Genomic DNA, 57,671 nt, shown 5'->3' with positions numbered 1-57,671 from the left:
GCCGGTTCCGCCGCATGGTCACCGAGGCCGTCGCCTCCGCCTCCGACTTCACCAAGCGCGTGGAGTCGGCCTGGCGACGCCCCAGGCTGCCCCGGCTCGCGCTGCCGGGCGACGGCAGGACCCGCTACGTGGTGGGCCGGGGCTCCGCCTGCGACCTGGTCCTCGCCGACCTGACCGTCTCTCGCGTGCACGCCGAGCTGCGCCGCGACGAGGAGGGCTGGGTCCTGGTCGATCTCGGCTCGCTGAACGGCACCCGGCTGAACGACTGGCGCCTGGTCGGCCCGGCCAAGGTCCGGCCGGGCGACGTCGTCTCCTTCGGGGACTGCGGCTTCCTGATGATCACGCCTCAGATGCTCTGACCGGCCGCGCCCACGTCATCCCGGGCCGCGCCCAGGCCGTTCCGAGCCGCACACCGGTGTTCCCAGGACCGCGCCACGGTCACCTCGGACCGTGGCGCGGGCTCCGTACGGGAGCCGCCTCAGCCCTCCTTGCCCTCGACGGTGCCGGCCGGGGTCTCGGCGGCGGCGTCCTGGGCCTCCTTGATCTTCGCGGCCGTCAGGGTGTAACGCGTGGTCAGCAGGATGCCGACCCCCATCAGGATCGCGGGCAGCAGCGTCGAGCCGTACAGGGCCGCCGTGGTCGCCGACTCGGGCTGCGCGACCGGCGTCGAGGGGTCGGACTCGACGAACCCGGTCGCGGCCAGCAGCCAGCCGAGCACGAGCGCGCCGAACGCGAAGACCACGGTCTCCGCGGCCGTCCAGAGCCCGGTGAACACCCCGGCCCGGCGCTTGCCGGTGACCAGGGCGTCGTGGACGATCACGTCGGAGAGCATCGAGAACTGCAGCAGCTGGAACCCCGCGTAACCGATGCCGACGAGGAGCACGCACGCGTGCGCGTACGCCGAACCGAGCGGGCCGGAGACGGCCATCCCCGCGGCGCCCACCATGAACAGCGACGACGACAGGATCATCGCGCCGCGCTTGTCGTAGCGCTTGGACAGCCAGACCCAGAGCGGCATGGTGATCAGCAACGGGCCGACGATGCCCAGGAAGAGCGTGGTGGTCGCCCCCGGGTCGCCCAGCGTGTAGGTGGCGAAGTACGGGGCGCCGGCCAGCATGACACCGGCCGAGAACATCTGGGCGCAACTGAAGCCGAGCAGCACCATGAACGTCTTGTTCGAGCGGGCGGCGGCGAACTGGGCGGCGATCGACGGCTCCGCCTCGGCCCGCCCGATCACCGGGGCGCGGGCCGTGCCGAAGAAGGCGGCGAGCATCGACAGCAGCAGCACGGCTCCGATGAGCAGCCCCATGGCCCGGTGACCGGAGACGTCGGTGCCCGCGATCGCCGGCGCGACGGCCCCGGAGAGCAGGATCCCCAGGCCGACGAAGACCATCTTCCACTGCAGGAGCGAGGAGCGCTCGTGGTAGTCGTCGGTCATCTCCGCCGGCATCGCCTTGTACGGAACCTCGTAGAAGGCGTAGGCCGTCGCGGTGAGGAAGTAGAAGAGGGCGACGTACAGGGCGGCGGAGACACCGGTGAGCGGGGGGCCCGCGAAGGTGAGGGCGAACGTCACCGGCAGGGTGACCGCGCCCAGGAGCATCCAGGGGCGGCGGGCGCCGAAGCGGGAGACCGTCCGGTCGGAGCGCTGGCCCACCCAGGGGTTGATGAACATGTCCCAGAGCTTGGGCAGGAAGACCACGACGCCGGCGATCCAGGCGGGAACCGCGAGCACGTTCGTCATGTAGAACAGCAGCAGCAGTCCGGGGACCGTGGAGAAGGTGGCGGTGCAGATCGAGCCGACACCGTAGCCGACGCGCACGCCGCGCGACACGGTGACGACGGCGGGGGAGGGCGCCGGGGAGACCATGCCACATTCAATCGCAGCGCGTGGGCGCCCGGTAGGTCCCGAAGCGGGGCGGTCCGGGAAAGGCGAGAATATTTCGGCTCTGCCCGGCCGGAGGGTGCCGGGCGGCGAGACCGCCGCCCGTCCCGCGCGATCCGGCGGTACGACCCCCACCCCTGCGGCATACGTCCAGCTCAGACTGCCCATATAGGGAAATATCGGTATTAAGAGGGCTAGAACGCGACCCGAGCACCGCTGGCCCCCGACGCCTCTGCCGCCACTCTGGTTTACCTGGGACCCACAGTTAATGTCCGTAATTTGCTGACAAGAGCGATCCGTCCCCGACAGAATGCGGAGTCCATCCAGCGTCTAACCAACTGGAGGAACCGACATGCGCAGACCGCTAGGGGCACTTCTCTGCCTCGGGAGCCTGGCGGCCCTCAGCACGCCGATCGCCACGGCTCACGCCGCGGCCGCTCCCCAGGCCGAGTGCCGTGTGTACGCCGCCAAGCCGTACGTCAACGCCGCCGGACGGATCCAGGCCTCCGCCGCGCGGCTGGGCTGCGACGACACCGCCCTGGTCCGCATCCGCATCAAGCGCGCCGTCCCCGGGGCCGACCCGATCGTCAAGAGCGCGTCGCGGCAGGGGATCAACGGGCGGGTGACGGTGAAGCTGCGCTGTGCCCCCGGCGTCTACTACGCCGTCGTCACCGACTACCGGGGCAACAGCGGCCGCTCCAAGCCCGTCAGGCTCAGCTGCTCCCCCACCGGCACCCCGACCCCCACCCCCACTCCGACCGGCACCACCAAGCCGACTCCGGCGCCGACCCCCTCGGCCAGCACCACCCCCACCACGGCTCCCAGCCCCGCGCCGGGCTCCTCCGTGTCCGAGGAAGTGGTGCGCCTGACCAACGCCGAACGGCAGAAGAACGGTTGCGGCCCGCTCGTCTCCGACCCGCAGCTGCGCTCGGCCGCGCAGGGCCACTCGGACGACATGGCGGCCAAGAACTACTTCAGCCACACCTCGCAGGACGGCCGCGACATGACCGACCGGATCAAGGCGAGCGGGTTCAGCCCGATGCGGGCCTGGGCCGAGAACATCGCGATGGGCCAGCGCACCCCTGCCGAGGTGGTCACCGCCTGGATGAACAGCTCCGGCCACCGGGCCAACATCGTGAACTGCGCCTACACCCACCTCGGGGTGGGCGTGGCCAACAGCTCCCGGGGCATCTACTGGACCCAGAACTTCGCCAGGCACTAGGCACCCCTGGCCGCCGCCCCCACCGGCGCCCGGAGAGCACCTGACGGAAAACGGCCCGTGCCTCCCCGACGTGAACTCGTCGCGGGAGGCACGGGCCGTTGCTCTTCCCAAGTGCTCTTCCCGAGCGCGGCCACCTGACCGCGGCCACCTGAGCGCTGCGGATCGAGCCTGCGCACCGGGCGCTGTGAACCCGGGCGCGGTGAGACCGGGTGCCGCTACTTGAGCCAGCTCATCATCGGGCGGAGCTTGGCGCCGGTCTTCTCGATCGGGTGCTCGGCGATCTCCTCGCGGTAGGCGGTGAACTTCTTCTGCCCGCCGTCGAACTCGTCCACCAGCTCCTTGGCGAACTCGCCGGACTGGATCTCGGCGAGGATGCGCTGCATCTCCTTCTTCGTCTCCGGCGTCACGATGCGCGGGCCGCGGGAGTAGCCGCCGTACTCGGCGGTGTCGGAGACCGACCAGTACATCTTCGAGATGCCGCCCTCGTACATCAGGTCGACGATCAGCTTCATCTCGTGCAGGCACTCGAAGTAGGCGACCTCGGGCTGGTAGCCCGCCTCGATCAGGGTCTCGAAACCGACCTTGATCAGCTCGGACACGCCGCCGCACAGCACGGCCTGCTCGCCGAACAGGTCGGTCTCGGTCTCCTCCTTGAAGGTCGTCTTCAGCGCCCCGGCGCGGGTGCCGCCGATGCCCTTGGCGTACGACAGCGCGAGCTCCAGGGCGTTTCCGCTGGCGTCCTTCTCCACCGCGACGAGACACGGCACGCCGCGGCCCGCCGTGTACTGGCGGCGCACGAGGTGACCGGGGCCCTTGGGAGCGACCATGGCCACGTCCACGCCCTCGGGCGCCTCGATGAGGCCGTAGCGGATGTTGAGGCCGTGCCCGAAGAAGAGCGCGTCGCCCTCGACCAGGTTCGGGGCCACGTGGTCGGCGTACAGGTGGCGCTGGATGTGGTCCGGCGCGAGGATCATGGTCAGGTCGGCCTCTTCGACGGCCTCCGAGGGGGTGAGCACGCGCAGGCCGTCGGCCTCCGCCTTCTCCCGGCTCTTGGAACCCTCGGGCAGGCCCACCCGGACGTCCACGCCGGAGTCGCGCAGCGAGAGCGCGTGGGCGTGGCCCTGGCTGCCGTATCCCAGAACGGCGACGTGCCGGCCCTGGATGATCGACAGGTCGGCCTGGTCGTCGTAGAAGATCTCAGTCACTTGCTTAACCTTTCGGGTTTCTCGTACGCGTTACGCGGTCCGGTCCAGGGCCCGGAGAGAACGGTCGGTGATGGAACGGGCTCCGCGGCCGATGGCCACCATGCCCGACTGGACAAGCTCCTTGATGCCGAACGGCTCCAGGACCTTGATGAAGGCCTGCAGCTTGTCCGGCGTGCCGGTGACCTCGATGGTCACCGCGTCCGAGGAGACGTCGACGCAACGTGCCCGGAACAGGTTGACCAGCTCCAGCACGCTGGACCGGTTCTCCGCGTCGGCCCTCACCTTGATCAGGGTGAGCTCGCGCTGCACCGACTGCGCCGGGTCGAGCTCCACGATCTTCAGCACGTTGACGAGCTTGTTGAGCTGCTTGGTGACCTGCTCCAGCGGCAGGTCGGCGACGTTGACCACGATGGTCATCCTGGAGATGTCCGCGTGCTCGGTCGGCCCGACCGCCAGCGAGTCGATGTTGAACCCTCTGCGGCTGAACAGCGACGCGACGCGCGCGAGCACGCCCGGCTTGTTCTCCACCAGCACGGAGAGCGTGTGCCTGCTCATGCCTAGTCCTCGCTGTCCCAGACGGGCGCCATGTCGCGCGCGAACTTGATCTCGTCGTTGCTGGTCCCGGCGGCGACCATCGGCCACACCATGGCGTCCTGGTGCACCACGAAGTCGATGACCACCGGCACGTCGTTGATCTCCATGGCCTTCTTGATCGTCGCGTCCACGTCCTCCGGGCGCTCGCACCGCAGCCCCACGCAACCGTACGCCTCGGCGAGCTTGACGAAGTCGGGGATCCGGCGGACCGTCTGCAGGTCGGTGTTGGAGTAACGCTGGTTGTAGAACAGCGTCTGCCACTGCCTGACCATGCCCAGGTTACCGTTGTTGATGATCGCGACCTTGATCGGCACGCCCTCGATGGTGCAGGTGGCGAGCTCCTGGTTGGTCATCTGGAAGCAGCCGTCGCCGTCGATGGCCCAGACCGTGGTGTCGGGGCGGCCCATCTTGGCGCCCATCGCCGCCGGCAGGGCGAAACCCATCGTGCCCGCGCCGCCGGAGTTGATGAACGTGCCGGGGTTCTCGTAGCCGATGAACTGCGCGGCCCACATCTGGTGCTGGCCGACGCCCGCGGTGTAGATCGCGTCCGGGCCGACGAGCGCGCCCAGCCGCTCCATCACGTACTGCGGGGCGAGGGAGCCGTCCTCGAACTCGGTGTAGCCCAGCGGGTAGGTCGCCCTGTAGGCGTTGAGCGCCGTCCACCAGTCGGCGTAGTCGCCCTTGCGCTCCTCGTTGCGCACCGCGGTGATCAGGTCGGAGATGACCTCCTTGCAGTCACCCACGATCGGGACGTCCGCGTGCCGGTTCTTGGAGATCTCCGCCGGGTCGATGTCCGCGTGGACGACCTTCGCGTGCGGCGCGAAGCTGGACAGCTGGCCGGTGACGCGGTCGTCGAAGCGGACGCCGAGCCCGATGATCAGATCGGACCGCTGCAACGCGCCGACCGCCGACACCGAGCCGTGCATGCCGGGCATGCCCATGTGCTGCGGGTGGCTGTCGGGGAAGGTGCCCCGGGCCATCAGGGTGGTGACCACCGGGATGCCGGTCAGCTCGGCGAACTCCAGCAGCTGCGCCGACGCCCCCGCCCGGTGCACGCCGCCGCCGACGTAGAGGACCGGCCGCCTGGCCTCGACGATCAGCTTCGCCGCCTCGCGGATCTGCTTGGAGTGCGGCCGGGTCACCGGGCGGTAACCGGGCAGCTGCATGACGACCGGCCACTGGAACGTCGTCATCGCCTGGAGCGTGTCCTTGGCGATGTCGACCAGCACCGGCCCCGGCCGCCCCGTCGAGGCGATGTGGAAGGCCTCCACGATCGTCCTGGGGATGTCGTCCGGGTCGGTGACCAGGAAGTTGTGCTTCGTGATCGGCATGGTGATGCCGGAGATGTCGGCTTCCTGGAAGGCGTCCGTGCCGATGGAACCGCTCGGCACCTGGCCGGTGATCGCGACCATCGGGACCGAGTCCATGTACGCGTCGGCGATCGGGGTGACCAGGTTGGTCGCGCCGGGACCGCTGGTGGCCATGCAGACGCCAACCCTGCCGGTGGCCTGCGCGTAGCCCTGGGCAGCGTGACCCGCGCCCTGCTCGTGCCGTACAAGCACGTGCCGGACCTTGACCGAGTCGTAGAGCGGATCGTAGGCGGGGAGAATCGCGCCGCCCGGGATCCCGAACACAGTGTCGACCCCGACGTGCTCCAGCGCCCTCACGAGGGCCTGGGCTCCTGTCATCTGTTCGGTCATCGGCTCGTTCCTTGTGGCTGAGCATGCGTAATGGCATAAAAAATGCCCCATTCCGCCTGGTCGGCGGAGCTGGGGCGGCGCGCAGGTCGTAGTGCTTCGGCTATCGGCCCGCGCGCCGGCGAAGTACTACGAGAATCCCACGGTGAAGCTGCATGGCTCCACCATGGCCGACGCGGCACCCCCGCGTCAAATTCATGGGACACATATCTCAGAGTCCGAGATGCGAGGTCACGCGGGAGTGCCGAGGCTGGAGAGGCTCGTGCGCATCAGCGAGTCGACGCCGCGCGCGGCCATCGGGCGCGCCACCAGGAATCCCTGGCCGCGGGTGCAGCCCATCTCGCGCAGCAGTTCCAGCTGTTCGGGCCGCTCGATGCCCTCGGCGACGACGATCAGCCCCAGGTCGTGACCGAGCCGCACGATCGTGCGGGTCAGCAGGGTCAGCGTCTCGTCACGGCCGAGCCCGGACACGAAGGACGGGTCGATCTTGATCATGTCGACCGGAAGCTGCCGCAGGAACGCCAGCGAGGCGTAACCGGTGCCGAAGTCGTCGATGGCGAGCCGGACCCCGAGGGCGCGCAGCTCGGAGAGCCGGGTGATGGTCTCCTCCGCGTCCTCGACCAGCATCTCCTCGATGACCTCCAGGGTCAGCGCGCTGGGCGGCAGCCCGCTCTCGGCCAGGGCCGCCTCGACGGTCTCCACGAAGCGCGGCGCCATGATCTGCCGGGCCGACAGGTTGAGCGAGAGCCCGATCTCCCAGGCGGAGGCGCGCCAGGCGGCCACCTCCCGGCAGGACTCGCGCAGGATCCACTCGCTCAGCGGGACGATCAGGCCCGTGTCCTCGGCCGGGCCGAGGAACTGCTCCGGAGGGACGAACTCGCCGCCCCGGCACCAGCGCACCAGCGCCTCGACGGCGGTGACGCGCGAGGTGGCCAGGTCGACCACCGGCTGGTACTCGATCGCGAACTGGTTCTCCAGCAGGGCCCGCTGCAGGTCGGCGGCGAGCTCCAGGCGCCGCACCACGTCGGCGTGCATGTGCGCGGCGAACACCTCGACCCGGCGTCCGCCCAGCTCCTTCGCCCTGGCCATCGCCACGTCGGCGTTGCGGATCAGGTCGGCGGAGGAGACGTCGTCGGCGGCGAAGGCCACCCCGACGCTCGCGGTCAGCGCGACGTCGCGGTCGGCCACCCGGAACGGCTCGGACGAGACCGTGCGGACCAGCCGCTCGGCCAGGTCGACCGCCGTCTGGGCGTCGACCGGCGCCTCGAGCAGCACCGCGAACTCGTCGCCGCCCCAGCGCGCCAGGGTGTCGTCGGCCCGTACGGCGGCGCGCAGCCTGCGGGCCGCCTGGCCGAGCAGGTAGTCGCCGCTGGCGTGACCCACCGAGTCGTTCACCGCGGTGAAGCCGTCCAGGTCCAGGAAGACCACCGCGACGTTGCTCGCGCCCGGACGGGCCAGCACCTCCCGGGTGCGCTCCTCGAAGTAGGCCCGGTTGGGCAGGCCGGTGATGCCGTCGTGGAAGGTGAGGTGGGCGACCTGGCTGCGCAGGGCCTCCTGGTCGCTGATGTCGCGGGTGGTGACGAGCAGCAGGTCCTCGCCGCGCACGTGCCGGGTGGCCACCGACTCGGCCGGCCGCCAGGTCCCGTCGGAGGCCCGGACCCGGCAGGCGACCATGCACGCGCCCGGCCCCTCCTCGGCCTCCTCCTCCAGGCTCATCGCGCTCAGCGCCGCCTGGATTCCCGGCACGTCCTCGGGGTGGATGTAGTCGAAGATCCTCCCGCCGACCAGGTCGTCGGGGCGGTAGCCGTACGTGATCTCGACGCCCTCGCCGATCTGCCGCACCACACCGTCGTAGTCGCACAGCATGACCACGTCCCCGGCGCTCTCGGCGAGGTCGTGCAGCTGCCGCTCGCCGAGGTGGAGCAGGCTCCGCAGCCGCCCGGTCTCCAGCAGCGTCACGAACAGGCGTACCAGCAGGACGGCGACGATCGACGCGCACACCGAGGCCAGGACCGCCGGCGGGCCGTGCACCCCGCCGCTGATCACGCGCAGGAGCACCACGACGGTGGCCACGCCGACGAGGAACAGCGGCACGGCCGCGATCAGCGACGACGTGCTCTCTCGGACGGACGGTTCGTCGGTCGCGGGTTCGGGCGGCCGGGTCGCGGGCCCGCTCCACGGGACCGCGGCGAGCACCAGGAACGCGGCGGGGGCGAGCCACACCCAGGTCAGGGACGGCGTGTCGCCGTTCACCCGGGCCAGCGCGGTGATCGTCTCAGAGGTCGTGACGGCGGCGAGCACGGCCAGAGCGGCCAGGCCGACCGGCCAGGCCGACCGCCGGATCGGCACCACCGCGGGGCCCACGACGCAGGCGAGGATCAGGCAGAACAGCGGCGAGGCGAAGCTGACCGCGGCGTCGCCCGCGTCACCGGCGTCGCCGTAGACCGGGCCCACCAGCGACACCCAGAGGATCACCAGGATGGCGGCGGCGCACACGTAGGAGTCGGCGAGGTCGCGCAGCAGGGCGTGCCCGCGCGCGGGCCTGGCCGCCGACAGCGCGGTGCCGACCGCGATCATGGCCGTACCGGCCAGGAGCACCAGGTCGGCGAAGGTCACCACGAAGGGCGCGCCGTCCGCGATCGGCCGCACCCCCACCCCGGCCAGCCAGGTGACCGAGCCTCCGGCCAGCCAGCGCCAGGCCAGCGCCCTGCGCCTGTCGATCAGCTTGGAGGCGGCGGCGAACAGCGAGCCCGCGGCGGCCGCGGCGGTGACGACGCCCGCCACCGCCTCGACGACCACGGCGGGAGCGCCGCTGACCAGAGCGGCAACGAGCCCCACCACGCCTACGGCGGCGGCGGTCAGCGGTACCCGGGGGTCACGCCAGCGGATCAATGTCGTCTGCCCATCAGTGTCGTTTGGTGTGTCTCGTCGATGTGTTTCGCTTTCGCAGCATCCCTTGCTCGCCGCACTCGCGCCGCCGGCGTGAGCGCGTCGTCCTTCGTCCTCGGCGCTCGCACCGGCACAGGGCCAGTGTGTGCCGTCCGGTCCGCGCGAGGGGCGACAACGCCGTAGTCGTCACCGATCTGATAACCGCGAGAACCCCGGAGATCACTTTCAACCGACGGTACGCACCGCAGGTCACGAGGCAGCCACGGTCCGGATTCCTTTGCCGGTCAGTACGAACCCGTGATCACGTTTTTGAGCGGCTCGCCCGCGAGGTAACGCAGCAGCTGGGAGCGGAGCAGCTTCAGCGTGCGCCGTACCGAGGCCGGATTGCTGCCCGCGACGTGCGGGGTGATGAGGACTCCCGGCGCCGTCCACAGCGGGTGGCCCGCGGGCAGGGGTTCGGGGGCGGTGACGTCGAGCGCGGCGAGGATCCGGCCCCCCTGCAACTCGGCGACGAGCGCGTCCGTGTCGACCACCGTGCCCCTGGCCGCGTTCACCAGGAGGGCGCCGTCCTTCATCGCGGCCAGGAACCCGGCGTCCACCATGCCGGTGGTCTCGGGCGTCGAGGGGACGAGCAGCACCACCACGTCCGCGCCGGGCAGCAGGGCGGGCAGCTCGTCCAGGCCGTGCACGCCGGGCCTGGCGGTCCTGGCCACCCGGACGACGTCGACCTCGAAACCGTCGAGCCGCCGCTCCAGCGCCTCGCCGATCGAGCCGTAGCCGACGACCAGGACCGTGGAGTCGGCCAGTACCCCGGTGTGGTGATAGGTCCACTCGCCCTCGAGCTGGGCACGGACGAACCCGGGGAACCCGCGGAGCACGGAGATCATCGCTCCCACCACCCACTCGGCGGTGCCCGCGTCGTGCACGCCCCTGGCGTTGCACAACGTCACCCCCTCCCGCAGGTGCGGCCGGTAGGCGTCGACTCCCGCCGTGACGGTCTGCAGCAGCCGCAGGCCGGTCATCCGGGCGAGCAGCCCGGGGAGGTCCGTCACCGGCATCAGCGGCGGGATCCAGACCTCGGCCTCGTGCGCGCCCTCGGGCACCGGCTCCGTGCCGTCGTAGACGACGCACTCCACTTCCGGGAGGTCGCACAGGACATCGGCCGCGGCTTTGGAAGGGACCCAGATCTTCATGGACGCATTATCCAGCCGCGCACCCGTGCCGCCGCACCGCCGATCGCCCCGGGGACGCCGCCGCCCGGCCACGTGGACACGCCGGCGGCCGGGCGGAGGAGGAGCGGGTGCGACCCCGCTATTCGGGCACGCACTTCAGGTTGAGCTCGGGGCGGTAGACCGTGGTCTTCTTGACCCGCTTGATCTCCTTGCCGTCCTGCTTGAAGACGCGCCAGACGTCGATCGTGAAACCGTTCTGGCCGACCATCTCGATGCAGTCGGGACCGCTGTCGGTCTCGCTCTTGAACGGGGTGACGTCGTATCTCTCGGACGAGATCGACTCGATCTCGTAGCGCTTGGTGCTCCAGAAGGCGACGGTGACCCCGGTGTCGCTGGTGGAGGTCTTCACCAGCACGCCGTACGGCGAGTCGTTCTTCCAGCGGAAGTCGGGCTCGGGCCAGGAGACCGTGGACTCGCGCCCGGCCGGGTAGCGGGAGATGTAGAACTCGTGCGCCACGTGCTGGACGTCCTCGAGACCGCCGAAGAACACCGCGTTGTACATGGTGGTGACGAACTGGGAGATGCCACCGCCGACCGAGTCGACCAGCCTGCCGCCCTGGATCATGGGGGCGGGGACGAAGCCGCGGGCCGTGTCGCGCTGGCCGATGACGCCGTTGAGCGAGAAGGTCTCGCCCGGCTTCACCAGGTAGCCGTCCAGGAGCCTGGCGATCGTCTTGATGTTGGTGACCCTGGGCACGCAGCACGCGTAGGGCGTGGTGAACTGGCTGATCCGCTCCTTGATGCCGAGCTTGCGCGCCTCGGCGTCGGACATCCGCGGCTTGACGGTGGTCAGGAGCACCGGGATCGTCCGGTCACCGTCGCCGGCGATCATCTTGGCCACGTCGGCGGCGAGCCGCTCGTCGTTGATGCCCTTCCCCCTGCGGCCGGGCACCAGCTTCGGCTTTCCCCCGACGATCTGGAACGTGGGGTCGCGCGGGGCCAGGACCGGGTCGACGAGGTCGCCCTCCACGGAGGCGACCGCGCTCCTGGCGTCGAACTCCGGCTCCATGCCGCCGGAACCGTCCGGCTTGAAGGACAGGTGGGCGGCGAGGGTCTCCACCGGCAGCTGGGCCTGCTTGCCGGCGAAGGTCAGGGTGACCGGCCCGGACAGGGCGTCGCCGGCCTCGGCCGCGGCCTTCTTGACCGCGTCCTGCCCGGCCATCGGCTTGATCACCGAGACCGGCAGGCGGACCTCCTTCGACGGGCCGAGGAAGGCCTTCGTGATCGCGGCGACCGCGGCCTCCCGCTCCAGCTCCCTGCCGTCGCGGGGCGTCACGACGACGGGCTTGACGCCCTCGAACGTGACCGAGCCCTCGCGGACCTTGAGATCGATCTTCCTGGCCAGGCCCGCGACCGCGGTCCGCATGCTCTCGGGGTCGGCGGAGACCTTGGGCTCCAGCTCGGTGGTGCCGGTGAAGGCCCGCCAGACCTGGGAGGGGCTGGGGAAGCCGCTGGGCGCCTCGTTGATGGTGGCGACCACGTCGAACTCCAGCCCCGCCTTGCCGGGGTCGAAGTCGTGGCGCTTGCCCGCGGCAAGGAGGGTCATCTTCCCGGAGGCCTCGCCCACCAGGCGGTCCCTGAGCTTGTCGGCCGCCTCGGTCGCGGTCAGGCCGCCGATGTCGATGCCCCGCACCGTGGTGCCCGGCAGCATCCTGCCGGACATGATGACCGCGGGCACCGCGTAGGCGAGCCCGACGACGAACAGCACGGTGAGGACGATCAGGAGGAACCTGCGGGCCCCGCGGCGGCGCGGAGGCGGCTCCTCGTAGCGGAGCCCGCCGGGTTGCGGGAACCCTCCGTCGCCGCCGGGGACGAGCGTGGGCTCGTCACGCTGGAAGGGGCGTTCCGGCGGGGAGGCCATCTGCCAGGGCTGCGGGGGCCGGGCCGCGGGCGGGAGCGTCGTCCCGCGGGCCTGTGCGGGAGGGCCTCCGGGACCGGGAGGACCACCGGGACCGGAAGGGCCGCCGGGGCCGGGAGATCCCGCGCCCCCGGTGGGGCCGAAGATGTCGGGTGAGACCCCCGGCGGGAGGCCGGGGCCGCCCTGGGAACGGGCTCCCCGCACTCCGGGAGGGAGCCGCGGGTCGCGGGCGCCCGGCGGGACGGGGCCCGAGGGGAGGGGGGTTGCCTCAAATGGGTCCGGTGGCGGGTTCACAGACGCTCCGGCGTTCCGCACGGCCTCCGCATCCTCCTGCTTCGCAGCTTCCACCTCCGGCAACCTTAAACCACATTGGTCAACCGCCGTCCCAAAAGGAGTAACAAATCAGCCTGTCCAGCGGTAACGGTGCTCCGGCCTTCCCGCGGTGCCGTACTTCGGGCGGAGCTCCGCCTGACCCGCCGCGCACAGGTGTTCCAGGTACCGGCGGGCGCTGACCCTGGAGAGACCGGTGATCGTCGCCGCCTCGGCGGCGGACAGGTCGCCGCTCTCCCTGAGCGCCGCGGCGACGAGGGAGCAGGTGGTGCCGGACAGCCCTTTGGGCAGCGGCGGCGGCACCCCCCTGACCGCGCCGAAGAGCCGGTCGACCTCGTCCTGGCGGGCCTCGTCCCCGAGGGTGGCGAGCTGCCTGCGGATCTCGGCGTACTGCTCGAGGCGCTCGGCCAGGGCGCGGGCGGTGAAGGGTTTGATCAGGTAGTTGACCGCGCCGCCGCGCATCGCCGCACGGACCGTGGCCACGTCCCGCGCGGCGGTGATCACCAGGATGTCCACCGGGTGCACGGCCTCCCTGAGCTTCGCGAGGACGTCGAGTCCTGACATGTCCGGCAGATAGATGTCGAGCAGGACCAGGTCGGGCCGGCGCACCGCGGCCGACGCGATCGCGGCGCCCCCGGTGTGGACGACGTCGGCGACCGTGAAGCCGGGCGTCCTGGCGACATAGCCGCCGTGGATCCTGGCCACCATGAAGTCGTCGTCCACGACCAGGACGCGGATCTCCCCCATGTGCCCGTTCCCGGTCAACTCGGCACCTTCCGTTCGGCGGATCCCCCCGCGCCGGGCGGCGCAGGTTCACCGGTACGGGACGAGGGAGGCTCACCGGGTTCACCGGCACGGGACGAGGGAGACTCACCGGGTTCACCGGCACGGGACGAGGGAGACTCACCGGGTTCACCGGCACGGGACGAGGGAGACTCACCGGCGGACGCGAACACGGGCTCACCGGCGGACGGAGGCGCGGGCTCACCGGCCGGCGGGGGCGAGAGCTCACCGGCGGACGCGAACGCGGGCTCGCCGGTGGGCAGCAGCGCGGTGAAGACGGCTCCGCCCGCGTTGTGCACCCGCACCCAGCCGCCCCGGCGCGCGCACGCCTGGCGGGTGAGGGCCAGGCCCAGGCCGCGCGGCCCGGCGTGGGCGGCCTTGGTGGTGAAGCCCTCCCTGAACACCTCGTGGACCAGGCCCGGGGTGATCCCCGGACCGGAGTCACCGACCCGGACGCGCAGGCCGTCCGCCTCGGTGCGGACCGAGACCTCCACCGTTCCCCCGGTCTCCTGCAGTGCGTCGAGGGCGTTGGCGACCAGGTTGCCGACGACCAGGACCGCGTCGTGCGGGTCGCCGAGCGTGCCCGCCTCCACCCGGGAGTCGTCGGACAGCACCAGGGTGGCGCCCCGCTCGGCCGCCTCGGCCGACTTGGCCAGCAGCAGCGCGGCCAGCGTCGGGTCGGCGACCTTCTCCCTGATGCCCGAGGCGTGCCTGCTGTAGGCCTCGGTGGTCTGGGTGATGTAGCTGACGGCCGTCTCGTGCTCGCCGAGTTCCAGCAGGCCGACCACCGTGTGCATCCGGTTGGCGAACTCGTGGGCCTGCGCGCGCAGCGCGCCGGTCGTGGTGCTGGCCTGGTCGAGCTCGCGCGCCAGCCGCACCAGCTCGGTACGGTCCCGCAGGGTGACCACCCAGCCGCTCTGCCGCTCCCGTACCGCCACCGGGGTGCGGTTGAGGACCAGCACCCGGTCGCGGTGGAGCACCACCCGGTCGTCGCCGGGGTCCACGCCGTCCAGCACGTCCCGCATCCGGTCGGACAGGGGCATCTCCCGCAGGCTCCGGCCGACGTCGTGCTGGGAGAGTCCGAGCAGGTCGCGTGCCGCGTCGTTGACCAGTGTCACCCGTCCCTGGAGGTCGAGGGCGAGCACCCCCTCCTTGACGCCGTGCAGCACGCCCTCGCGCTGTTCGAGCAGGGCCGCGATCTCCCCCGGTTCCAGGCCGAACGTCTGGCGGCGTACCCTCCGGGCGATCAGCGCGGCGGCGGCCGACCCGGCGACGAGGACCGCGAGGACCGTCCACAGCAGCGGCGGGAGCGCCTCGCCGAGCTGGTCGGCGACGGTCCCCTCCAGGATCCCGACCGAGGCCAGGCCGATGACCTGCCCCGAGGAGTCGAAGATCGGTGCCTTGCCGCGTACCGAACGGCCGAGGGTGCCCGTCTGGATGCCGGTCCAGTGCCGCCCGTTCGTCATGACCTCGGAGCCGTCGGTGGACAGCCTCTTGCCGATCAGGGCCGCGTTGGGGTGGGCGTAACGGATCTGGTCGCGATTCGCGATCACCACGTAGTCGGCGCCGGTGGCCGCCTGCACCCCGAGCGCGATCGGCTGCAGGCTCAGCTCGGGCCGGGGCCGGCCGAACGCCTCACGCACCTGGGGAAGCCCCGCCACCGACTCGGCGATCGCCAGGGCGCGCTGCTGGTACTGACGGTCCAGCAGGACGCGGGTGTGCTCCATCCAGACGCCCGCCGTGCCGCCGACCGCGAGGAACACGATCACGGTCTGCAACACGAAAAGCTGGGTGCCGAGCGAGGCGTTGAGTAAGCGTCGCACGAGTCAACTCCCTGGTCAGGGCCTCGATGAAAGCAGCCGGAGATAACGGCGAGGTCGCGAGGAGGTGTGACCAATATGACCGATACGACGGCAACCACGCAAAGGATCGACAGGGCGGCCTGGTGAGGTCACGATCCTCACCACGCTTTCTTCACGTTTGTTTGGAGCTGACCATGCGTCTTCGGAGACTGGCCGCCCTCGCGGTGCTGTCCCTCGCCGCCCTCACCGCCTGCGGTTCCGGCGGCGGCTCAGGTACGAGCGCGCTGAGAATCATGGCGCCGGCCTCGCCGGGAGGCGGCTGGGACCAGACCTCCCGCGTCGCCGGGGAGGCGCTCAAGGCCGCCGAGCCGTCCCGCAAGGTCGAGGTCTACAACGTGCCCGGCGCGGGCGGCACCATCGGCCTGGCCCAGCTCGCGGGGGAGAAGGGCAACGGCGACCTGTTGATGACCATGGGCCTGGTCATGGTCGGCGCGGTCGAGCAGAACAAGTCGAAGGTCACCCTGGCCGACACCACGCCGATCGCGAAGCTCACCGAGGAGTACGAGATCGTCGTGGTTCCCGCGGGATCGCCGTACCGGACGCTGGGCGACCTGGTGACGGCGTGGAAGGCGGACCCGACGAAGATCGCCATCGCGGGCGGTTCCGCCGGGGGCACCGACCACATCGTGGCGGGCCTGATGGCCAAGGCCGCGGGCATCGATCCCAAGCAGGTCAACTACATCGCCCACTCCGGCGGCGGCGAGGCGCTCAACGCGCTGCTCGGCGAGAAGGTCGCGATGGGGATCTCCGGCATCGGCGAGTTCGCCGAGCACGTGAAGTCCGGCAAGCTGCGCGCCCTCGGCGTCAGCTCTCCCGAGCGGCTCGGCAACGTGGACGCCCCCACCATCAAGGAGGCGGGCCTGGACGTGGAGCTGGCCAACTGGCGGGGGTTCGTCGCGCCCGGCGGGCTGGACGACAAGGCGAAGAAGGCCCTCACCGACCTGGTCACCAAGATGCACGACTCCCCGGCGTGGAAGGAGGCGGTGATGAAGAACGGCTGGACCGACGTCTTCCAGACCGGGCAGCCGTTCGCCGACTTCCTCGCGGCGGAGCAGACCAAGGTCAAGGCCGTCATCGCGGAGATGGGCCTCGTCTCCTGATGTCTCCCGCAGAAGACCCGTCAGGCCCCGCCGGTACCGGTACCGGTGACCACGGCACCGGATCAGAGCCCGCCGCCGCCCGCGCGGGCGACGTCGGTGCCGGCCGGGACCCCGGTACGGCGCCCGAGGCCGGGACCGGGTGGTCGTGGCGGCGGCCGGAGCTGGGGCTGGCGGTGCCGGTCCTCGCGCTGGGCGCGTTCGTGATCGCCGGCACCGCCGACGTGACCGCCGCGGGCTCCGCCCTCGGTCTCGGCCCCCGGTTCTTCCCGGCCCTGGTCGGGGGCGCGATGCTGCTGATCGGGCTGTTCTACGTGGTCGACGTGCTCAGGGGAGGCCACGGCGACCCCGAGGAGGCCGAGGACGCCGACTCCGGCGCGCGGTCCGACTGGCGGACGGTCGCGCTGGTCAGCGTGATCTTCCTCGCCTTCGCCGGGATGCTCGACCTGCTCGGCTGGGTCATCGCGGGCGCGCTGCTCTTCTTCGGCCTGTCCGTGACGCTCGGGGCGGCCCACCGGCTGCGCGCGGGCGTCATCGCGATCGTGCTGTCCACTCTCACCTATCTGGTGTTCGTCAGGGGCCTCGGCGTGACGCTGCCGGCCGGGCTGCTGTCCGGGGTGATCTGAATGGAGTCCTTCCAGCTGTTGATGGACGGCTTCGCGACCGCCCTCACCCCGGTCAACCTGCTCTACGCGCTGGTGGGCGTCACGCTGGGCACGCTGGTGGGCGTGCTGCCCGGCATCGGCCCGGCCATGACCGTGGCGCTGCTGCTGCCGATCACGTTCACCGTCCCCCCGGCGAGCGCGTTCATCATGTTCGCGGGCATCTACTACGGCGGCATGTACGGCGGGTCGACCACCTCGATCCTGCTCAACACGCCCGGCGAGAGCTCCTCGATGATCACCGCGCTCGAGGGCAACAAGATGGCCAAACGCGGCCGGGCGGCCCAGGCGCTGGCGACGGCCGCGATCGGCTCGTTCGTCGCGGGCACCATCGCCACCGGGCTGCTGGTCGTCGCGGCGCCACTGGTGGTGGACTTCGCGATCTCCTTCGGTCCCGAGGACTACTTCGCGCTGGCCGTCCTGGCCTTCACCGCGGTGTCGTCGGTGCTGTCCCGCTCCGTCGTGCGAGGGCTGGCCTCGCTGGGTCTCGGCCTGGTCATCGGGCTCGTCGGCATCGACCAGCAGACCGGGCAGGCCAGGCTGACCCTGGGCATCCCGCAGCTGCTCGACGGCATCGACGTGGTGATCGTCGCGGTCGGGCTGTTCGCCCTGGGCGAGGTGCTCTACGTCGCCTCGCGGCTGCGGCACGGCCGGCCCGAGGTGGTCCCGGTCGGCCGGGCGTTCCTCGGCCGCTCCGACTGGTCGCGTTCCTGGCGGCCGTGGCTGCGCGGCACCGCGCTCGGCTTCCCCTTCGGCGCCCTGCCCGGCGGCGGAGCGGAGATCCCCACGTTCCTGTCGTACTCGATCGAGAAGCGCCTGGCGCGCGGGATCGCCCGCGAGGAGTACGGCAAGGGCGCCATCGAGGGGGTCGCCGGTCCCGAGGCCGCCAACAACGCCTCGGCGGCGGGCACGCTCGTCCCGCTGCTCACACTGGGCCTGCCCACCTCGGCGACGGCCGCGATCCTGCTGGCGGCCTTCCAGCAGTACGGGCTGCAGCCGGGCCCGCAGCTGTTCGACCACAACCCGGCGCTGGTCTGGGGCATGATCGCCTCGTTGTTCGTGGGCAACGCCATGCTGCTGGTGCTCAACCTGCCGCTGGCCCCGCTCTGGGCCCGGGTGCTGCGGATCCCCCGGCCCTACCTCTACTCGGGGATCGTGCTGTTCGCGGCGCTCGGCGTCTACGCGCTGAACTCCTCCTGGGTGGAGCTGGTCATCCTCTACATCCTGGGCCTGCTCGGTTTCGCGATGCGCCGCTTCGGCCTGCCGGTGGCCCCGGCGGTGATCGGCCTGATCCTGGGCCCGATGGCCGAGATCCAGCTCCGCCGGGCCCTGGCCATCGGCGCGGGCGACGTGACGGTGCTGGTCAAGAGCCCGATCGCGGCGACGCTGCTGGTCGTCTCGCTGCTGGCGCTGTGCACGCCCCTCATCAGGAAGGCGGCCGCCCGCCGTCGCGGCGCCTGACCGGAACCGGCCGCACCCGGACGGCGCTCACCAGGTCGCCGTCCGGGTGGTGGCAGGCCGAGGACAAGCGGCTCAAGAGCGCCGTGACCGAGGCCGGCCTCACCGGCTGGGGCGGCGATGCGCTCGTCGGCCCCCGCCGCCGGACCAGGTGCACGAGACCGGGACCTGTCCGAACCCGGAGCCGTACCGAGCCGATGGAGCTCGGGCCCGGAACCGGACGTCCGTTGCGTGTTCCTCGCGCGGGCGTACGCCGGCGAGCCTCTGGACCGCTCAGCGGGTGAACACGGCCAGCAGGTCGTCCAGCCCCGCCTTGACGCGCTCGACCGTCACCCCGCGCTCGCGCAGGCGGTGGGCGAGCAGTGGCGCGGCCAGCGGAGCGAGAAGGGCGTCGGCGAGGACGTAGGCGTCGGCGCCGGGTCTGGCCTGGGTGACGAGCATCGACAGGTGGGCGTGGTAGGCCTCGTAGGCGCCGCCGAAGCGGGCGAACGGTGTCGCCGTCTCGGCCATCACCAGCAGGTCCAGCTGTTCCACGGTCCTGTCGGCCAGGGCGTGCAGGAAGCCGCGGATGCGGGCGGGCGCGTCGGCACCGGGCCCCAGGGGCGGCGGCCCCTCGATGAAGGCCTCCTGGAACTCGCGTTCCCGCTCGTCGATGAGCGCGTACGCCAGCCCCGAGCGGTCGCCGAACCGGCGGTACAGCGTGCCGACGCCGACCCCCGCGGCGGCGGCCACCTCCGCCATCGCGAGCCCCTCGACGCCGTGAGCGGCGACGATGCCGGCGGCGGCGGCGAGGATCTTCATCCGGTTGCGCGCCGCGTCGACCCGCTCCCGGCGCGGGTTCATGACGACGTCCACGATCACAGGCTACTGGAGACTTGTAAACGGAATCAGTTCCGCTTTATGGTTAAGCGGAACTGATTCCGCTTAAGGAGCACACCATGACACGCAGGGTCGCGCTGGTCACCGGGGGAAGTCGTGGGATCGGCGCCGCCGTCGCCGTGCGCCTGGCCGCCGAGGGCGCCGACGTGGTGATCACGTACGCGCGCTCGGCGGACCGGGCGGCGGCGGTCGTCAAGGAGATCGAGACCGCCGGCGCCCGCGGGCTGGCCGTGGAGGCGGAGGCCGCCGACGCCGGCGCGCTGGTCGCCGCGGTCGAGCGGACGGTCTCCGAGTTCGGGCGGATCGACATCCTGGTGAGCAACGCCGGGATCGCCTCGTTCGGGCCGCTGGAGGAGGTGACGCTCGCCGAGGTCGACAGCGTCCTCGCGATCCATTCCCGCGCCTCGTTCGTGCTGGCCCAGGCGGCCGCCCGGCACATGGGCGGGGGCGGCCGGATCATCTGCGTCGGCAGCAGCCTCGCCGAGCGCGTGCCGTACCCGGGATGGACGCTCTACGCGATGAGCAAGTCCGCGCTGATCGGCCTGACCAAGGGGCTCGCCAGGGATCTGGGCCCGCGGGGCATCACGGCCAACCTCGTCCAGCCCGGTTCGACCGATACCGAGATGAACCCTGCCGACGGCCCCGGAGCGGAGGAGGAGCGGCGCTTCACCGCCCTGAACCGTTACTGCAGCCCGGCCGACATCGCCGCCACCGTCGCGCATCTGGCGGGAGAGGGCGGCGGGAACATCACCGGCGCCACCGTCACCGTCGACGCGGGCGCCACGGCCTGACCGCCATGGCCTGGATCCTGCTTCTCGTGGCGGCCGCACTGGAGATCGTCTGGGCCACCGCGCTCGAACGTTCGGATGGGTTCACCCGGTTCTGGCCGGCGTTCGTCGGGGTGACGGCCGCGGTCCTGAGCTTCGTCATGCTCACCTTCGCGCTCAGGACCCTGACCATGGGCACCGCGTACGCGGTCTGGGTCGGGCTCGGCACGCTCGGGGTCGCCGCCGTGGGCATCGCCGCCCTGGGCGAGAGCGCGGCACCCGCCCGGCTGGCCTGCCTGGCGCTCATCCTGATCGGCGTCATCGGCCTCAAGCTCCTGGACGGGTGACGTGAGGCCGGAGCCTCGCGACGCGGAACACGACACCGGGACCTCGGGACGGGTGATGCGACGCCGGAACCTCGGGACAGGCGTTGCGACGCCGGGACCCCACGACGCGGAACGGCCGCCCGGCCGTGGGGAGCCGGGCGGCCGGGCTCATCCCGGGAAGGAGGCTATTCCTGCAGGGTGTCGACGGCCGGGCCGTTGAATTTCCAGCCGTCCTCCGTGGCCAGATAGCTGCACGAAACCCATCCCGTGGTGCCGGAGGGCAGCCCCGAGGCCGACCTGCCGCCCAGCCGGAACCTGCACCAACCGCCCGACGAGCTGAGAAGCTGCCCGTAATCGCCGTAGTAGAGGTAGCCGATGACCGTCGACCCTCCGGCACTCGACCGCAGGCGCACCCCGTCGGCGATGATCGCCGCGTCCACGGCGGAGACCGCCGACAGGGCGGAAGCGCCCTTCACCGGAGTCGCCTGAGCGGGGACGGCCGCGACGGCCATTCCCGCGGCGGCCGTCAACGTCACGGCGGCGAATGCCAGAAACCTTTTCATTGGACGCTCTTCCGATCGTGAGGTCAGGTCATGTCGGAGTGAAAGCCGGGACTGCAGTGATTACTGTGCAAGGCACCAAGAATTCCGTCAATACCTATTCATGTCTAGAAATAGGAATTACCACATAGAAAAGGCCGCTCCGATGACCGGAATCCATGCGACCGATAAGGACTTCCGGCCTCCGCCACCCGGCCGGAGGCGTCCGGATTCCCCGGCGAGCCCGTGACGCGACCAGCACGACCCCCCGGGCCCGATCCCGGACGGGCCCGGACGCGCCGGCGGTCGCGGCCACGGTCGTCCCGGACACGGGCGACGCCGGCGGACGACCGCCGGCGCGGGCGGCGATCCGCGCCGGAGCGGGGACGACATACCTCCCCAACAGGCCTTTCCCTTCAGGGCGGGTGCCGCGAAACCATCCATACAAGGCGTCTAGACATGGTGTATGGTCTGCGTGTACGACATCGCCGGCCGAGGCCGTCTCCGGCGCGGGCGATCGCGCCACCGGGATGCAGCGGCCGCGGCCCGCCGTGGCGTTCGCTCCCCCACGCCGTACCGCCGGGCGCGCGGGGCGGCCACGTTCTCTCCGGCACGGGCCACGAACAAGGAGATCTCTTGCAGGAAATCGCGAACCGCGCCACGTTCCTTCTCGTGCACGGAGGCCATCACGGACCGTGGAGCTGGGAGAGGCTGCAGGGCGTACTGGATGAGAAGGGCTGGACGAGCCGCGCGGTGAGTCTGCCCAGCGCCGTTCAGGACGAGTCCGCCGCCGAACCGCTCCCCGGCATGTACGACGATGCCGAGGTCATTCGAAAGGCGCTTGACGACATCACCGGGCCGGTGATCGTCGTGGCTCATTCGTACGGCGGGGTGCCGGCCACCGAGGCCGTCGCCGGGGCGGCCAACGTCGCGCACATCGTCTACGTGGCCGCTTACATGCTGGACGTCGGGGAAGGCATGTTCCAGACACACGGGGTTCCCGTTCCGGAGTCCCTGGCCGGCCTGCGGCCCGCGGAGAATCCCGATCTCAACCTGCCCGCCGCCTTCTACGACGGCGACGCGACGAACCCGGAGACCGCCGAGGCGATTTCCCGTCTGGTTCCGCAGACCGTTCGCGCCGACTTCGAGGTGGTGACACGGGCCGGATGGCGCACGACGCCGAACAGCTATGTCATTCCGCAAAAAGATGTCTCTCTCACCGGAAGTATCGCGGAGCAAATGGCGGCGCGCGCCGAAACCGTCTACCGCTGCCCGGGACATCACGCGCCGTTCCACTCGAACCCCGGGGAATTCGCCGACATCCTTGTGGACGTCGCCACGCGGTCGTCCTCGGCCGGGTAGGCCCGTCCCCCGCGACCGGCCGGTGCGGGCGCCGAGGCGACCCCGCAGGCCGTGGGGCCCGCCGGGCCATGACCCGCGCCCGCCCTGGTGACCCGCCCCTAGTATGTGGTCATGACCTCTGTGACTCGTAAGCGCAAGGACGGTGCCGAGCGACCGGCTCCCGCCGAAGCGCAACTACTGGCCGCGGTCGAACGGCTCCTCAAAAGGGGAGAGGTCTTCACGGAAATCAGCGTGCGACAGATCATCGAGGAGGCGGGCCTGTCGCGCGCCACCTTCTACGCGCATTTCAAGGACAAGTCCCAGCTGCTCATCCGGCTTTCCGACACCCTGAGAAGCGGCCTGGTGGGAATGGCGCAGAAATGGGACCCCAGCGCGGGAGAGGACGGCGCGGCCAGATACGCCGAATTCTTCGCCGAGGTCATCGCGATACACCGGGATAATTTCGCGATACTGTCCGCGCTGAGAGAGCTGGCCTCCTACGACCCGACCGTGCGCGATTTCTACACCGCCGATCTCGAGGAGTTCGACGAGGCCGTTCACAAGACACTCGTCGACGAGCAGGCATCGGGCTCGACGCCCGCCGACCTGGACGCCGTGGCGGCGAGCCGGGTGATCGTCTGGGGGGGCGCGCAGGCGATCGCCCGGCACATCAGCGTGGACGACGGAAGTGGCGACGCGGCCTTCGCACGCGAGCTCGGCAAGATCTGGTGGCACGGCGCCTATCGCCGCCCCGGCGATAGGCCGGCCGCGCGCTGACCGTACGGGAGGCGGACGCGCTCCGGCCGCCGGCACGTACCGTCCCGCACCACGGCACACTCACCAGGCGGCCCGAGCCTCACCGTCCGCCTGCCTTCCGGTGGCCACGAAGCCCGATCCCGCGCGTCATGAGCAGGGCACGAGCGGCCCACAAGTGATCGTTCCTAGATTCCCGCGAAGACCATGCCACCAGGGACCCAGGCCTCCACACGCTCATACGCCGGCCGTACCGGCTCAGGCACACGCCCATTCCGCTGACCGTGCGATCCTCCGATCCCTACCGTTGAATCATGGCCGCCCCCCCGCCCAGCGCACCGAGTCACTCGCACGTTCACCCACTTGTCCCGCCGCTCCACGCGCCCCGCCAAGGACGCCCCCGTCACCGCACCGACCACCGCGGAGCGCCGGCCGAAGGCCGTGTCGCCGCTCAGCCGCTTCCTTCGCCGCCACCCGCCCGTCGACCGGCCCGACCGGGCCGAACTCGAAACCCTTTCCGCCAAAGAACGCCAGGAACTGTGGGACGCCTACCGGCAACGCCCCTTCCAGGCGATCACCGCCGTGATCACCTCATCCGCCGTCATCCGCGGCATCCTCTTCACCGCCCGCACTCTCGACTACACCGCGGGCACCCTGGACTACACCGCCCGTGCCCTCGGAGCCAACCAGGAAGCACAGATCACCGACCGCTACACCAAAGCCGTCGAGCAACTCGCCTCACCCGCCGTAGACGTCCGGCTCGGAGCCATCTACGCCCTCCAGCGCCTCGCCGCCGACTCTCCCCGCGACCGCCCCACCGTCAGAAACGTGCTCGCCGCGTTCGTGCGCAACCACGACCTGTGCGTTTCCAAACCTCGGCCCAAACCCTGCGACCCCGAGTGGAAGGAAACCGTTGTCATCGAACCCGTACGACCACCGGCCGACGTCCTCGCCGCCCTCACCATCGCCCCGGCCCTCACCACCCCATCACCCCTGAGCGCCACGTCGGCCGGCCACGACCGCGCCGATTTCTCCAAAGCCCGATTCCCGCACGCGGATCTCATCGACAGGTTCCTCGGCGGCTCCGATCTGAGCGGCGGGAATCTGCGCGGCGCGTTCCTGAGCGGCGCGAACCTCACCGGCACGAACCTGAGCCGCGCGATCCTGAGCGGCGCGAACCTCAGCGGCACGGACCTGCGCAACGCGGACCTGAACCGCACGGACATGTTCCATGCGATCCTGATCGGCACGAAACTGAACGGTTCAAGCCTGACCAACGCTTATCTGGAGCGTGCGGACTTGAGTGGCGCGGACCTGCGCGGCGCGGACCTGCGCGGTGCGAACCTCAGCGGCACGGAACTGACCGATGCGAATCTGACCGGCGCGAACCTGATGGGTGCGGACCTGAGAGGCGTGTTCGGCAAAACACCGGCCGAGATCCGGGCGGAGGCGCTCACCGACGCACGTACTCGGTTCGGAGAAAGCTCCTGATCACACTGCCTGGTCCCGGCAGACCCTTCACACGGACGCGCGGGAAGCCCTTCGCGCGAGGCGCGAGCTCCCGGGAGACCTTTCGCTCGGGCTCCCGGGACACCTCGGGCCGAACTACCCGGAGACGCCGAGACGCTCCAGGATGAGCTCGCGGGCGCGGCCCGCGTCGGCCTTGCCCCTGCTGGCCTTCATGACGCCGCCCACCAGGGCGCCGACGGCGGCGACCTTGCCGTTGCGGACCTTGTCGGCCGCGTCGGCGTTGCCCGCCAGGACCTGGTCGATGATCTCCATCAGCTCGCCCTCGTCGTTGACGATCTGCAGGCCGCGGGCGGCCACCACCTCGTCGGGGGAGCCCTCGCCGTTCAGCACGCCCTCCAGCACCTGGCGGGCCAGCTTGTCGTTCAGCGCTCCCCCGGCGACCATCGCGCACACCCTGGCGATCTGGTCGGGGGTGATGCTCAGCGCGCTCAGCGGGAGACCGGCCTCGTTGGCGCGGCGGGCCAGCTCGCCCATCCACCACTTGCGGGCGTCCGCGGGCGGGGCGCCCGCGGCGACCGTCGCCTCGACCAGGGAGATGGCGTCGGCGTTGTGCATGGCCGCCATGTCCAGGTCGGACACGCCCCACTCCTGCTGGAGCCGCTTGCGCCGCGCGCCCGGCAGCTCGGGCAGGGTGGCCTTGAGCTCGGCGACCCACGCCGGGTCGGGGGCGATCGGCACCAGGTCGGGCTCGGGGAAGTAGCGGTAGTCCTGCGCCTCCTCCTTGGACCGTCCCGAGGTGGTGGTGCCGGTGTTCTCGTGGAAGTGGCGGGTCTCCTGGATGATCCGGCCGCCGCCGGCCAGGATCGCCGCCTGGCGCTCGATCTCACCCCGCACCGAGCGCTCGACGCTGCGCAGCGAGTTGACGTTCTTGGTCTCGGTGCGGGTGCCCCACTCCGAGGAGCCGCGCGGCATGAGGGAGACGTTCACGTCGAAGCGCATGGAGCCCTCCTCCATGCGCACGTCCGAGACGCCGAGGCCGCGCACCAGCTCGCGCAGCTCGATGCCGTACGCGCGGGCGACCTCGGGGGCGAGCCTGTCGGTCCCCGGGATCGGCTTGGTGACGATCTCCACCAGCGGGATGCCCGCCCGGTTGTAGTCGACGATCGAGTAGTCGGCGCCGTGGATGCGGCCGGTCGCGCCGCCCACGTGGGTGGACTTGCCGGTGTCCTCCTCCAGGTGGACGCGCTCGATCTCGATCCTGACGGTCTTGCCGTCGACCTCGACGTCGAGGTAGCCGTCGAAGCAGAGCGGCTCGTCGTACTGGCTGATCTGGTAGTTCTTCGGCATGTCCGGATAGAAGTAGTTCTTCCGGGCGAAGCGGCACCACTCGGCGATGGAGCAGTTGAGCGCCAGGCCGATGCGGATGGTCGCCTCGATCGCGGCGGCGTTGGCCGTCGGCAGCGAGCCGGGCAGCGCCAGGCAGACCGGGCAGACGTGCGTGTTCGGCGGGGCGCCGAACGTGGTCGGGCAGCCGCAGAACATCTTCGACGCCGTGCCCAGCTCGACGTGCGTCTCCAGGCCCAGCACCGGCTCGAAGCGCTCCAGCGCCTCGTCGTACGGCATCAACGTCTCAGCGCTCATTGTCGTTCACCACTTCCTGCTCCATAGAAAACGTCATAGAAAACGTCATAGATAACCGAGTCCCTTCAACGCGTTCCTCGTCTCGGCCACCCAGTTCGCGTAGGCGGGCACCTGGGCCAGAACGGCGAGATCGATGTTGCGTCCTATGTACTCGAAGTAGTCGCGGGCCGGCTTGCCGCGCCGGGGGACGGTCGTGGCCAGCACCCCGGCGGGGTCGGAGATCCGCTCGACGTCGCGGGGCCGCGCGGGCAGCCTGCTGAGGTCGCTGCCCTCCAGTCTCGCCCACGCGGCGGGGTCGGCGAGCAGCCAGCCCTCCGTCTCTCCCAGCCCGATCACCGGCACCAGGTAGTGCGAGTGGTAGCGGACGCCGTCCCTGCGGCGGCGCTCCCGCTCGTCGTCGTGCGTGAAGAGCAGGTGGCAGTCGGCCGCGAGCTCCTGCAGCGCGGTGACCATGTGCTCCCGGTCGCAGGAGACGACCTCCGTCGCCTCGACGTCGACGGCGTACGGCGACATCCAGGTGAGCTCGCGCAGCTGCCTGGAGATCACGATGCCGAGGAAGCCCTCGTCGGCCTCCCCCTCCGCGATGAGTCCCGGAACCAGCGGGCGGCTGCTCATGCCGCCGCGCCCAGGTATTTGCGGACCTGCCGGGGCGAGACGAACGTGCCCGGCTCGCCGTCCGGCTGGATCGGCTTGGCCACGGTCACCCTCGACACCCGGTCGTTGTCGGGATCGACGCGGACCGCGGTGTCGAGGAACGTCAGCGCGTCCGGCTCGGTCCGGTAGACCTCCGCGACGACGATCGGGGACTGGCTGGTGAGGATGAGCTGCCGCAGCGGCTCGGGACCCCCCGGCGCGGTGATCCGGCGGCGCACCCGCCGGAGCAACTCGCCGAGACGGGCCGGATGGACGCCGTTCTCGATCTCCTCCACCAGCAGCGTGCCCGGATGGTCGGGGTCGTGCAGGGCGGCGAGCAGGCCGAGGATCCGCAGGGTGCCGTCGGACAGCAGCGCCGCCGGGACCGTCCCCTGGCCGTCGACGAGCAGGTCGAAGGAGCACTCGCCGCGCTCGACGCGCGGCACCAGTCCGACGACGTCGGGGACCACCCCCGCGAGGTCGGCCGCGAGGTCGGCCAGCGCCTCCGTACCCGCCATCCGCCCGAGCACCGCGGCCAGGTTCGAACCGTCGGCCACGAGCGGCCCCCGGTTCGCCGAGGGACAGCGGCGGCGCATCGCCGCCGGCGACGGCGAGTAGCGGCGCCACGACTGGACCGTGCGGCGGGGCGTGCCCTCCGGGTCGGGGTCCTCGACCATGAGCTCCAGCAGCTCCTCGGGGATCCGCTGGACCGCGTGGCTGACGACGGCACCGCTGGATCTGGGGATCTTCAGCACCATCTCCGCGCCCACGTCGAACCTGATCGGCACCACGGAGCCGGGCTCCGGGGTGACGAGCGCCTCCACCGAGACGACGAACCCCGGCACCGCCGAGCCGTGGGCGACCCGGTGGAACTGCTCGCCCGGCAGCCCGCGGGCCGCCCCGAGCAGCCCGCCGGAACCTTCGATCTCGGCCGCCACGAACCCCACGGCGTCGAAGAGGTTCGACTTGCCGCTCGCGTTGGGGCCGACCAGCGCGAGGAAGGGCGGCACATCGAGATCGAAGCTCAAGAAGGACTTGAACCCGTCGATCTCGATCCGAGTGATCATGCCGCCGTACTCCCTGTCACCTGTCGCCCCCTCGCCCTCGCCCCACGATCCCGGAAAAGCCCTACAGCTCCGGGGCTTGAGACAGCAGAGCGCCGCCCCACCGGCTCTCGAGGGCCTTCTCGACCGCGGCGCCGACCCGGTAGCAGCGGTCGTCGCCGAGCACCGGGGCCATGATCTGCAGACCGACCGGCAGGCCGTCCTCGTCGGCCAGGCCGCACGGCACGGAGATGGCCGCGTTGCCCGCCAGGTTGCTCGGGATGGTGCACAGGTCGGCCAGGTACATCGCCATGGGGTCGTCGGCGCGCTCGCCGATCGGGAACGCCGTGGTGGGCGTCGTCGGCGAGATGAGCACGTCCACCTGCTGGAAGGCGGCCTCGAAGTCGCGCGCGATGAGCGTGCGGACCTTCTGCGCCTGCCCGTAGTAGGCGTCGTAGTAACCGCTGGACAGCGCGTACGTGCCCAGGATGATGCGGCGCTTGACCTCGGGGCCGAAGCCCTGCGCCCGGGTCAGCGCCATGACCTCCTCGGCGCTGCGGGTGCCGTCGTCGCCGACGCGCAGGCCGTAGCGCATGGCGTCGAAGCGGGCCAGGTTGGAGGAGCACTCCGAGGGGGCGATGAGGTAGTACGCCGGGAGGGCGGTGGTGAACGACGGGCAGGAGACCTCGAAGACCTTCGCGCCCAGCGACTCCAGCAGTTCCACGGTCTCGTTGAAGCGCGCGAGCACGCCCGCCTGGTAGCCGTCGCCGCCGAACTCCTTGACCACGCCGATGCGCAGCCCCGCCACGTCGCCGTTGCGGGCCGCCTCGACGACCGAGGGCACCGGGGCGTCGACGGAGGTGGAGTCCATGACGTCGTGCCCGGAGAACGCCTCGTGCAGCAGCGCCGCGTCGAGCACGTTGCGGGCGAAGGGCCCGGGGGTGTCGAGCGAGCTGGCGAAGGCGATCAGGCCGTAGCGGGACGAGCCGCCGTAGGTCGGCTTCATGCCCACGATGCCGGTGACCGCGGCGGGCTGGCGGATCGAGCCGCCGGTGTCGGTGCCGGTGGACAGCGGGGCCTCGTACGCGGCGACCGCGGCCGAGGAGCCGCCGGAGGAGCCGCCGGGGATGCGCGACAGGTCCCACGGGTTGTGGGTGGGGCCGTACGCCGAGTTCTCGGTGGAGGAGCCCATCGCGAACTCGTCGAGGTTGGTCTTGCCGAGGATCACCAGCCCGGACTCGCGCAGGCGGCGGGTCACGGTCGCGTCGTACGGCGGCTTCCACCCTTCGAGGATCTTCGATCCGGCCGTGGTCGGCATGTCCCTGGTGGTGAAGACGTCCTTGTGCGCGATCGGCACCCCGGCCAGCGGGCCGAGCTGTTCGCCGGCGGCCCTGCGGGCGTCGACGGCGCGCGCCTGCTCCAGGGTCGTCTCGGCGTCGACGTGCAGGAAGGCGTTGACCTTGGGCTCGACGGCGGCCATCCGGTCGAGATGGGCCTGGGCGACCTCGACGGCGGAGACCGCGCCGCTCGCGATCAGCGCGCCCAGGTCGGCGGCGGACTTGCGGATGAGGCTCATGCTTCCTCCCCGAGGATGCGCGGGACGCGGAAGCGGCCGTCCTCGACCGCGGGGGCGCCCGACAGCGCCTCCTCCGGCGTCAGACTGGGCCGTACCTCGTCGGGGCGGTAGACGTTGGTGAGCGGGAGCGCGTGCGAGGACGGCGGGATGTCGTCGGCCGCCACCTCGGCGACGCGGGCGACCGCACCGATGATCACATCGAGCTGGGCGGCGAAGTGGTCGAGCTCCTCGTCGGCCAGCGCCAGCCGGGACAGCCGGGCGAGGTGAGCGACCTCGTCGCGGGTTATGGCGGACATGAGTCGTTGAACCCGTTTCGTGGAATGGCAATTGGACACTGTCATCCTATGGCTCGCGACCTGAGGGTCCCGACTCATTAACACTGCCGCAACCAAGCGAAGATCTCTCACTCCCGGCGATCGGATCGCCCCCGGCCCTCCGGACCCGGAGGAAGCGGCTCCGGACCTTCCCGACCCCGGAGCCTGAAGGAGATCGAGGACTTCACTGCGACCGCCGGGCACATAGGAGCGTACTTCTTAGAAGTACGCTCCTATGTGCACTGGAGATACTATCGCTGGCGATAGTATCTCCAGCAGTAGTATCGCCAGTGGAAGTATTGGAGCGCGCGTGGGCGAGTTCATCGGCAGGGAGCACGAGCTGACGGCCCTCGGTTCCCTGCTCGACCGCGTCCGGGCGGAGGCGACGACCGGACGTCCCGGGCAGTGCGTGCTGATCCGGGGACGCAGGCGAATCGGCAAATCGGCCCTGGCCGAGGAGTTCATCGGCCGCAGCGGCCTGCCGTCGCTCTTCTACACCTCGGCGCGGGCGGACGCCCGGAGCGAGCTCCACCAGTTCACGGCCGATGTCGCGACGTCGGACCTGCCGGGCCGGGACGCGTTCTCCGAGGCGGCGCCCGGCACCTGGAACGGCGCGCTGCAGCTGCTGGCGGACGCGCTTCCCGATGACAGCCCGTCCATCGTCGTGATCGACGAGGTCCCCTATCTCATGGACCGCGTCGACGCCTTCGAGGGACTGCTCCAGCGCGCCTGGGACCGGTTCCTCAGCCGCAAGCCCGTTCTGCTGATCCTCATCGGATCCGACCTGTCCATGATGGAGGCGCTGAACAGCTACGAGCGACCCTTCCACCAGCGCGGTACCGAAATGATCGTCGGACCGCTCAACCCTCATGAGATCCAGCGGATGCTCCGCCTCACGGCCGCCGACGCGTTCGACGCGGCCCTCGTCACCGGCGGGCTCCCGCTCGTCTGCGGGGAGTGGTCTCGCGGGGCGTCACTCTGGGAATACCTGCACGCCGCGCTGACGAACCCGGTCTCGGCCCTCCTGGTGTCCGCCGAACGCTCCCTCGCGGCCGAGTTCCCCTCCGGCGTCCAGGCGAGCGAGGTGCTACGGGCCATCGGCAGCGGCGAGCGCACGTTCACCAACATCGCCAGAAGCGCGGGCGGGATCTCGCACAGCACCCTTTCCAGGGCGGCCGAGCTTCTGACCTCCAAAGGGATCGTGACCGGTGAGCTGCCGCTGTCCACCCGCCCCTCCAAGGAACGCCGATACCGCGTGACCGACGCCTACCTGCGTTTCTGGCTCCACTTCATCCGGCCGCACATGCCCGAGATCGAGCGCCGCAGGGGTGACCTGACCATGCGGCGGGTCGCCGCGCAATGGAGCACCTGGCGGGGCCGGGCCGTGGAACCCCTCGTCCGCGAATCGCTGGCCCGGCTGCTCCCCGACGACAGGTTGCCGGCGGCGCCCGCGATCGGCTCCTACTGGACCAGGAGCAACGACGTGGAGATCGACATCGTGGGCGCGGACAGGGGGCCGATCGCCCGGCGGCTGTGCTTCCTGGGGTCGATCAAGTGGCTGGAGAACGCCTCGTTCGACGACCGCGACCTCGCCGCGCTGGCCAGACACAGGGCGGCCCTGACGGACGAGCTGGTCCCGCTCGTCGCGGTATCGCGCGGCGGGGTCTCCTGCTCCGGCCTCACCGCCACGTACGGCCCCGACGATCTCATCCGGGCATGGAACTAGCCGGCGCCGCGATCCATGCCGCCGACAAGGACCGCGACGGTCGCGGGCGGATCAATCCCTCGGCTACCCGCGCGGGCCGTCCGAGGACGTGGACGTCTCCGACGCCGGGCGCCCGGAACCCGGGGCAGGGCTAAGCCCGCTGGGGGTCGAGGATCTCGGTGCGGCGCAGGAAGCCCAGGTCGTGCGTGGTGAGGGCCCGGTGTTTGCGCAGCCACACGGTCGCGTCGGCGGCGGACATGGGCTCGGCGAACAGCCAGCCCTGGCCGAGGTCGCAGCCCATGTCGGCCAGCCGTTCGGCCACCTCCGCCGACTCGACGCCCTCGGCGACCGAGCGCAGGCCGAGGGAGCGGACCAGGTCGACGATGGAGCGGACGATCCGCTCGTCGTCCTTGGACTCGCCCATGCGACGGACGAACGAGGAGTCGATCTTGACCTCGGCGACCGGAAGGCGCTGCAGGCGGACCAGCGAGGAGTAGCCGGTGCCGAAGTCGTCCAGCGCGAGCGGCACCCCCAGCGCGGTCAGGGCCCGGACGGCGCCGTCGGTGTAGGCCTGGTCGGTCATCAGGATGCGCTCGGTGACCTCCAGCTGGATCGCCTTGGGCGGCAGCCGGTAGCGCGCCAGTCCCTCTCCCAGCTGGTCGGAGAGGGCGCAGTCGAGAAGGTCGCGGGCCGAGACGTTGACGGAGATCTGTTCGTGCAGGCCGGTGTGCCACCAGTGGGCGGCCTGCTCCAGCGCGGCGTCGATGACGTATCCGGTGAGGTGGCGCATCAGGTACGACTGCTCGGCCATCGGCACGAACTCGCCGGGGGAGATCATTCCCCGCTCCGGGTGGCGCCACCGCAGCAGCGCCTCCACCCCCCGCACCTGCCCGCCGGCCAGGTCGAGCTTGGGCTGGTAGTGCAGCCGCAGCTCGGAGCGGTCGATGGCCCTGCGCAGGTCGCCGAGGAGGTTGATCCGCTCGGGACTGTTCCGGTCCTTGTCGGCGGCGTAGATCTCGACCCCGGTCCTGCCCTCCTTCGCGAGATACATCGCCACGTCCGAGCGCTGCAGGAGCATCTCGAAGTCGGGCGCGTGGTCGGGGTAGATCGCGATGCCGAACGAGGCGTCCAGATCGAAGCTCATGCCCTCCAGCCGGACCGGCTCGGTGATCGCCACCCGCAGGCGCGCCGCCACCTCCCTGGCCGCCGCGGCGTCCCTGACCGAGGGCAGCAGGACGGCGAACTCGTCGCCGCCGAGCCTGGCCACCACGTCGCCGGGACGGACGCTGTGGGTGAGCCGGTGCGCGACCAGTTGCAGGAGCCGGTCGCCGACCGGGTGCCCGAGGGTGTCGTTGATCTCCTTGAACCGGTCGAGGTCGAGCAGGAACAGGCCGACCCTCTCACCGTCCCGCGCCTCGGCGAGCGCCTCCTCCGTGCTGAGCACGAGCATCTTGCGGTTGGGCAGCCCGGTCAGCACGTCGTGCATCGCCTGGTGGTCGCGGCGGACCGACATGGTGGCGGTGAAGTAGACCGCCACCATCGGCGCCAGGAACAGCGGCACCAGGGCCGGCGAGTGGTTCATCACCACCACGACGAGCGGGGCCAGGCCGAGCAGCCCGGCGTAGACGAGGCTCTGGTGGCCGATCGTGGTCTTGATCACCCGGTGGATCGACCTGCGCTCGTGCAGCGCCACCGCGCCGGAGACCAGCAGGGCCCGGACCGCGAAGTAGGTGAGCCCGGCCAGCCCGATCGCCAGCAGGTCGGAGCCGTCCGGCACCCAGGAGGCCACCGTGACGGACCGGTCCCTGAACAGCCCGAGCACCAGCCCGGCCGCGGTGCAGGCCAGCGTCACCTGCGCGATGTTGAACATCACCCGATGGCTCGCCTTGCGGGTGACGGCCCCGTTGACGACCATGGCGACCGCCTGCAGCAGCACGGCGACCGGCAGGCCGTAGTGGAGCAGCGCGGCGAAGGTGAACATGGTCGACGGGTAGGTGCCGCCCACCGTCATCGACGACGACAGGACCACCGGCCGCAGCTCGCCCAGCACGACCAGGGCCGCGAGCATCCAGAACAGCGGGCTGCGGACGAGCTCCGCGGCCTCGGCCACGTCTATGCGCAGCAGGGACACGACGAGGGCGATGAACCCGATCGTGATGACGGCGGCGAGGTAGGCCCACAGGGGCGTTCCCGGTCGCGGTCCGGTGTCGCGAGTGTCGGTTGGGTCGGCCATGAGTAACAAAACCCCCATTAGTTCATTATGGGAGAGTACGGCCTGCGGGCCACTTCGCGAAACCGATTGCGCACGTTCCGTCACGAGCAATTCGCACGTTTTTAAGACACAGCACTGCGAGACACCGGCGGGACGGTCCTTACTCCTCGGGTCTCACCGTCACCTTCGACGCCGCCTCGGGCCCCTCGGCCAGCAGAATCCGCAGGCCGGCCTCGTCGAGGATCGGCACGCCGAGCTTGACCGCCTTGTCGAACTTGGAACCGGCGTTCTCCCCCACCACCACGAAGGAGGTCTTCTTCGACACCGACGCCGAGACCCTGCCGCCCCGGCCGGCGAGGGCCTCGCCCGCCTCGTCGCGGGTGAAGCCGGCGAGCGTGCCGGTCACCACGAAGGTCAGGCCGGCCAGGGTCTGCGGGAGCTGGTCGGCCGGGGGGTCGTCGACCATCCGGACCCCGGCGGCCGCCCAGCGGTCGACGATCTCCCGGTGCCAGTCGACCGTGAACCAGTCGTGGATCGCCGCGGCCACGCGCGGGCCGACGCCCTCGACGGCGGCGAGCTCCTCCTCCGAGGCCTTCGCGATCGCGGGGATCGAGCGGAACTCGCCGGCGATCGCCTGGGCCGTCGGGGGGCCGACGTGCCGGATCGAGAGCGCGACGAGCACCCGCCAGACCGGCTGGTCCTTGGCCTTCTCCAGCTGCTCCAGCATCTTCTCGGCGTTCTTGCTCGGCTCGCCGCTCTGGTTGGCGAAGAAGGTGACGACCTTCCGCTCGCCGCTCTCCGGATCGGTCTTCGGCAGGCCGGTGTCGGGGTCGCGGACCACCGACCTGATCGGCAGCAGCTGCTCCATCGTCAGGTCGAACAGGTCCGCCTCGGTGCGGACCGGCGGCTCCTGCGGCGGCAGCGGCTGGGTCAGCGCGGTGGCCGCCACGTAACCCAGCCCCTCGATGTCGAACGCCCTGCGCCCGGCCGCGAAGAAGATGCGCTCGCGGAGCTGGGCGGGGCACGCCCGGGTGTTGGGGCAGCGCAGGTCGGCGTCGCCCTCCTTCTCGTACGCCAGCTCGGTGTCGCACTCCGGGCAGCGCCGCGGCATCACGAACTCGCGCTCGGTGCCGTCGCGCAGGTCGGCGACCGGGCCGACGATCTCGGGAATGACGTCGCCCGCCTTGCGCAGCACCACGGTGTCGCCGATCAGCACGCCCTTGCGCGCCACCTCCGAGGCGTTGTGCAGGGTGGCCCGCTCGACCGTCGAGCCCGCCACGACGATCGGCTCCATCACGCCGTACGGGGTGACCCGGCCGGTGCGGCCCACCGCGACCTGGATGTCGCGGAGCTTGGTGTTGACCTCCTCCGGCGGGTATTTGTAGGCGATCGCCCAGCGCGGGGCCCGGCTGGTGGAGCCCAGGTTGTGCTGCAGCTCGATGCGGTCGACCTTGACCACGACGCCGTCGATCTCGTAGGCCGGGTCGTGGCGGTGCTCGCGGTAGAACTCGATGAAGGCGTTGATGCCGTCGAGGTCGTCGACGACCTTGTAGAGATCGCTGACCGGCAGGCCGAACCCCTTCAGCCGCTCGTAGACCTCCGACTGGGCGCGGGGCGCGGTGGCGCCCTCCCACCTGCCGATCCCGTGAACGATCATGTACAGCGGCCGCTGCGCGGTGACGCGCGGATCCTTCTGCCGCAGGGAGCCCGCGGCGGAGTTGCGCGGGTTGGCGAACGGCGCCCTGCCCGCCTCGACCAGCTGCTCGTTGAGCTTCTCGAACTCCTCGACGGGAATGTAGACCTCGCCCCTGACCTCCACCACGTCGGGCACGTCGTCGCCGGTCAGGCGGTGCGGGATGTTGGCGATCGTGCGGACGTTGGCCGTCACGTCGTCGCCGACGCGGCCGTCGCCCCTGGTCGCGCCCCTGGTCAGGCGGCCCTTCTCGTAGAGCAGCGCGATCGCCAGGCCGTCGATCTTCAGCTCGCACAGGTAGGGCGCGGGGTCGCGCTCGGCCAGCCGCTCGGCCCTCGCCTGCCAGGAGGCGAGGTCGTCGGCGTTGAAGGCGTTGTCGAGGCTCTCCATCCGCTGCAGGTGCTTGACCGGGGTGAAGTCGCTGGAGATCGGCGCGCCGATCTTCTGGGTGGGCGAGTCGGGCGTGCGGAGGGCCGGGCTCTCCTCCTCCAGCTCGCGCAGCTCGCGCATCCACCCGTCGTACTGGGCGTCGCTCACGGTGGGCGAGTCGAGCACGTGGTAACGCCAGTTGGCCTCCTCGACCAGCTCGGTCAGCTCCGCGTGCCGCTCCAGCGCCGCCACCGGCACACCCTCGACCTCAGCGCCCATCGCCCGTCTCTCCCATCGTCGTCGCCCAGGACAAACGTATCTTCGAGCACCGACAACGCGATCCCGCCATTGCCCCGAGTTGGACAAGCCCTCGCCGCTCCCGTACGGCACCGCCCGGGCGCGGTCGCGAGCGGCGCGGGAGCCGTACGGATCACTCGCCGGGGTCGTCCTGCAGCACGCGGGCGGCCTTGCGGCAGGCGGCCAGGGCCGCCCTGGCGTAGGCGGGCGAGGCCCCGGCCAGGCCGCAGGCGGGGGTGAGCACGACCTGCGACGCCAGGGTCGAGGCGGGGAAGCCGAGGCGGTTCCAGAGCCCGATGGCGGGCTCGGCGACCACGTCGACGTCCGGGAGCCTGGCGTCCACTCCCGGCACGACCCCGAGGAACAGGGCGGTACCGGCCTCGACGGTCTCGCCGATCGCGTCCTCGTCGCGCCTCCTCATGAGGTGGGCGTCCAGCGAGACGCCCCCCACGCCCGCCGTGCGCAGCACCCCGAAGGGCACGCCGGGGGCGCAGCAGTGCACGACCGTGAACGTCCCCGCGGGGAGCACCGCCGCGAGCCGGTCGGCGACGATCTGGCGGTCGACGGCGGCGAGCCGCCCGAAGCCCGAGGCGGTCGGTACCGTGCCCATGAGGACGCCGGGCAGCCCCGGCTCGTCGATCTGGACCACGATCTGCGAGGCCCCGGGCACCCTGCGGCGCACGTCGGCGACGTGCGCGGCGAGCCCCTCGGTCAGGGAGTCCACCAGGTCGCGCACCGCGCCCGGATCGGCGAGCGTCTTGTCGCCGTACCGGAGCTCGATCGCCCCCGCCAGCGTCCACGGCCCGCACACCTGGATCTTGAAGGGGCCCTCGTACCCCTGGGCCACCTCCTCCAGCCCGTCGAGGTCGCGTACGAGGTGGTCGCGGGCGCGCTTGAAGTCGCGGCCCGGCCTGTCGGCGAACCGCCAGCCCGACGGCTGCACCTCGACGGGCAGCTCCAGCAGGAGTGACGCGGTGCGCCCGATCATGTCGGCGCCGACGCCGCGGGCGGGCAGCTCGGGCAGGTACGGCAGCGCGGGCGACTCGCCGAAGGCGACCCTGACCGCCTCCGCGTGGTCCTCCCCCGGATGCGACCCGATGCCGGTCGCGGTCGCCTCGCCCCATGGGTACTGGCTCAAGCCTGCTCCTGGTCTCACATCGGTTCGCGTCGGTTCGCGTCGGGACGTGGGCGGGACCCGCCGACTCCCGGCCGGCTCGCCCGCCCACGCAAGCTTATGACCGCCGGGTCGCGCCTCCGGCCGGGAGAATCCCGCCGCGCCGTGACGGCACGCGATCGAGCTGAGTAGGGTGCTGCCCGGTATTCACCCGTTTCTGGAGTCTTCTCGTTCCGGAGGCGTCTCGGCGTGGGGGCCGTTTCGCTCGGGGACCGTTCGTTCTGGGTCGTTCTGGGGGCGTTTCGTGATCGGTCGGATGCTCGTCACGGTGCTGGTGCTGGCGGCGATCGCGGCGCCGCCGGCCGTGGCCGGGGTGGAGGCGCGGGCAGAGACGGGGCCGGGGGCCGCCCCGGCGGTGAAGGCGGGCACGACGAGGACGGCGGGCACGACGGGGACGGCCGCCGCGCCGGTCAGGTGCAATCCCGGGCGCGGCACGACCAGCATCGGGGAGTCCTGGGCCCAGCGGCGGCTCAGCCTTCCCGAGGTGTGGGAGCTGACCAAGGGGGCCGGGGTGACCGTCGCGGTCGTCGACAGCGGGGTGGACACCAGGCACCCCCAGCTGAGAAGGACCCGGTCGATCGACCTGACCGCCACCGGGGCCCGCGACTGCCTCGGTCACGGTACGGCGGTGGCGGGCATCATCGCGGCGGCAGAGATCAAGGGGGTGCCCTTCACCGGGGTCGCGCCGCACGCGAAGCTGATCTCCGTCAAGCAGACCTCGGACGGCACCGGCGACGTGGGCCGGCTGGCCCTGGCCATCGTGCGGGCCGCCGAGCTGGGCGCCGACGTGATCAATGTGTCGGTCGAGGCGCGCGACCACGCCGACCTGCGCAACGCGGTCAACTACGCCCTCGCCATGGACGCGGTCGTGGTGGCCGCGGCCGGCAACGTGCAGAAGGAGGACGGCACCCCCGGGCCCGCCTACCCGGCCGCCTACGAGGGGGTCCTCTCGGTCGGGGCCGCCGGACCCGACGGGGCGAGGGCCGACTCCTCCAACGCCGTCACCCCCGTCTCCGTCCTGGCCCCCGGCAAGGGCGTCACGAGCACCTGGGCCGGGCGGGCCTACCGGGAGAACCTGGAGGGCACCAGTTTCGCCGCCCCGTACGTGGCCGGGGTGGTCGCGCTGGTCCGCGCCCGCCACCCGGGGCTGGACAACGTGCGGGTACGGCGGCGCGTCGAGCTGACCGCCAACGGCGGCGCGGGGGCGGGTACCGGCGCGGGAATGGTCAACCCGTTGCTGGCGGTCTCGGCGATCCTGCCGTCCGAGCAGGTGGCGCTCGCGCCGCGCCAGGCGGCCCCGCTGCCGGGGAACGCGGTGCGGCCGCAGCCCCCCGAGGATTCCCGGGCCATCTCGATCTCGCTCTGGGTCGCGCTGGGAGCGCTCGCCGCAGGCGTCCTGGTCACCGTGGCGGGCATCGCCGTCCCGATGGGGCGCCGGAGGGGCTGGCGGCCCGGCTCCGCTGAGAACCAAACATGACAAACGTATTAAAAACACGATCTACTGCGTCAAATTTGGTTGGATGGTGCTCGATTAGCTTAAAGCGGCTTTATTGACAGCTGTGCTGGAAGGAATGCAATGGGGTATTTGCACCCATTACTGCCTGAAGATCCCAAGCGCATCGGCGTGCACATCCTGGTCGGCCGGCTCGACCCGGATCCGGAACACGCCGTCTACCTGGGACATCTTCCCGACGACGACACCATCCGCGTCATCCGCCTCCTGGCCGCAGAGCCGGAGGCCCCCGACCCCCGGGTGCGGGAGCGGATCACGAACGAACTGCACGCCGCCAAGCGCGCCTCCGGGGCGCACACCGCCAGGCTGCTGGAGGTCGGCTGGTTCGACGACCGCCCGTACGTGGTCCGCGAGCACGTCGAGGGACCCACGCTGCGGCAGGCGGTGGCCGGGGACGGGCCGCTCACGGGTGACGCGCTGGAGCGGTTCGCCGTCGGCACGCTCACCGCGCTGACCGCCCTCCACCTGTCCGGCCTCGCCCACGGGTCGCTCACCCCGGACACCGTCCTGCTCGGCCCGGACGGTCCCCGCGTCTTCGACATCGGGCTCGACCCCGTCACGGGCGAGCGGGAGCCGGACTACCGCGCGCCCGAGCACATCCGCGAGGAGGCCGCCTCCTCCGCCCCCTCGGCGCCGGAGGCGAGCAGGCCCGCGGACCTCTTCGCCTGGGCGGCCACGGTCGTCTACGCCGCGACCGGCCGGCCGCCCTTCGGCGGCCGGCCGGAGAGGGTCCTGGAGGGCCCCGCGGACCTGACCGGCCTGCCCGCGGAGCTCCGGCCCGTCCTCGTCGCCTGCCTGGACAAGCGATCGCAGGAGCGCCCGGACGCCAAGGCCGCCATGCTGCGCCTGCTCGGTGAGCCCGAGGCGCCGGACGCGCCGGCTCCCCTCCCCGGCGCCGCCGCCGATCCCGCGCTCCTCCCTCTCCCCGGTCTCGTCTCCGGCACCGTCTCGGCTGCCGGGACGGACATCGGAGCGGATGGCGGCGCGGAGGCGCGGCCCGGTGCGGACGTCACGGGGGCCACGCGCGGGGACGGCTCCCCGCCTGACCAGAACATTCCCGGCGCGGCCGTGCCGCGACAGGCGGAGCCCGCGACGTCGGTCTGGGGAGCTCCGCAGCTTCCCCGGGGCGCGTCCCCCGCTCCCGCCACCCCGGCCCCGGCGCCCGCGAACGCCGCCGGGAACCGTCCGAGGACGGGCAACTTCTCGATGGCGCTGGCCGCCTGCGTCGGCGTGATCGTCCTGCTCTCCGGCCTGGGGCTGTGGGCCGCCGGGCGGTACACCGCCCTGAGCGAGCTGGAGCGGGCCTCCGCCGACGGCGCGATGCCCGAGGTGTCTCTCGGGCTGGCGGACCAGTCACGGGACGAGCCGCAGGGGCAGGACCCGGTGCAGAACACCGGTGACGACCCCGCGGGCAAGGTGACCGTGCCCTGGGGTACGACGCCCGACCCCCAGGTCGCGGAGGTGGGGCCGCTGCAGCTGCCCAGCGACGCCCCCACCGCCCTGCCCCAGGTCCCGACCATCGGCGCGTACACCGATCCTCCGGTGCCGGTGCCGACGGCGCCGCTCACCACGGCTCCGACCGTGCCCGCGGTGCCGACGCCCACGGCCGGGGTGCCCTCCGCCGCGGCGTCGTCCACGTCGGCGGTCCAGCCGACGCCGACGCCGACCCCGTCCCTGACCGTCGAGCCGGAGCAGCCTCCGACCGGGACGCCGACCCCGGTCCCGAGCCCGACCCCCACCCCGGCCCCGCCGGGCACTCCGGGGCCGACTCCCACCCCGACGCCGACCCTGCCCCAGGGAACCCCCGGCCTGACTCCCACCCCGACGCCGGCCAGACCGTCCGTCAAGCCCTCGCAGTCCGCCAGGCCCTCGCAGACGGCGAGGCCCTCGCAACCCCCCAAGCCCTCACAGACGGCGAGGCCCTCACAGCCCGCCAAGCCCTCGCAGACGAGCAAGCCGACGGTGCGGCCCACCTCGCCCACGCCCACGCCCCCGGCCGTGCGACCGTCGTCCCCGCCGCCGGTACAGCGCACCAACCCCTACACCCCGGAGAAGGTCTGCGGGCTGAACTACTCGGTGCAGCGGCAGGCCCCGTTCAAGGGCGGGACCGTCTACCAGCTCTTCAACAGCGTCACGAAGAACACCTGCGTGGTCACCCTGAAGAGCATGGACGTGGGCGTCGCCTCCCCGCTCTGGGTCACCCTCGAGGTGCAGGGTGGTCCGTCCAAGAGCGACCGCGGTAACTACGAGTACTACGCGGGCCCGGTCGTCCTCCCGGCCCAGGGCAAGTGCGTGCGCCTCAACGGTGGCACGCCCTCCGGCTCCTCCGCTCTCGACTGGGGGAGCTGTAAGTGATGCGCGGCGGGCGGGGGAGCGTGCCCGGCATGTCCGGCGGGCCGTACTCACCGACCGGTGATCCGGAGACGGACCGGCTTCTCGCGGTGATCGAGGGGCAGACGACCCGGATGCAGGAGGTCGGCCGGAGCCTGGCCGAGGCCAGGGGGCGCGGCGAGGCGGCCGGCGGCCAAGTGTCGGTGGAGGTGCTGGCCGGCGGCGCGCCGGCGGCCCTCCACATCGACCCGCGCGCCCTCCGCCTGGGCTCCGAAGCTCTCGCGGAGGCGATCCTGGCGGCCTCGGGCGAGGCCGTCGGTGACGCCACCGAGCAGGCCGGCGCGCTGCTGAACTCGCTCCTGGAGGACCCCTTAGGAGGCTGACCGCCGGCCGGTTCACCGCCCCGACGACGGGGTCCGGCCCCGGGCGAAGGCCCGGGGCCGGACTTCCAAAGGTGCGGGAAAGGGGTACGGGAGGTGCGCGGTCCCGGTCAGGCGGGCGGGCCGTGCGAGGTGCCCGCGAACTCCTGGCCGACCTCGTCGTCGCCCCAGAAGTTGCCGAGGGCCTCGAGGTCGTTCACGGCCTTGGTGAAGGCCCTGCCGAGCTCGCCGCTCTCGGCGTGGAAGTCTTCCTCGCGTTTTTTCAGGTCGGTCGGACTGATGTCCGTCGGCTCCGGAGAGTGTGCCAAGAGATCCCCTGAACGTGACACACGTTCAGGGGGTGACGCTAGTCATCTTTTGTTACGAAAAAACACCCTTCATCGTTGATCGCCGTTCACTTCTCGGGCTCGGGCTGGGCGACGAACGCGGTCTGGATGAGGCGCACCCCGTTCCTCCGGTCGGAGAGATAGGCGCGGCCCGGCGGCAGCGCGTGCGGGCGCACCCCGAACAGCACGCCCTCGTCCTTGTGGCCCGACATCATGACGGCCGGGGTGGCCATGTCCTTGAGCCGCTGGAGCACCGGGTCGAACATCGCCCGTCCCGCGCCGCCCATCGCGCGGGCCAGCACCAGGTGCAGGCCGATGTCGCGGGCCTGGGGCAGCAGGTCGAGCAGCGGGCCGAGCGGGTTGGCGCCCGAGGCCACCACGTCGTAGTCGTCGACCACGATGTAGATGTCCGCCCCCTTCCACCAGCCGCGCGACCGCAGTTCCTCGGGCGAGAGGTTCGCCGGGGGGAGCCGCTTGATCAGTGACTCCCTGATCTCGCCGATGAACTCGGTGGCGGCGGTCGAGGAGGCCGCGTACCCGATGCGGTGCTCGGTGTAGGCGGCGTCCAGCAGCGAGCGGCGGTAGTCGATGACGACGAGGCGGGCCTGTGAGGGCTCGTGGCGGGCCACGACGCCCTCGGCCACCAGGCGCAGCAGGTTGGACTTGCCGCTCTCGTTGTCGCCGAAGACGACCAGGTGGGGGTCGGCGTCGAAGTCGGCGAGCACCGGCGAGAGGGTGCTCTCGTCGATGCCCAGCGGGATGCGCGCGCCGGTCTCCCCGGGGCCCGGCAGGCTCTCCGGCGCGAGGACGGCGGGCAGCAGCCGCACCCTGGGGGCGGGCGGGCCCTGCCAGGCGGCGGCGACGGACTCGACCATCGCCCGGGTGGCGACGGGCAGGTCGTCGCTCTGGTCGCCGCCGTCGACGCGGGGCAGCGCGCTCAGGAAGTGCAGGCCGTCGCGGGTCAGGCCGCGCCCCGGCACGCCCTCGGGAACCGCCATCGCGGTCCTGCGGTTCACCTCGGACTCGTAGGCGTCGCCCAGCCTCAGCTCCACCCGGGAGCCGAACAGGTCGCGGATGGACGGCCGGAACTCCGACCACTTGTTGGTCGCCGCGATCACATGGATGCCGTAGCTGAGGCCGCGGGCGGCCAGCTCGGTGATCGTGGGCTCCAGCGACTCGAACTCCTGGCGGACCGTGAGCCAGCCGTCGACCACGAGGAAGACGTCCCCGAAGCCGCCGGGGTCCACGGTCCCCGCGGCGATCTGGCGCCGGTAGGTGGAGATCGAGTCGATGCCCAGCTCGGCGAACTCGCGCTCTCGCCGCGCGAGCAGCGTGGTGACCTCGGCGACGGTGCGGCGGACCCGGTCGGTGTCCAGCCGGTTGGCCACCCCGCCGACGTGCGGCAGGCCCTCCAGCGAGGCGAGGGCGCCGCCGCCGAAGTCCAGGCAGTAGAACTGCACCTCGGCGGGGGTGTGGGTGAGGGCGAGACCGGCGATCAGCGTACGCAGCACGGTGCTCTTGCCGCTCTGCGGGCCGCCGGCCACGGCCAGGTGCCCGGCGGCGCCCGACAGGTCGAGCCAGTACGGGTCGCGCCGCTGCTCGAAGGGACGGTCGACGACGCCGAGCAGCGCGTGCAGCCCCCCGCGTCCCTGCCAGTGCGCGGTCGTCAGCCCGTGCTGCGGGGTGACGGACAGGGGCGGCAGGAGCTGGTCCAGCGAGGGCGGCTCGGCCAGCGGCGGCAGCCAGATCCGGTGCGCGGGCGGGCCCTGCCCGCCCAGCCTGCGGACCACGACGTCGAGCAGCGTGTCGCGCCCCGCGCTGACGGCCTCCGGTTCCTCCTCGGGCTCGGCCTGGACGGGAGGCGCGATGTAGGCGGGACCGTACGGGACGATCTGCCGCCCCTCGGCCCGCTCGCGCCGCACGACCCGCCGCTCGGGGGTGTAGGGCCCGGAGACGTACGCGGCCTTGAAGCGGACCATCCCGGTGGTGTCGAACTTCAGGAAGGCGTTGCCCGGCGCCGAGGGCAGCTCGTAGGCGTCGGTCACGCCGAGCACCACCCGGCTCTCCATCGCCGAGAAGGTCCGCAGGCCGATCCGGTACGACAGGTGGGTGTCCAGGCCGCGCAGCCTGCCCTCCTCCAGCCGCTGCGAGGCCAATAGCAGGTGCACCCCCAGGGATCTGCCGAGACGGCCGATCATCACGAAGAGCTCGATGAACTCGGGCTTGGCCGACAGCAGCTCGCTGAACTCGTCCAGCACCACGAAGAGGGTGGGCATCGGGCGCAGGTCGGCCCCCTGCTCCCTGGCCTGCTCGTAGTCGCGCAGCGAGGCGTAGTTCCCGGCGGCGCGCAGCAGCTCCTGGCGCCGTACCATCTCGCCGTGCAGGGCGGCGTGCATGCGGTCGACCAGCGGCAGCTCGTCGGCGAGGTTGGTGATGACGGCCGAGACGTGCGGCAGGGAGTCCATGCCCAGGAAGGTCGCGCCGCCCTTGAAGTCGACGAGCACGAGGTTCAGGACCTCCGACGAGTGCGCGACGGCGAGCCCGAGCACCAGCGTGCGCAGCAGTTCGCTCTTGCCGGAGCCGGTGGCGCCGATGACCAGGCCGTGCGGGCCCATGCCGCCCTGCGCCGACTCCTTGATGTCCAGCTCGACCGGGCGCCCGTCGGTCCCGACGCCGATCGGCACCCGCAGCCGGTTGCGCGGCGCCCTGGGACGCCAGAGCAGCGCCGGGTCCAGCCTCTCGGCGTCGCCGAGCCCCAGCAGCTCGGCCAGCGTGGTGTCGGCGGCGAGCGCGTCACCGCCCCCGGCCCCGGCCGGGGAGCCGCGCAGCGGGGCCAGCCGCCTGGCGAGCCCGTCGGCCTGCAGGTACGAGAACCGGTCGGGTTTGCCGAGCGGCGTGACGACCTCCTTGCCCGCCTGGTCGGTGGTGACCCGGCTGAACGAGTCCTCGGTGACGCGCAGCCTGAGCATCGTCTTCTCGCCCGCCGGGGTGGTGGTCCCGTCGAGGTCGATGAGGGTGACCCCCTCGATCGCGTCGGCGCCCAGCGGGGAGTCCTGCGGGACGTGCCCGCCGTCGATGATCACGATGTGGTACGGGAGCGCCTCGGCGGAGACGCCCGGCTTGAACCGGGCCCGGTTCTTGAAGTCGGCGCCCAGCAGCCGGTCGAGCTCGCCCAGGTCGTCGGTCATGAGGCGGACGGGTCCCGCGGCGTCGGCCTCGTGCGGGTGCAGGGCGTGCGGGAGCCACTTGATCCACTCCCAGTGGGCCATCCACTCCTTGGACGCGCACACCGCGATCCTGAGCTCGTCCGGCGAGTGGAAGACGGCCAGCTGGCCGACGAGCGCCCTGACCATGTCGCGGACGGCCGCCTCCGGGCCGGTGGGCCTGACCCTGGCGAAGGAGTGCAGGGAGATGGCGATGGGCAGGTCCGCCACCGTCGAGTGGGCGCGGACGAAGCGGCGCAGCGCCCCGGCGGACATGGCGTCCAGGTCCTCGACCGGCTTGGACTCCGGCGGTACGAGCTGGACGGCCAGGCGCTGGGAGCCGGTACCCACCCGGACGGCGCCGAAGTCGGCGTCCGAGGGCCGCCGCTCCCACAGGCGGGCGCTCAGCGCGATCGTCCAGAGGATGTCGGGGTCGGGGCCGTTCCAGTTGAGCGCCTCGCGCTGCCTGGCCGCCGCGCGCCTGACCTTGGCGCGGGTCTGGGACAGGTAGCGGAAGTAGTCGCGGCGCAGGCCGTTGAGCCGCTGCTTGCGCTCCCCGCCCGCCCGGCCCATCTGGCCGATGGTCATGCCGACCATGGAGAGCGCGAACATGCCGCTGGCCACGTACATGATCGGGTTCCCGCCGCCGCCCCCGGCGAACATCAGCCCCATCGCGGCGCCGCCGGCCACCATCGGCAGGTACATGAGCACCTGCGTGAATCCCGCCGAGGTGGTCTCCGGGATCTCGGGTGGCGACTCCAGGAGGATCTCGCCGCGCGGCGCCGCCGGAGGTGGACGCCGCTCGGGACGCCGGACGACCACGATGCCCACTTCGCCCCCGATGTGAGTTAAGCAAATATTGTCCAGTCCGAAGTACCGTAGCGAAACCGCCCCCCGGGTTCGACGGAATCTTCGAGAACGCCTCGGGACCGATACCGGATGATCGCGGAGGTGTATCCCGCGCACCGCGGGCCGGATGAGCACCGGACGATCGCGGGATGAACACCGCGCACCGCGGACCGGATGAGCGCCGGGTGATCCCCGCGCACCTCGGGCCGGATGAGCGCCGGGTGATCGCGGGGTGAACACCGCGCACCTCGCGACCCCGGCGGGTGCCGGGCGATCGCGGAGGTGACTACCATGCGCCCTGTGAACCAGGTGACCGCAATCCCCCTGTGCCGCATCACCGTCGTCACCCCGCGCCGCCGGGTCGACCTCGCGGTGCCCGCGGACCTCCCCCTCTCCCACCTGCTGCCCGATCTGCTCGCCGCCACCGGCGAGAGCGCCGAGCAGATCGCGCCCGCCGGCGGCTGGGGGCTCCAGCGGATCGGCGCGGCCCCCATGCCCTCGGGCGCGGGCCTGTCCGAGCTGGGCATCAGGGACGGCGAGGTCCTCTACCTGCTCCCCCGCTCGTCCCAGCTGCCCGAGGCGATCTTCGATGACGTCGCCGACACCGTGGCGACCGGCGTCAAGGAGCGGACCGGCCGCTGGCGGGCCGCGCACACCAGGGGCGTGGGGCTGGGCACCGCGGCGCTGTCGATGATCGCCGCGTTCGCGGTGCTCGTGGTGAGCGGGCCGCCCTGGGGGCCGGTCGTCGCCTTCGCCGGGGCGTGCGCGATCCTCGCCGTCGTGGCGAGCGCCGCGCTCTCCAGGGCCGTGGGCGACGGCCGGGCCGGTGCGACCATCGGCTACACCGCGCTGCCGCACGCCTTCCTGGCCGGGGCCTGCGTACCGGCTCCCCCCGCCGGTCCCGCCGTGTTCGGAGCGCCCAACCTGCTGGCCGGGTTCGCGGTGACCGCGCTGGTCGCCACCGTGACCGGCTGGGTCGTCGCCGAGGGACTGCCCAACTTCTTCGGCGTCGGGCTGGCCGCGGTGATCGGGACGATCTGCTCGGCGGTCGTCATGTTCACCGGGGCGCCCGCCGCCGGGGTGGCCGCGCTGGCCGCCGCGATAACCCTGGCCTGCGCCCCCCTCATCCCGACGACGTCCTTCCGGCTGGCGAGGCTCCCGCTGCCCACGCTGCCCACCAACGCCGAGGAACTGCGCGGCGACACCGACGACATCGACGGCGCGGACATCCGGAGGCGCGCGACGGAGGCCGAGCGGTTCGCGACCGGCCTGACCGCGGGCGTCGCCCTGGTGGCGCTGGGCACGCTGCCGGTCCTGCTCACCGCGAGCGGGTGGACCGCCCCCGCGACCCTGGTCACGCTCTCGCTGGCTCTGCTGATGCGCGCCCGCGTCTTCCAGGGGACCGGCCAGCGCCTCTGGTTGCTCGGCTCGGGACTGGCCGGGCTGCTGGCGCTGGTCCTGGGCGTGGCGTTCACCACGCCGGGCTCGGCCTTCGCGGTGACGATCGGCCTGGTGTGCGCGGCGGCGCTGGCGGGCGGGATGGCGCTGTTCCTCCCGCAGCGGCGCCCCTCCCCGTTCTGGGGACGCGCGGGGGACATCGTGGAGTTCTGCCTGATCCTGGCCCTGCTCCCGCTCGCGCTCGGGGTGATGGACGTGTACGCGGCCGTCAGGGGCCTGTCGGGCTGACCGGGGTTCCCCGGCCCGGGGGCCCGTGCCGTCCGGGTCCCGCCCGGACGGCACGGTCAGTCTCGTCCCAGGTCGTCCAGGGTGCGGGCCAGGTCCTGGCCGATGTCCTCGAAACGGCGCCGGGCGTCGGCCATGTCCAGCGGGATCGGATCGCCGCCGGTCGCGGCGCGGAGCAGTTCCTCGTTCGCGCGCCCGGCGGCCTCCTGGGCGGCGCGGACCGCCTCGGTCACCGCCTCGGCGACGGCCTGGCTGTCCAGGCGCATGATGCGCGGCTCAAGGGTGATCTCCTTGATCCGCCCGGCGCCGTCCACCAGGGCACGGGCCAGGCCGTCGGCGCCGGACCCCTCGCCGGTGACGGTCTCCAGCTCGCCGAAGACCCCGCCGAGCCGCCGCAGCGTCTCCTCGCTCTGCCGCACGACGGCGTCCAGGTCCTCCAGGCGCAGGTTCTCGGGGTTTCCCAGGCGCAGGTGCTCGGGGATGGGATCGCTCACTTGTACGGCTCCGGCATCTCTTTCTTGGGGGACAGCCACTCGAACGTCCCGCCCTTGGGCAACTGCGGCGCCTGTCCGGGGGCGACGGCGGGCGCCTGCCGGTACGGCAGGAGCGAGGGGTCGATCCTCGCCTTCGTGAAGTCGACCTTGGCCGAGCCGGTGGGCTCCAGGTTGAACGACTGGACCCACGCCTTGCCGGAGAAGTAGACCGACATGCTCCCGGCCACCGAGGCGACGAGCCTGCCCAGCGCGCCGGTCGAGACGGCGATGACCTGGCTGGCCAGGGTGCCCAGCATCCTCAGGTTGACCATGGCGTTGGCCGCGTACGGGGTCGCCAGCATGGCCGCCGCGATCGTGGCGAGGGCCAGCAGGGTGGCCGCGATCTTGGCGATGGCGAGCCAGTACGCGCGGTAGGCGTCCCCCAGCTCGTCCACGATCCCGGCGACGTTCTTGACGTAGGCGCGCAGGCTCTCCAGCGCCTCCTGCATCCGCTGGACGGCGTCGTCGAACGCCTCCCTGTCGTCGGCGATCCAGCCCTCCTTCTCCTTGGTGAGCAGGATGGCGACGTAGCTCTTCACCGCGGTGTCCAGGCGCGAGTGGACGGACTCCCAGTTGTTGTAGGCGTCGGCCATGCCCGGCACGTTCGCCACGGCGGTGCCCGCGATCGCCACGCCCGCCCAGGCGGTGGGCGCCAGCCTGGCACCGCCCTTGAGGGTGGACAGGACCTTGCTGGAGTTCGTGATCACCCCCTTGGCGCTCCTGCCCGCCGTCAGCGGGCTCGGCCTTCCCCCCGGTCTCGCGGTCACGTCAGATCTCCCCCTGGTACACGACGTTCACTGGTACACGACGGTGCTGTCGTCCTCCGCGGTCCGCCAGTTGACGCGGGCGGTGGTCAGCGCGACCGTCCACGACTCCAACACCTCCACCGCGTCGTCGAACTTCTCCCCGACGTCCCGCTGGACCTCCCGGTAGCGCATCCCGACCGCGAGCTCGCCGACCGCTCCCCAACCGGGAAATCCGACCGTCGTGTCGCCCAGCATCGCGCGCATCTCCTTGATCCTCGGGATGACGTCCTCCTCGATCTCCTTGCGAATGCTCTCGATCGCCTTGGAGGTGACGTACTTCTCCTGGGTCATCCGGCCTCCGTGATCACGTGTTCCCGGACATCTCCTATCATCCGGAGCCGGCCCTTCCCCATACCTCGAAGGCCTGTTCACGGGGTCGCCGACGGCCGGAAACGTCCGGTACCACCGGCGTTCACCATCGGCGTCCCGTGCACCGCCCGGCGATCACGCTTCTATGCTGTCGGCGACCGCGCACCCGGCGAGGCGGAGGTGGGATGCAGACCCGTCGTGATCTCTATCAGGCGCACCGGCTGATGACCCAGCGCCTGGGCATGGCCCTGCTGCAGGGCGAACCCGACGTGCCCGAGTCGCCGATGCGCAGGCACAACGTCGCGACGTTCTGCGGCGTGCTGGTCGCGGTGCTGGTGGCGGTGGCGTTCGGCATCTACGGCCTGCTGAAGCCCGGCGGCGCCACCGCGCTCACCGCGCCGGGAACGGTGATCGTCGAGGAGGAGTCGGGCGCGACCTTCGTCTACAGCGCGACGCGGGGCCAGATGATCCCGGTCGCCAACGTCACCTCGGCCCGGCTGCTGCTCGGCGGCGGGCAGGGCGTGGCGGTCCGCACGGTCTCCACGGCGTCGCTCACGCGCTTCCCGCGCGGGCTCCTGGTCGGCATCCCCGGTGCCCCCGAGTCTTTGCCGCCCCGCGGGCGGCTGGTCCGCGCCCCCTGGTCGGCCTGCGTGGTCGAGGGCGTGGACGCCACCGGGACGCGCACCCCGCACACCTCGCTGATCGGCGGCTTCGCGGTCGGCGGCACCCCGATCGGGCAGAACACCGCGATGGTCGTGGAGGAGGGCTCGCAGACCTGGCTGCTCTGGTCGGACCGGCGGATGCGGGTGCCGCAGGAGAGCCTGCGGGCGCTGACCGAGGAGCAGCCCCGGCAGGTCCCCGCGGCCTGGCTCAACGCGCTGCCCATCGGCCCCGACTTCCGCGCCCCGGCGCTCGCCGCCCGCGGCAGGGTGGTGCGCGGCCCCGACGGCAGGCGTTCCGTCGCGGGCCGGATCTACACCGTGCGCTCGGCGTCGGGCGGCGCGGCCAAGTGGTACGTCCTGCTCCCCGACGGCCTGGCCGCGCTCACACCCGCCCAGGCCGAGCTCCTGCTCCAGGACCCGGCCAGCAAGAAGGCGTACGGCAGGGCGCCGGTGCGCGCCGTGGAGATCGACGCGCCGACCGCGAACGGGATGCGGCGCTCGGCCACCCGCTTCGATCCGGCGGGGCTTCCCACGGCCATGCCACGGGTCGTCGCCCCCGACCCCGCCTCGCCGGTGTGCGCGGTCTACACCGACACCGAACGCGGATCGACCCGGGCGCGGCTGACCGTGGGCAGCACCATGCGCATCCCCGCGCCGCCGGCGGGCCGGTTCGACCAGGACTCGGTGGACCAGGTCGTGCTCCCGCCGGGGACCGCGTCGCTGGTGGGCGTGCTGCCGGGGAACGGCAGGCTGGACGCGGTCACCTCGGTCTTCCTGATCAGCGACCAGGGGCGGCGGCACGCGATCACCGCGACGGAGTCGCTGGCGAGCCTCGGCTACACCGCCGCGGACGTCGCGCCGCTGCCGGCGCACATCGTGCATCTGATCCCGCAGGGCCCCGCGCTCAGCCGGGCGGCGGCGGGAATGCCGGTGCCCGTGGGACAACCGTGATTCCCGTTACCAACGGTATATCTGTTCGTTATTGGTGAGAGATGCGCCCGCTGTCCACTTTGTAATGATCGAAACTCCTATGCCAGTCGAGCACCATGGAGGTGTCACGTGGTTCAGAAGACCTCCGCGTCCCATTCGCGGCTTGGCGAGGCGTCACAGAAGACCGACGACGCCAAAACCACGATCAACCAGATCAAGACCCAGCTCGAAGGCCACCGGGGCGAGCTGCGCTCCGGCTGGGACGGCCAGTCCGCGGTCTCCTTCGACGGCGTGTTCAACGCCTGGAGCACCGAGATGACCAACATCCTGCGCGAGCTTGAGGGCCTGTCCGTCAAGCTCAAGAACATCCAGAAGAACTACGAGACCGCCCAGGAGAACCAGACCGCCGTGTCCAGGCGGCTCGGGGCCGACATCAACAGCTGACGGATTCGGAACGGGGATCACCATGGCTAGCGACTTCGACCGCACTCTTGTCGACTTCGGCCAGATGGACCGCTCTGCCGGCGACTTCGCCCGGCAGTGGCAGATGCTGGAAGGCACCCTCCAGAACCTGGAAGGGGATCTCGACCGGTTGCTCGGCGACTGGGAGGGTGACGCGCGCACGGCCTACTACGGCGCCCGCGCCCAGTGGGACGCGGCGTCCGGCCGGATGGCCGCGCTGCTCCAGCGCCTCGGTGGCGTCATCGAGATCGGCAGGGAGAACTTCGCGATGACCGAGAAGGTCAACGTCACGATGTTCGACGGACGCTGATCCCAGGAACCGGGTGGGCCACGGCGGTGCCGCGGCCCTCTCCGTGGTGGGGAGAACCGATCGGGTCGCGGCGCGGTGCCGCGGCCCCTCAGTAACGGGGAGAAGAGGCATGCCACCTCCCGAGGAAAAAAGTCCGGCCTGGCCAGGCCTCAACAAGGACCGCCCGACCGTCGACCTCAAGCGCGACCGGATCAAGAAGCTGCTCCAGGCCCTCGAGGAGGACCTCGAACGCCTGGAGGGCTCGAACGAGGGATCGCTGTCGGACATACGGTCCCTGACCAACCTGACCGAGGCCCATATCGGCACCTGGGACACCGCCCAGGACGTCGCCAGGGTCACGCAGAAGGCCCACGTGAAAATCAGCGGCGTCTATCAGGACACGATCGTCAAGTACCGGGCGGCGATCCACCTGCTGCGGGTCGTCGCCTACAACTACGAGGACGCCGAGCAGGCCAGCACCACGAACAAGGGGGGGTGAGACGCGATGGGCAGCGACCATGCGATTCACCACATCAAGTTCGACGGCGAGAGCAGCCCGGGGATCGGCAGCCGGGACCACTACCGCGAGTACAGCGCGACCGAGATCCGGGAGTTGCTGAAGGCCACCAACCCGCGGGCCATCGAGGACGCGGGACACACCTACAACCTCGCGACGACCATGCTGAACGGCAGTCAGAGCCTGATCAGAGAGGTCGCCGGAGAGCTGGCGAAAGTATGGAGCGGTGACGCCTCGATCGAGGCGCAGAAGGCGCTCCAGCTCGTCCACAAGACGGTCAACGAGCTGGCACTCCGCTGCGGCCAGCTCGGCCCCCCGCTGGTCTACTACGGCAAGGAGATCCTCCCCTCCTACATCGACAACGCGGCCAAGAGCGGCGCGTTCGAGTTCGACGACGGGCTGGACCTCATGCCGGGCGACAACTACAACCTGGGGACGTTCGGCGGGATCATCTTCACCGACAAGTCGGAGAACGACCTCGCCCGCGAGGACCTGATGGCGCTCAACGAGGAACTGGTCATCCTCTACGACAACATCCCCGCGACCGTGGAGAAGGACCTGCCCCGGCTGAACGACCCGACGACGCCCCCGCTCACCAACCAGAACTACAACGGCGGCGGCGGGGGTTACCCGGGCACCGGGGGAGGCTACCCCGGCGGTGCCGGTTATCCCGGTGGTGCCGGGTACCCCGGCGGGGCCGGCTATCCCGGCGGGGGTGCCGGGTACACCGGCACCGGAAACCTGCCCGGCTTCTCGGACGGCTACCCGGGAGGCCCGGGTACGGGCGGTCCGGGTACGGGCGGTCCGGGTACGGGCGGTTACCCGGACATCTCCAACCCGGCCTATCCGGGCGGTCCCGGCACGAGCGGTCCCGGCACGGGCGGCCCCCCGGGGAACGGCACCCTCCCGCCCGGCTACACCGACCCGACGGGCCTGAACCCGAACAACCCGAACAACCCGAACGCGGGCCTGGATCCGAACGATCCGCGCAACACCAGGCTGGCCGGTTTCGAGCCCACCGTGCCGGGCGGTCCCGGCACGGGGCCCGGCACCGGTCTCGGCCCCGGCACCGGTCTCGGCCCCGGCACGGGACTCGGCCCCGGCACCGGCCCCGGCACCGGCCTGCCCACCTACTCCGGGGGCGGCGGAGGGGGCCCGGGCCCCACCTCGCTCGGCCAGAACGGCTCCGCCGGGCCGACCTCCTGGGTCGGTACCGGTGGCGCCGCGGGGACCGGCGGCGGCTTCGGCGCCGCCGGTGGCCCGCGGGCCGACGGCCGCGGCATGGGCATGGGTGGCATGCCGTTCATGCCGATGGGCGGCGCGGCGGGCGAGGGGAACCAGGACCGCGAACGCTCCACCTGGCTCACCGAGGACGAGGACGTATGGGGTGGTGACGGCGGTATCGCACCGCCCGTGATCACCTGACCGGACCGCGCGGGGGGCGGCGCCTTCCCGGCAGCCTCCCGCGCGTGTCCCGCCCTCGCGGAACCATGATCCGCCCGCCCATAAAGTGAAGAGATGAGACTCACGAAATTCGGGCACGCGTGTGTCCGCCTGGAGAAGGACGGCTCCGCCCTCGTGATCGACCCGGGCTCCTTCAGCGAGGAGTCCGCGCTCGACGGGGCGCGGGCCGTGCTCATCACCCACGAGCACTTCGACCACGTGGACGCCGACCGGCTGCGCCGGGCCGCCGAGGCCGACCCGTCCCTGCAGATCTGGACCAACGAGGGCGTGGCCGCCACGCTCACCGACGTCCCCGCCGAGATCCAGGTCGTACGGCACGGCGACACCTTCGACACGGCCGGTTTCGGGGTGAGGGTCGTCGGCGAGTGGCACGCCCCCAACCACCCGGACCTGCCGATCGTGCGCAACGTCGGCTTCCTGGTGGACGAGGAGGTCTTCTACCCGGGTGACGCGTTCACCCCGCCGGGTGTCGAGGTGCCCACGCTCATGGTGCCGACCAACGCGCCGTGGATGAAGGCGTCGGAGATGGTCGGGTATCTCCGCCAGGTCCGCCCCGCCCGCGCCTTCTCCACCCACGACGGCCTGCTCAACGACATCGGGCTCCGCCTGGTCGACATGTGGCTGGAGATGGAGTCCGACGGGCAGAAGGCCGACATGCGCCGCCTCAAGCCCGGCGAGTCGGTCACCCTGCCTTAGGACGCGCGCGGGGAGCGGGCTCAGGGAGCGGGTTCAGGAGGCCGAGGCGATGGTGGCCGAGCCGATCACGGTGTCGCCGAGGTAGAGCACGGCCGCCTGGCCCGCCGCGACCCCGGTGGCCGGGCCGTCCAGCGTGATGTGGACCTCCCCGCCGGAGAGCTGGGCACGGCAGCCGTACACCTCGCCGTGCGCGCGGAGCTGGACCGTGCAGGCCAGCGGCTCGCGCGGCTCCTCCACCGGGCCGTTCCAGACCGGCCGCTCCGCGACGATGGTCGTGACCTCGAGGGACGAGCGCGGGCCGACGGTGACCGTGTTGGAGACCGGCTCGATGGACAGCACGTAACGCGGGCGGCCGTCGGGGGCCGGGCGGTCGATGCGCAGGCCCTTGCGCTGGCCGACGGTGAAGCCGTAGGCGCCCTCGTGGCCGCCCACCACCTCGCCGGACTCGTCGACGATCGGGCCCCGCTCCGTGCCGAGGCGGTCGGCGAGGAAGCCCCGGGTGTCGCCGTCGGCGATGAAGCAGATGTCGTGGCTGTCGGGCTTGTCGGCCACCATCAGACCGCGCCGCGCGGCCTCCTCGCGCACCTGGGCCTTGGTGGAGTCGCCCAGCGGGAAGATCGCGTGACCGAGCTGCTCCCTGGTGAGCACGCCCAGGACGTACGACTGGTCCTTGCCCTGGTCGGGGCTACGGCTCAGAATGCCGTCCGCGACGCGCGCGTGGTGCCCGGTGGCCACCGCGTCGAAGCCCAGCGCGAGGGCCCGGTCGAGCACCGCCTCGAACTTGATCTTCTCGTTGCAGCGCAGGCACGGGTTGGGGGTGCGCCCGGCGGCGTACTCGCTGACGAAGTCCTCGACGACGTCGCGGTGGAAGCGCTCGGCCATGTCCCATATGTAGAAGGGGATGCCGATCACGTCGGCGGCCCTGCGGGCGTCTCGCGAGTCCTCGACCGTGCAGCACCCGCGGGCGCCGGTCCGGTAGGACTGGGGGTTGGCGGAGAGGGCGAGGTGGACACCGGTGACGTCATGGCCCGCCTCGGCGATGCGGGCGGCCGCCACGGCGGAGTCGACGCCACCGGACATGGCGGCAAGCACACGAAGACTCATAACCCCCTGAGCGTACCCGCGCCGGCGCCCACCTGGTCGGGCCGGGAGGCCCCGAAGCCATGCGACGGGCCCCCGTACGGCACCGATCAGCTCAGGCCCGCGCGGCGGGCGCGCTCGACGACGAGGCCGATGACGTCAGCCAGCCGGTCCACGTCCTCCTCGGTCGAGGTGTGACCGAGGGAGAAGCGCAGCGAGCCGCGCGCCCGGAACCCGTCGGCGCCCATCGCGAGCAGCACGTGCGACGGCTGCGCCACCCCCGCCGAGCAGGCCGAGCCCGTCGAGCACTCCACGCCCTTGGCGTCCAGGAGCATGAGCAGGGCGTCGCCCTCGCAGCCGGGGAAGGAGAAGTGGGCGTTGCCGGGAAGGCGGTTCACCGGATCGCCGTTGAGGATCACGTCGGGCACCGCCTGGCGGACCCGGCGGATGAGGTCGTCGCGGAGCCCGGTCAGCCGGGCCGAGCTCTCGGCCTGCCGGGCCACCGCGGCCCGCACCGCCGTGGCGAAGCCGGCGACGGAGGGGGCGTCGAGCGTGCCGGAGCGGACGTCGCGTTCCTGGCCGCCGCCGTGCAGCACCGGCACCGGGTCGACACCCCGGGCGAGCAGCAGGGCACCGACGCCCATCGGGCCGCCGACCTTGTGCCCGGAGAGCGTCAGCGCGTCGACCCCCGAGCCGGCGAAGACCACGGGGAGCTGGCCGACGGCCTGGACCGCGTCGGTGTGGAAGGGGATGCCGTACTCCCCGGCGATCGCGGCGAGCTCGTGGACCGGCTGGACGGTGCCGACCTCGTTGTTGGCCCACATGACGCTGACCAGGGCGACGCCGTCCGGGTCGCGCTCGATGGCGTCGCGGAGGGTCTGCGGGTGCACCCGGCCGAACTCGTCGACGCCGAGCGGCTCGACGGTCGCGCCCTGGTGGGCGCTCAGCCAGTGGGCGGGGTCCAGGGCGGCGTGGTGCTCCACCGCGCTGATCAGGATCCTGTCGGCCCCCCCGGCACGGCGGGCCCAGTACAGGCCCTTGACGGCGAGGTTGTCGGCCTCGGTGCCGCCCGCGGTGAAGACGACCTCGCTGGGCCTGGCACCGAGCGCGGCGGCGATGGTCTCCCGCGCCTCCTCCACGACCTGGCGGGTGCGGCGGCCGGCGGCGTGCAGGGAGGACGCGTTGCCGACCTGGCCGAGCTGGGCTGTCATCGCCTCGATCGCCTCGGGAAGCATCGGCGTGGTCGCCGCGTGATCGAGATAGGCGGACTTCACGGCCGCATTCCCCTCCCCCAACTCGCTGTCAACCTTCCAAGCGTATCCGCGCCCATGTAGGGCCTGATCCGCCGAGTTGACCACTGAACCGTCCAGACGGTACAGTAACCGCCATGAGACGGGAAGAGCTGTTGGACGCGGCAGAGGATCTGCTCTGCGACCAGGGCTCCCAGGCTCTCACCCTGGCGACCGTCGCGGAGCGCGCCGGCTGCAGCAAGGGCGGCCTGCTCTACCACTTCGGCACGAAGGAAGCCCTGATCAAGGGCATGGTCGAGCGGCTGATCGAGGAGTTCGACGAACTCGTCGCGACCCAGGGGCACGACACCTATACCAAGAACTACCTGGCGGCCACGTTCGCCGCCGTGCAGAGCGGCAGGCTGCGGCGCTGGGCCGTGGTGACCGGGGCCTCCGGCAACCTCTACCTTCTCGCCCCGCTCCGGGTGGCGATGGCCCGCTGGCACCGCGAGGGGCTCGACAGCGAGCCCGACCCGGAGGCGGCGCAGATCGTGCGCCTGGCCTGCGAGGGCCTGTGGGACGTGGCGAGCCACGACCCCGGCCTCTACGACGCCGAGCACATCGAGATCCTGAAACGACGACTGCTGGCCCTGCTGCCCGCCTGACGGCCCTGCCCGCCTGACGGCCCTACCCGCCTGATCACCCCGGCGCCGCGACGCGCCGGTCGGCGGGCACCCGTCTGATCATTCACCCGACCAGGGGAAACACTCACAAAGATTGGTGGTCGCTTTCGCACGCGCGAAAGCGACCGACTTTGGTGTGCCCGCTCCCCGGTTTGTCAAAACATTTATTGAAGGGATTGAGTCATGACCCGCGACCTGAGAGCGGCTCGAACCGGAGCGGTTC

Annotated in this window: 48 protein-coding genes (1 of these 48 running past the window's edge); 22 read left to right on the top strand and 26 right to left on the bottom strand. The window is 71.6% G+C overall.

Translation table 11 applies throughout. The annotated features are described in order from the left end of the window. Positions 1-359: the 3' portion of a DUF1707 and FHA domain-containing protein gene (locus AB0G15_RS28475; protein ID WP_362693750.1), read on the top strand. The gene continues 187 nt to the left of window position 1, outside the view; 359 of the gene's 546 nt are visible here — the last part of the coding sequence; the start codon falls outside the window, past its left edge; the stop codon is at positions 357-359. Between the two features lie 119 nt (positions 360-478). Here the strand turns inward: AB0G15_RS28475 and AB0G15_RS28470 are convergent, their stop codons facing one another. Further along, positions 479-1,867, bottom strand: coding sequence for an MFS transporter (locus AB0G15_RS28470; protein ID WP_362845626.1), 1,389 nt, complete (start codon positions 1,865-1,867; stop codon positions 479-481). Between the two features lie 367 nt (positions 1,868-2,234). Between AB0G15_RS28470 and AB0G15_RS28465 the strand changes: the two genes are divergently transcribed. Then, a complete protein-coding gene (locus AB0G15_RS28465; protein ID WP_362845624.1) occupies positions 2,235-3,104 on the top strand; it encodes a CAP domain-containing protein in 870 nt (289 codons plus the stop codon). Between the two features lie 215 nt (positions 3,105-3,319). Here the strand turns inward: AB0G15_RS28465 and ilvC are convergent, their stop codons facing one another. The 8 genes from ilvC to AB0G15_RS28425 all read right to left on the bottom strand — a co-directional run bounded on the left by ilvC (position 3,320) and on the right by AB0G15_RS28425 (position 15,515). After that, complete coding sequence (gene ilvC / locus AB0G15_RS28460; protein WP_362845669.1) at positions 3,320-4,300, bottom strand: ketol-acid reductoisomerase; 981 nt, start codon at positions 4,298-4,300, stop codon at positions 3,320-3,322. A gap of 39 nt (positions 4,301-4,339) precedes the next feature. After that, positions 4,340-4,864 (bottom strand): acetolactate synthase small subunit, encoded by a 525-nt coding sequence (gene ilvN / locus AB0G15_RS28455; RefSeq protein WP_362693759.1) that lies wholly within the window; start codon positions 4,862-4,864, stop codon positions 4,340-4,342. 2 nt (positions 4,865-4,866) lie between these two features. Then, positions 4,867-6,654, bottom strand: coding sequence for an acetolactate synthase large subunit (locus AB0G15_RS28450; RefSeq protein ID WP_362845622.1), 1,788 nt, complete (start codon positions 6,652-6,654; stop codon positions 4,867-4,869). 177 nt (positions 6,655-6,831) lie between these two features. After that, a complete protein-coding gene (locus AB0G15_RS28445) occupies positions 6,832-9,492 on the bottom strand; it encodes a GGDEF domain-containing protein (RefSeq protein WP_362845620.1) in 2,661 nt (886 codons plus the stop codon). 281 nt (positions 9,493-9,773) lie between these two features. Continuing rightward, the gene (locus AB0G15_RS28440; protein WP_362845618.1) at positions 9,774-10,682 is read right to left on the bottom strand and encodes a 2-hydroxyacid dehydrogenase; all 909 of its coding nucleotides are present in this window, start codon (positions 10,680-10,682) and stop codon (positions 9,774-9,776) included. Positions 10,683-10,800: 118 nt separating this feature from the next. Next, a complete protein-coding gene (locus AB0G15_RS28435; RefSeq protein ID WP_362845616.1) occupies positions 10,801-12,582 on the bottom strand; it encodes a VanW family protein in 1,782 nt (593 codons plus the stop codon). A gap of 399 nt (positions 12,583-12,981) precedes the next feature. Then, a complete protein-coding gene (locus AB0G15_RS28430; protein WP_362845667.1) occupies positions 12,982-13,656 on the bottom strand; it encodes a response regulator in 675 nt (224 codons plus the stop codon). Positions 13,657-13,670: 14 nt separating this feature from the next. Further along, positions 13,671-15,515, bottom strand: coding sequence for an ATP-binding protein (locus AB0G15_RS28425; protein WP_362845614.1), 1,845 nt, complete (start codon positions 15,513-15,515; stop codon positions 13,671-13,673). Between the two features lie 173 nt (positions 15,516-15,688). On the opposite strand from AB0G15_RS28425, the gene AB0G15_RS28420 reads away from it, so the two are divergent. From AB0G15_RS28420 to AB0G15_RS28410, 3 genes are read left to right on the top strand one after another with little or no spacing between them, the layout of a single operon-like run. Continuing rightward, positions 15,689-16,654: a tripartite tricarboxylate transporter substrate binding protein gene (locus tag AB0G15_RS28420; RefSeq protein WP_362845612.1), complete on the top strand. Its 966-nt coding sequence runs from the start codon at positions 15,689-15,691 to the stop codon at positions 16,652-16,654. Further along, positions 16,654-17,277, top strand: coding sequence for a tripartite tricarboxylate transporter TctB family protein (locus tag AB0G15_RS28415; RefSeq protein WP_362845610.1), 624 nt, complete (start codon positions 16,654-16,656; stop codon positions 17,275-17,277). Before AB0G15_RS28420 ends, AB0G15_RS28415 begins: the two co-directional genes overlap by 1 nt. After that, positions 17,278-18,774, top strand: a complete 1,497-nt coding sequence (locus AB0G15_RS28410; RefSeq protein ID WP_362693783.1) for a tripartite tricarboxylate transporter permease — start codon at positions 17,278-17,280, stop codon at positions 18,772-18,774. Between the two features lie 270 nt (positions 18,775-19,044). On the opposite strand, the gene AB0G15_RS28405 is transcribed toward AB0G15_RS28410, so the two are convergent. Then, positions 19,045-19,626, bottom strand: coding sequence for a TetR family transcriptional regulator (locus AB0G15_RS28405; RefSeq protein ID WP_362845608.1), 582 nt, complete (start codon positions 19,624-19,626; stop codon positions 19,045-19,047). 83 nt (positions 19,627-19,709) lie between these two features. On the opposite strand from AB0G15_RS28405, the gene AB0G15_RS28400 reads away from it, so the two are divergent. Together AB0G15_RS28400 and AB0G15_RS28395 are read left to right on the top strand one after the other, a co-directional pair. Beyond that, positions 19,710-20,441, top strand: coding sequence for an SDR family oxidoreductase (locus AB0G15_RS28400; protein ID WP_362845606.1), 732 nt, complete (start codon positions 19,710-19,712; stop codon positions 20,439-20,441). Between the two features lie 5 nt (positions 20,442-20,446). After that, positions 20,447-20,764 (top strand): multidrug efflux SMR transporter, encoded by a 318-nt coding sequence (locus AB0G15_RS28395; RefSeq protein WP_362845604.1) that lies wholly within the window; start codon positions 20,447-20,449, stop codon positions 20,762-20,764. A gap of 164 nt (positions 20,765-20,928) precedes the next feature. On the opposite strand, the gene AB0G15_RS28390 is transcribed toward AB0G15_RS28395, so the two are convergent. Further along, complete coding sequence (locus AB0G15_RS28390; RefSeq protein WP_362845602.1) at positions 20,929-21,306, bottom strand: SH3 domain-containing protein; 378 nt, start codon at positions 21,304-21,306, stop codon at positions 20,929-20,931. Positions 21,307-21,918: 612 nt separating this feature from the next. Between AB0G15_RS28390 and AB0G15_RS28385 the strand changes: the two genes are divergently transcribed. From AB0G15_RS28385 to AB0G15_RS28375, 3 genes are all read left to right on the top strand, one after another. Beyond that, positions 21,919-22,644: an alpha/beta hydrolase gene (locus AB0G15_RS28385; RefSeq protein WP_362845600.1), complete on the top strand. Its 726-nt coding sequence runs from the start codon at positions 21,919-21,921 to the stop codon at positions 22,642-22,644. 111 nt (positions 22,645-22,755) lie between these two features. After that, positions 22,756-23,400, top strand: coding sequence for a TetR/AcrR family transcriptional regulator (locus AB0G15_RS28380; RefSeq protein ID WP_362845598.1), 645 nt, complete (start codon positions 22,756-22,758; stop codon positions 23,398-23,400). Between the two features lie 339 nt (positions 23,401-23,739). Next, positions 23,740-24,867: a pentapeptide repeat-containing protein gene (locus tag AB0G15_RS28375; RefSeq protein WP_362845596.1), complete on the top strand. Its 1,128-nt coding sequence runs from the start codon at positions 23,740-23,742 to the stop codon at positions 24,865-24,867. A gap of 114 nt (positions 24,868-24,981) precedes the next feature. On the opposite strand, the gene gatB is transcribed toward AB0G15_RS28375, so the two are convergent. The 5 genes from gatB to gatC form a co-directional block, all read right to left on the bottom strand. After that, positions 24,982-26,487, bottom strand: a complete 1,506-nt coding sequence (gene gatB / locus AB0G15_RS28370) for an Asp-tRNA(Asn)/Glu-tRNA(Gln) amidotransferase subunit GatB (protein WP_362845594.1) — start codon at positions 26,485-26,487, stop codon at positions 24,982-24,984. A gap of 45 nt (positions 26,488-26,532) precedes the next feature. After that, entirely contained in the window at positions 26,533-27,102 is a 570-nt protein-coding gene (locus AB0G15_RS28365; RefSeq protein WP_362845592.1) for a hypothetical protein, read from the bottom strand. Further along, positions 27,099-28,187, bottom strand: a complete 1,089-nt coding sequence (locus tag AB0G15_RS28360; RefSeq protein WP_362845590.1) for an AAA family ATPase — start codon at positions 28,185-28,187, stop codon at positions 27,099-27,101. Before AB0G15_RS28360 ends, AB0G15_RS28365 begins: the two co-directional genes overlap by 4 nt. Before the next feature lie 61 nt (positions 28,188-28,248). After that, the gene (gene gatA / locus AB0G15_RS28355; protein WP_362845588.1) at positions 28,249-29,739 is read right to left on the bottom strand and encodes an Asp-tRNA(Asn)/Glu-tRNA(Gln) amidotransferase subunit GatA; all 1,491 of its coding nucleotides are present in this window, start codon (positions 29,737-29,739) and stop codon (positions 28,249-28,251) included. Continuing rightward, positions 29,736-30,035, bottom strand: a complete 300-nt coding sequence (gene gatC / locus AB0G15_RS28350) for an Asp-tRNA(Asn)/Glu-tRNA(Gln) amidotransferase subunit GatC (protein WP_329085297.1) — start codon at positions 30,033-30,035, stop codon at positions 29,736-29,738. Before gatC ends, gatA begins: the two co-directional genes overlap by 4 nt. 328 nt (positions 30,036-30,363) lie before the next feature. On the opposite strand from gatC, the gene AB0G15_RS28345 reads away from it, so the two are divergent. Beyond that, complete coding sequence (locus AB0G15_RS28345) at positions 30,364-31,779, top strand: DUF234 domain-containing protein (protein ID WP_362845586.1); 1,416 nt, start codon at positions 30,364-30,366, stop codon at positions 31,777-31,779. Between the two features lie 130 nt (positions 31,780-31,909). Here the strand turns inward: AB0G15_RS28345 and AB0G15_RS28340 are convergent, their stop codons facing one another. The 3 genes from AB0G15_RS28340 to AB0G15_RS28330 all read right to left on the bottom strand — a co-directional run bounded on the left by AB0G15_RS28340 (position 31,910) and on the right by AB0G15_RS28330 (position 37,467). Then, positions 31,910-33,991, bottom strand: a complete 2,082-nt coding sequence (locus tag AB0G15_RS28340; RefSeq protein WP_362845584.1) for an EAL domain-containing protein — start codon at positions 33,989-33,991, stop codon at positions 31,910-31,912. Between the two features lie 139 nt (positions 33,992-34,130). Further along, positions 34,131-36,311, bottom strand: a complete 2,181-nt coding sequence (ligA, locus tag AB0G15_RS28335; RefSeq protein WP_362845582.1) for an NAD-dependent DNA ligase LigA — start codon at positions 36,309-36,311, stop codon at positions 34,131-34,133. Between the two features lie 151 nt (positions 36,312-36,462). After that, on the bottom strand, positions 36,463-37,467 hold the full coding sequence (locus AB0G15_RS28330; RefSeq protein ID WP_362845580.1) for a methionine synthase: 1,005 nt from the start codon (positions 37,465-37,467) through the stop codon (positions 36,463-36,465). Positions 37,468-37,747: 280 nt separating this feature from the next. Here AB0G15_RS28330 and AB0G15_RS28325 point away from each other — a divergent pair, with 280 nt between their 5' ends. The 3 genes from AB0G15_RS28325 (at position 37,748) to AB0G15_RS28315 (ending at position 41,730) form a co-directional block, all read left to right on the top strand. Continuing rightward, positions 37,748-38,980 (top strand): S8 family serine peptidase, encoded by a 1,233-nt coding sequence (locus AB0G15_RS28325; RefSeq protein ID WP_362845578.1) that lies wholly within the window; start codon positions 37,748-37,750, stop codon positions 38,978-38,980. Positions 38,981-39,079: 99 nt separating this feature from the next. Next, positions 39,080-41,371 carry a serine/threonine protein kinase gene (locus AB0G15_RS28320; RefSeq protein ID WP_362845576.1) on the top strand — a complete coding sequence of 764 codons (2,292 nt, stop codon included), beginning with the start codon at positions 39,080-39,082 and terminating at the stop codon, positions 41,369-41,371. Then, positions 41,371-41,730, top strand: coding sequence for a YbaB/EbfC family nucleoid-associated protein (locus AB0G15_RS28315; RefSeq protein WP_362845664.1), 360 nt, complete (start codon positions 41,371-41,373; stop codon positions 41,728-41,730). Before AB0G15_RS28320 ends, AB0G15_RS28315 begins: the two co-directional genes overlap by 1 nt. 107 nt (positions 41,731-41,837) lie before the next feature. Here the strand turns inward: AB0G15_RS28315 and AB0G15_RS28310 are convergent, their stop codons facing one another. Together AB0G15_RS28310 and eccCa are read right to left on the bottom strand one after the other, a co-directional pair. Further along, the gene (locus AB0G15_RS28310) at positions 41,838-42,035 is read right to left on the bottom strand and encodes a hypothetical protein (RefSeq protein WP_362845574.1); all 198 of its coding nucleotides are present in this window, start codon (positions 42,033-42,035) and stop codon (positions 41,838-41,840) included. Positions 42,036-42,121: 86 nt separating this feature from the next. Next, on the bottom strand, positions 42,122-46,087 hold the full coding sequence (gene eccCa, locus AB0G15_RS28305) for a type VII secretion protein EccCa (protein ID WP_362845572.1): 3,966 nt from the start codon (positions 46,085-46,087) through the stop codon (positions 42,122-42,124). A gap of 309 nt (positions 46,088-46,396) precedes the next feature. Between eccCa and eccD the strand changes: the two genes are divergently transcribed. Next, the gene (gene eccD / locus AB0G15_RS28300; RefSeq protein WP_362845570.1) at positions 46,397-47,791 is read left to right on the top strand and encodes a type VII secretion integral membrane protein EccD; all 1,395 of its coding nucleotides are present in this window, start codon (positions 46,397-46,399) and stop codon (positions 47,789-47,791) included. 56 nt (positions 47,792-47,847) lie between these two features. On the opposite strand, the gene AB0G15_RS28295 is transcribed toward eccD, so the two are convergent. From AB0G15_RS28295 to AB0G15_RS28285, 3 genes are read right to left on the bottom strand one after another with little or no spacing between them, the layout of a single operon-like run. After that, entirely contained in the window at positions 47,848-48,282 is a 435-nt protein-coding gene (locus AB0G15_RS28295; RefSeq protein WP_362845568.1) for a YbaB/EbfC family nucleoid-associated protein, read from the bottom strand. After that, entirely contained in the window at positions 48,279-49,088 is an 810-nt protein-coding gene (locus AB0G15_RS28290; protein ID WP_362845566.1) for a hypothetical protein, read from the bottom strand. Before AB0G15_RS28290 ends, AB0G15_RS28295 begins: the two co-directional genes overlap by 4 nt. Before the next feature lie 27 nt (positions 49,089-49,115). Further along, positions 49,116-49,418, bottom strand: coding sequence for a hypothetical protein (locus AB0G15_RS28285; RefSeq protein ID WP_362845564.1), 303 nt, complete (start codon positions 49,416-49,418; stop codon positions 49,116-49,118). 203 nt (positions 49,419-49,621) lie between these two features. On the opposite strand from AB0G15_RS28285, the gene eccB reads away from it, so the two are divergent. The 6 genes from eccB (at position 49,622) to AB0G15_RS28255 (ending at position 54,456) form a co-directional block, all read left to right on the top strand. Then, the gene (gene eccB, locus AB0G15_RS28280; protein WP_362845562.1) at positions 49,622-51,049 is read left to right on the top strand and encodes a type VII secretion protein EccB; all 1,428 of its coding nucleotides are present in this window, start codon (positions 49,622-49,624) and stop codon (positions 51,047-51,049) included. A 108-nt stretch (positions 51,050-51,157) separates the two neighbouring features. Beyond that, positions 51,158-51,472: a WXG100 family type VII secretion target gene (locus tag AB0G15_RS28275; RefSeq protein ID WP_362845560.1), complete on the top strand. Its 315-nt coding sequence runs from the start codon at positions 51,158-51,160 to the stop codon at positions 51,470-51,472. Between the two features lie 22 nt (positions 51,473-51,494). Next, a complete protein-coding gene (locus AB0G15_RS28270; protein WP_344917995.1) occupies positions 51,495-51,800 on the top strand; it encodes a WXG100 family type VII secretion target in 306 nt (101 codons plus the stop codon). A gap of 109 nt (positions 51,801-51,909) precedes the next feature. Further along, the gene (locus AB0G15_RS28265) at positions 51,910-52,278 is read left to right on the top strand and encodes a hypothetical protein (protein ID WP_362845558.1); all 369 of its coding nucleotides are present in this window, start codon (positions 51,910-51,912) and stop codon (positions 52,276-52,278) included. 6 nt (positions 52,279-52,284) lie between these two features. Then, positions 52,285-53,721 (top strand): hypothetical protein, encoded by a 1,437-nt coding sequence (locus tag AB0G15_RS28260; protein ID WP_362845556.1) that lies wholly within the window; start codon positions 52,285-52,287, stop codon positions 53,719-53,721. A 93-nt stretch (positions 53,722-53,814) separates the two neighbouring features. After that, positions 53,815-54,456 carry an MBL fold metallo-hydrolase gene (locus AB0G15_RS28255; RefSeq protein WP_362845554.1) on the top strand — a complete coding sequence of 214 codons (642 nt, stop codon included), beginning with the start codon at positions 53,815-53,817 and terminating at the stop codon, positions 54,454-54,456. A 33-nt stretch (positions 54,457-54,489) separates the two neighbouring features. Here the strand turns inward: AB0G15_RS28255 and mnmA are convergent, their stop codons facing one another. Both mnmA and AB0G15_RS28245 read right to left on the bottom strand, forming a co-directional pair. Further along, entirely contained in the window at positions 54,490-55,560 is a 1,071-nt protein-coding gene (mnmA, locus tag AB0G15_RS28250) for a tRNA 2-thiouridine(34) synthase MnmA (protein WP_362845552.1), read from the bottom strand. Positions 55,561-55,646: 86 nt separating this feature from the next. Continuing rightward, positions 55,647-56,810 carry a cysteine desulfurase family protein gene (locus tag AB0G15_RS28245; RefSeq protein WP_362845550.1) on the bottom strand — a complete coding sequence of 388 codons (1,164 nt, stop codon included), beginning with the start codon at positions 56,808-56,810 and terminating at the stop codon, positions 55,647-55,649. 113 nt (positions 56,811-56,923) lie between these two features. Here AB0G15_RS28245 and AB0G15_RS28240 point away from each other — a divergent pair, with 113 nt between their 5' ends. Then, on the top strand, positions 56,924-57,430 hold the full coding sequence (locus tag AB0G15_RS28240) for a TetR/AcrR family transcriptional regulator (protein ID WP_362696746.1): 507 nt from the start codon (positions 56,924-56,926) through the stop codon (positions 57,428-57,430). Positions 57,431-57,671 lie beyond the last annotated feature (241 nt).

The sequence above is a fragment of the Streptosporangium sp. NPDC023825 genome (assembly GCF_040639575.1).
Lineage (GTDB): Bacteria > Actinomycetota > Actinomycetes > Streptosporangiales > Streptosporangiaceae > Streptosporangium.
Note: the sequence above shows the minus strand (reverse complement) of the source record. Positions and strands in the feature narration are given on the sequence as shown.

Bases quoted from the DNA above. Each gene is read 5' to 3' on its own strand.
- gatB (WP_362845594.1), bottom strand. From the start codon at position 26,487: ATGAGCGCTGAGACGTTGATGCCGTACGACGAGGCGCTGGAGCGCTTC.
- AB0G15_RS28410 (WP_362693783.1), top strand. From the start codon at position 17,278: ATGGAGTCCTTCCAGCTGTTGATGGACGGCTTCGCGACCGCCCTCACC.
- AB0G15_RS28285 (WP_362845564.1), bottom strand. From the start codon at position 49,418: ATGACCCAGGAGAAGTACGTCACCTCCAAGGCGATCGAGAGCATTCGC.
- AB0G15_RS28435 (WP_362845616.1), bottom strand. From the start codon at position 12,582: ATGGCCTCCCCGCCGGAACGCCCCTTCCAGCGTGACGAGCCCACGCTC.
- gatC (WP_329085297.1), bottom strand. From the start codon at position 30,035: ATGTCCGCCATAACCCGCGACGAGGTCGCTCACCTCGCCCGGCTGTCC.
- AB0G15_RS28450 (WP_362845622.1), bottom strand. From the start codon at position 6,654: ATGGGGCATTTTTTATGCCATTACGCATGCTCAGCCACAAGGAACGAG.
- AB0G15_RS28270 (WP_344917995.1), top strand. From the start codon at position 51,495: ATGGCTAGCGACTTCGACCGCACTCTTGTCGACTTCGGCCAGATGGAC.
- AB0G15_RS28340 (WP_362845584.1), bottom strand. From the start codon at position 33,991: ATGGCCGACCCAACCGACACTCGCGACACCGGACCGCGACCGGGAACG.
- eccD (WP_362845570.1), top strand. From the start codon at position 46,397: ATGCGCCCTGTGAACCAGGTGACCGCAATCCCCCTGTGCCGCATCACC.
- AB0G15_RS28260 (WP_362845556.1), top strand. From the start codon at position 52,285: ATGGGCAGCGACCATGCGATTCACCACATCAAGTTCGACGGCGAGAGC.
- AB0G15_RS28380 (WP_362845598.1), top strand. From the start codon at position 22,756: ATGACCTCTGTGACTCGTAAGCGCAAGGACGGTGCCGAGCGACCGGCT.
- AB0G15_RS28430 (WP_362845667.1), bottom strand. From the start codon at position 13,656: ATGGGGGAGATCCGCGTCCTGGTCGTGGACGACGACTTCATGGTGGCC.
- AB0G15_RS28320 (WP_362845576.1), top strand. From the start codon at position 39,080: ATGGGGTATTTGCACCCATTACTGCCTGAAGATCCCAAGCGCATCGGC.
- AB0G15_RS28365 (WP_362845592.1), bottom strand. From the start codon at position 27,102: ATGAGCAGCCGCCCGCTGGTTCCGGGACTCATCGCGGAGGGGGAGGCC.
- AB0G15_RS28395 (WP_362845604.1), top strand. From the start codon at position 20,447: ATGGCCTGGATCCTGCTTCTCGTGGCGGCCGCACTGGAGATCGTCTGG.
- AB0G15_RS28415 (WP_362845610.1), top strand. From the start codon at position 16,654: ATGTCTCCCGCAGAAGACCCGTCAGGCCCCGCCGGTACCGGTACCGGT.
- AB0G15_RS28265 (WP_362845558.1), top strand. From the start codon at position 51,910: ATGCCACCTCCCGAGGAAAAAAGTCCGGCCTGGCCAGGCCTCAACAAG.
- ligA (WP_362845582.1), bottom strand. From the start codon at position 36,311: ATGGGCGCTGAGGTCGAGGGTGTGCCGGTGGCGGCGCTGGAGCGGCAC.
- eccB (WP_362845562.1), top strand. From the start codon at position 49,622: ATGCAGACCCGTCGTGATCTCTATCAGGCGCACCGGCTGATGACCCAG.
- mnmA (WP_362845552.1), bottom strand. From the start codon at position 55,560: ATGAGTCTTCGTGTGCTTGCCGCCATGTCCGGTGGCGTCGACTCCGCC.
- AB0G15_RS28390 (WP_362845602.1), bottom strand. From the start codon at position 21,306: ATGAAAAGGTTTCTGGCATTCGCCGCCGTGACGTTGACGGCCGCCGCG.
- AB0G15_RS28240 (WP_362696746.1), top strand. From the start codon at position 56,924: ATGAGACGGGAAGAGCTGTTGGACGCGGCAGAGGATCTGCTCTGCGAC.
- AB0G15_RS28440 (WP_362845618.1), bottom strand. From the start codon at position 10,682: ATGAAGATCTGGGTCCCTTCCAAAGCCGCGGCCGATGTCCTGTGCGAC.
- AB0G15_RS28400 (WP_362845606.1), top strand. From the start codon at position 19,710: ATGACACGCAGGGTCGCGCTGGTCACCGGGGGAAGTCGTGGGATCGGC.
- AB0G15_RS28470 (WP_362845626.1), bottom strand. From the start codon at position 1,867: ATGGTCTCCCCGGCGCCCTCCCCCGCCGTCGTCACCGTGTCGCGCGGC.
- AB0G15_RS28360 (WP_362845590.1), bottom strand. From the start codon at position 28,187: ATGATCACTCGGATCGAGATCGACGGGTTCAAGTCCTTCTTGAGCTTC.
- AB0G15_RS28420 (WP_362845612.1), top strand. From the start codon at position 15,689: ATGCGTCTTCGGAGACTGGCCGCCCTCGCGGTGCTGTCCCTCGCCGCC.
- AB0G15_RS28315 (WP_362845664.1), top strand. From the start codon at position 41,371: ATGCGCGGCGGGCGGGGGAGCGTGCCCGGCATGTCCGGCGGGCCGTAC.
- ilvN (WP_362693759.1), bottom strand. From the start codon at position 4,864: ATGAGCAGGCACACGCTCTCCGTGCTGGTGGAGAACAAGCCGGGCGTG.
- AB0G15_RS28465 (WP_362845624.1), top strand. From the start codon at position 2,235: ATGCGCAGACCGCTAGGGGCACTTCTCTGCCTCGGGAGCCTGGCGGCC.
- AB0G15_RS28255 (WP_362845554.1), top strand. From the start codon at position 53,815: ATGAGACTCACGAAATTCGGGCACGCGTGTGTCCGCCTGGAGAAGGAC.
- gatA (WP_362845588.1), bottom strand. From the start codon at position 29,739: ATGAGCCTCATCCGCAAGTCCGCCGCCGACCTGGGCGCGCTGATCGCG.